At 43.0% G+C, this 57671-nt stretch carries 59 protein-coding genes (2 of these 59 running past the window's edge); 41 read left to right on the top strand and 18 right to left on the bottom strand.

The window, feature by feature from the left end; genetic code table 11:
* The 15 genes from rpsN to rplQ all read left to right on the top strand — a co-directional run.
* On the top strand, nucleotides 1-236 hold the 3' portion of the coding sequence (rpsN, locus tag H9628_RS10105; protein WP_122027063.1) for a 30S ribosomal protein S14. The gene continues 34 nt to the left of window position 1, outside the view; 236 of the gene's 270 nt are visible here — the last part of the coding sequence; its start codon lies off the left edge, out of view; the stop codon is at nucleotides 234-236.
* Between the two features lie 148 nt (nucleotides 237-384).
* The gene (gene rpsH / locus H9628_RS10100; protein ID WP_251834026.1) at nucleotides 385-783 is read left to right on the top strand and encodes a 30S ribosomal protein S8; all 399 of its coding nucleotides are present in this window, start codon (nucleotides 385-387) and stop codon (nucleotides 781-783) included.
* A gap of 17 nt (nucleotides 784-800) precedes the next feature.
* Nucleotides 801-1346, top strand: a complete 546-nt coding sequence (gene rplF, locus H9628_RS10095) for a 50S ribosomal protein L6 (RefSeq protein WP_251834025.1) — start codon at nucleotides 801-803, stop codon at nucleotides 1344-1346.
* 19 nt (nucleotides 1347-1365) lie between these two features.
* Nucleotides 1366-1713 (top strand): 50S ribosomal protein L18, encoded by a 348-nt coding sequence (rplR, locus tag H9628_RS10090; protein WP_251834024.1) that lies wholly within the window; start codon nucleotides 1366-1368, stop codon nucleotides 1711-1713.
* Between the two features lie 19 nt (nucleotides 1714-1732).
* A complete protein-coding gene (rpsE, locus tag H9628_RS10085; RefSeq protein ID WP_122027067.1) occupies nucleotides 1733-2254 on the top strand; it encodes a 30S ribosomal protein S5 in 522 nt (173 codons plus the stop codon).
* A 10-nt stretch (nucleotides 2255-2264) separates the two neighbouring features.
* Nucleotides 2265-2441, top strand: a complete 177-nt coding sequence (gene rpmD / locus H9628_RS10080; RefSeq protein ID WP_251834023.1) for a 50S ribosomal protein L30 — start codon at nucleotides 2265-2267, stop codon at nucleotides 2439-2441.
* 76 nt (nucleotides 2442-2517) lie between these two features.
* Entirely contained in the window at nucleotides 2518-2964 is a 447-nt protein-coding gene (gene rplO / locus H9628_RS10075; protein WP_251834022.1) for a 50S ribosomal protein L15, read from the top strand.
* A gap of 9 nt (nucleotides 2965-2973) precedes the next feature.
* Nucleotides 2974-4353 carry a preprotein translocase subunit SecY gene (gene secY, locus H9628_RS10070; protein WP_251834021.1) on the top strand — a complete coding sequence of 460 codons (1380 nt, stop codon included), beginning with the start codon at nucleotides 2974-2976 and terminating at the stop codon, nucleotides 4351-4353.
* A 7-nt stretch (nucleotides 4354-4360) separates the two neighbouring features.
* Complete coding sequence (gene infA / locus H9628_RS10065; protein WP_015806726.1) at nucleotides 4361-4576, top strand: translation initiation factor IF-1; 216 nt, start codon at nucleotides 4361-4363, stop codon at nucleotides 4574-4576.
* A gap of 138 nt (nucleotides 4577-4714) precedes the next feature.
* Nucleotides 4715-4831, top strand: a complete 117-nt coding sequence (rpmJ, locus tag H9628_RS10060; RefSeq protein WP_007839480.1) for a 50S ribosomal protein L36 — start codon at nucleotides 4715-4717, stop codon at nucleotides 4829-4831.
* Nucleotides 4832-4840: 9 nt separating this feature from the next.
* Complete coding sequence (gene rpsM, locus H9628_RS10055) at nucleotides 4841-5218, top strand: 30S ribosomal protein S13 (protein ID WP_055041710.1); 378 nt, start codon at nucleotides 4841-4843, stop codon at nucleotides 5216-5218.
* A gap of 19 nt (nucleotides 5219-5237) precedes the next feature.
* Nucleotides 5238-5627, top strand: coding sequence for a 30S ribosomal protein S11 (rpsK, locus tag H9628_RS10050; protein ID WP_251834020.1), 390 nt, complete (start codon nucleotides 5238-5240; stop codon nucleotides 5625-5627).
* Between the two features lie 95 nt (nucleotides 5628-5722).
* Nucleotides 5723-6331, top strand: coding sequence for a 30S ribosomal protein S4 (gene rpsD, locus H9628_RS10045; protein WP_251834019.1), 609 nt, complete (start codon nucleotides 5723-5725; stop codon nucleotides 6329-6331).
* A 31-nt stretch (nucleotides 6332-6362) separates the two neighbouring features.
* Nucleotides 6363-7358 (top strand): DNA-directed RNA polymerase subunit alpha, encoded by a 996-nt coding sequence (locus H9628_RS10040; RefSeq protein WP_251834018.1) that lies wholly within the window; start codon nucleotides 6363-6365, stop codon nucleotides 7356-7358.
* 6 nt (nucleotides 7359-7364) lie between these two features.
* Nucleotides 7365-7892 carry a 50S ribosomal protein L17 gene (gene rplQ, locus H9628_RS10035; protein WP_251834017.1) on the top strand — a complete coding sequence of 176 codons (528 nt, stop codon included), beginning with the start codon at nucleotides 7365-7367 and terminating at the stop codon, nucleotides 7890-7892.
* A gap of 221 nt (nucleotides 7893-8113) precedes the next feature.
* Here rplQ and H9628_RS10030 read toward each other — a convergent pair whose 3' ends face one another.
* Complete coding sequence (locus H9628_RS10030) at nucleotides 8114-8473, bottom strand: hypothetical protein (RefSeq protein WP_251834016.1); 360 nt, start codon at nucleotides 8471-8473, stop codon at nucleotides 8114-8116.
* A 273-nt stretch (nucleotides 8474-8746) separates the two neighbouring features.
* Between H9628_RS10030 and eno the strand changes: the two genes are divergently transcribed.
* From eno to H9628_RS09990, 8 genes are all read left to right on the top strand, one after another.
* Complete coding sequence (eno, locus tag H9628_RS10025) at nucleotides 8747-10039, top strand: phosphopyruvate hydratase (RefSeq protein ID WP_251834015.1); 1293 nt, start codon at nucleotides 8747-8749, stop codon at nucleotides 10037-10039.
* 82 nt (nucleotides 10040-10121) lie between these two features.
* Nucleotides 10122-11408 (top strand): citrate synthase, encoded by a 1287-nt coding sequence (locus H9628_RS10020; protein ID WP_251834014.1) that lies wholly within the window; start codon nucleotides 10122-10124, stop codon nucleotides 11406-11408.
* 161 nt (nucleotides 11409-11569) lie between these two features.
* The gene (locus H9628_RS10015) at nucleotides 11570-11752 is read left to right on the top strand and encodes a hypothetical protein (protein WP_251834013.1); all 183 of its coding nucleotides are present in this window, start codon (nucleotides 11570-11572) and stop codon (nucleotides 11750-11752) included.
* Nucleotides 11753-12026: 274 nt separating this feature from the next.
* Nucleotides 12027-12302: a hypothetical protein gene (locus H9628_RS10010; RefSeq protein ID WP_251834012.1), complete on the top strand. Its 276-nt coding sequence runs from the start codon at nucleotides 12027-12029 to the stop codon at nucleotides 12300-12302.
* 1 nt (nucleotide 12303) lies between these two features.
* Nucleotides 12304-14796: a phenylacetic acid degradation bifunctional protein PaaZ gene (gene paaZ / locus H9628_RS10005; protein ID WP_251834011.1), complete on the top strand. Its 2493-nt coding sequence runs from the start codon at nucleotides 12304-12306 to the stop codon at nucleotides 14794-14796.
* 25 nt (nucleotides 14797-14821) lie between these two features.
* Nucleotides 14822-15508, top strand: a complete 687-nt coding sequence (locus tag H9628_RS10000; protein WP_251834010.1) for an SMUG2 DNA glycosylase family protein — start codon at nucleotides 14822-14824, stop codon at nucleotides 15506-15508.
* Nucleotides 15508-16275, top strand: a complete 768-nt coding sequence (locus H9628_RS09995) for an enoyl-CoA hydratase/isomerase family protein (RefSeq protein ID WP_251834009.1) — start codon at nucleotides 15508-15510, stop codon at nucleotides 16273-16275. The genes H9628_RS10000 and H9628_RS09995 overlap by 1 nt, the downstream gene beginning before the upstream one ends.
* Before the next feature lie 8 nt (nucleotides 16276-16283).
* Nucleotides 16284-17012: an SDR family NAD(P)-dependent oxidoreductase gene (locus H9628_RS09990; protein ID WP_251834008.1), complete on the top strand. Its 729-nt coding sequence runs from the start codon at nucleotides 16284-16286 to the stop codon at nucleotides 17010-17012.
* 57 nt (nucleotides 17013-17069) lie between these two features.
* On the opposite strand, the gene aspS is transcribed toward H9628_RS09990, so the two are convergent.
* Entirely contained in the window at nucleotides 17070-18824 is a 1755-nt protein-coding gene (gene aspS, locus H9628_RS09985) for an aspartate--tRNA ligase (protein WP_251834007.1), read from the bottom strand.
* A 130-nt stretch (nucleotides 18825-18954) separates the two neighbouring features.
* Here aspS and H9628_RS09980 point away from each other — a divergent pair, with 130 nt between their 5' ends.
* Together H9628_RS09980 and H9628_RS11960 are read left to right on the top strand one after the other, a co-directional pair.
* Nucleotides 18955-19440, top strand: a complete 486-nt coding sequence (locus tag H9628_RS09980; RefSeq protein ID WP_251834006.1) for a thermonuclease family protein — start codon at nucleotides 18955-18957, stop codon at nucleotides 19438-19440.
* A gap of 73 nt (nucleotides 19441-19513) precedes the next feature.
* The gene (locus tag H9628_RS11960; protein ID WP_317172626.1) at nucleotides 19514-19783 is read left to right on the top strand and encodes a 30S ribosomal protein THX; all 270 of its coding nucleotides are present in this window, start codon (nucleotides 19514-19516) and stop codon (nucleotides 19781-19783) included.
* 30 nt (nucleotides 19784-19813) lie between these two features.
* On the opposite strand, the gene H9628_RS09970 is transcribed toward H9628_RS11960, so the two are convergent.
* The 3 genes from H9628_RS09970 to H9628_RS09960 all read right to left on the bottom strand — a co-directional run bounded on the left by H9628_RS09970 (nucleotide 19814) and on the right by H9628_RS09960 (nucleotide 22336).
* The gene (locus H9628_RS09970; RefSeq protein WP_251834005.1) at nucleotides 19814-20476 is read right to left on the bottom strand and encodes a DUF937 domain-containing protein; all 663 of its coding nucleotides are present in this window, start codon (nucleotides 20474-20476) and stop codon (nucleotides 19814-19816) included.
* Between the two features lie 75 nt (nucleotides 20477-20551).
* Entirely contained in the window at nucleotides 20552-21820 is a 1269-nt protein-coding gene (locus H9628_RS09965) for a protein O-mannosyl-transferase family (RefSeq protein ID WP_251834004.1), read from the bottom strand.
* A 6-nt stretch (nucleotides 21821-21826) separates the two neighbouring features.
* Nucleotides 21827-22336 carry a DUF2480 family protein gene (locus H9628_RS09960; RefSeq protein ID WP_251834003.1) on the bottom strand — a complete coding sequence of 170 codons (510 nt, stop codon included), beginning with the start codon at nucleotides 22334-22336 and terminating at the stop codon, nucleotides 21827-21829.
* A gap of 58 nt (nucleotides 22337-22394) precedes the next feature.
* Between H9628_RS09960 and H9628_RS09955 the strand changes: the two genes are divergently transcribed.
* From H9628_RS09955 to trmB, 14 genes are all read left to right on the top strand, one after another.
* Nucleotides 22395-23357, top strand: a complete 963-nt coding sequence (locus tag H9628_RS09955; protein WP_251834002.1) for a dipeptidase — start codon at nucleotides 22395-22397, stop codon at nucleotides 23355-23357.
* An 11-nt stretch (nucleotides 23358-23368) separates the two neighbouring features.
* A complete protein-coding gene (gene lpxB, locus H9628_RS09950; RefSeq protein ID WP_251834001.1) occupies nucleotides 23369-24475 on the top strand; it encodes a lipid-A-disaccharide synthase in 1107 nt (368 codons plus the stop codon).
* 52 nt (nucleotides 24476-24527) lie between these two features.
* Nucleotides 24528-26306 carry a ComEC/Rec2 family competence protein gene (locus tag H9628_RS09945; protein WP_251834000.1) on the top strand — a complete coding sequence of 593 codons (1779 nt, stop codon included), beginning with the start codon at nucleotides 24528-24530 and terminating at the stop codon, nucleotides 26304-26306.
* A gap of 133 nt (nucleotides 26307-26439) precedes the next feature.
* On the top strand, nucleotides 26440-27102 hold the full coding sequence (locus tag H9628_RS09940; RefSeq protein WP_251833999.1) for a succinate dehydrogenase cytochrome b subunit: 663 nt from the start codon (nucleotides 26440-26442) through the stop codon (nucleotides 27100-27102).
* A 55-nt stretch (nucleotides 27103-27157) separates the two neighbouring features.
* The gene (locus H9628_RS09935) at nucleotides 27158-29170 is read left to right on the top strand and encodes a fumarate reductase/succinate dehydrogenase flavoprotein subunit (protein ID WP_251833998.1); all 2013 of its coding nucleotides are present in this window, start codon (nucleotides 27158-27160) and stop codon (nucleotides 29168-29170) included.
* Between the two features lie 21 nt (nucleotides 29171-29191).
* On the top strand, nucleotides 29192-29959 hold the full coding sequence (locus tag H9628_RS09930; protein ID WP_251833997.1) for a succinate dehydrogenase/fumarate reductase iron-sulfur subunit: 768 nt from the start codon (nucleotides 29192-29194) through the stop codon (nucleotides 29957-29959).
* A 213-nt stretch (nucleotides 29960-30172) separates the two neighbouring features.
* A complete protein-coding gene (locus tag H9628_RS09925) occupies nucleotides 30173-31687 on the top strand; it encodes a TlpA family protein disulfide reductase (RefSeq protein WP_251833996.1) in 1515 nt (504 codons plus the stop codon).
* A 65-nt stretch (nucleotides 31688-31752) separates the two neighbouring features.
* Entirely contained in the window at nucleotides 31753-32055 is a 303-nt protein-coding gene (locus H9628_RS09920) for a hypothetical protein (RefSeq protein ID WP_251833995.1), read from the top strand.
* Nucleotides 32056-32287: 232 nt separating this feature from the next.
* Nucleotides 32288-33697: a 23S rRNA (uracil(1939)-C(5))-methyltransferase RlmD gene (gene rlmD, locus H9628_RS09915; protein ID WP_251833994.1), complete on the top strand. Its 1410-nt coding sequence runs from the start codon at nucleotides 32288-32290 to the stop codon at nucleotides 33695-33697.
* A gap of 14 nt (nucleotides 33698-33711) precedes the next feature.
* Nucleotides 33712-34191, top strand: coding sequence for a DUF6452 family protein (locus tag H9628_RS09910; protein ID WP_251833993.1), 480 nt, complete (start codon nucleotides 33712-33714; stop codon nucleotides 34189-34191).
* Nucleotides 34157-34816: a DUF6048 family protein gene (locus H9628_RS09905; RefSeq protein WP_251833992.1), complete on the top strand. Its 660-nt coding sequence runs from the start codon at nucleotides 34157-34159 to the stop codon at nucleotides 34814-34816. The genes H9628_RS09910 and H9628_RS09905 overlap by 35 nt, the downstream gene beginning before the upstream one ends.
* A 253-nt stretch (nucleotides 34817-35069) precedes the next feature.
* Nucleotides 35070-38006 carry a reprolysin-like metallopeptidase gene (locus H9628_RS09900; RefSeq protein ID WP_251833991.1) on the top strand — a complete coding sequence of 979 codons (2937 nt, stop codon included), beginning with the start codon at nucleotides 35070-35072 and terminating at the stop codon, nucleotides 38004-38006.
* Nucleotides 38007-38162: 156 nt separating this feature from the next.
* A complete protein-coding gene (locus H9628_RS09895) occupies nucleotides 38163-38951 on the top strand; it encodes a hypothetical protein (RefSeq protein ID WP_251833990.1) in 789 nt (262 codons plus the stop codon).
* Between the two features lie 136 nt (nucleotides 38952-39087).
* The gene (trmB, locus tag H9628_RS09890; RefSeq protein WP_251833989.1) at nucleotides 39088-39765 is read left to right on the top strand and encodes a tRNA (guanosine(46)-N7)-methyltransferase TrmB; all 678 of its coding nucleotides are present in this window, start codon (nucleotides 39088-39090) and stop codon (nucleotides 39763-39765) included.
* Nucleotides 39766-39880: 115 nt separating this feature from the next.
* Here trmB and rpsB read toward each other — a convergent pair whose 3' ends face one another.
* The 3 genes from rpsB to rplM form a co-directional block, all read right to left on the bottom strand.
* Entirely contained in the window at nucleotides 39881-40648 is a 768-nt protein-coding gene (gene rpsB / locus H9628_RS09885) for a 30S ribosomal protein S2 (RefSeq protein WP_251833988.1), read from the bottom strand.
* Between the two features lie 184 nt (nucleotides 40649-40832).
* Nucleotides 40833-41219: a 30S ribosomal protein S9 gene (gene rpsI / locus H9628_RS09880; RefSeq protein ID WP_251833987.1), complete on the bottom strand. Its 387-nt coding sequence runs from the start codon at nucleotides 41217-41219 to the stop codon at nucleotides 40833-40835.
* A 5-nt stretch (nucleotides 41220-41224) separates the two neighbouring features.
* Nucleotides 41225-41680, bottom strand: a complete 456-nt coding sequence (gene rplM / locus H9628_RS09875) for a 50S ribosomal protein L13 (RefSeq protein WP_251833986.1) — start codon at nucleotides 41678-41680, stop codon at nucleotides 41225-41227.
* Nucleotides 41681-41934: 254 nt separating this feature from the next.
* Between rplM and H9628_RS09870 the strand changes: the two genes are divergently transcribed.
* Entirely contained in the window at nucleotides 41935-42321 is a 387-nt protein-coding gene (locus H9628_RS09870) for a hypothetical protein (protein ID WP_251833985.1), read from the top strand.
* 48 nt (nucleotides 42322-42369) lie between these two features.
* On the opposite strand, the gene H9628_RS09865 is transcribed toward H9628_RS09870, so the two are convergent.
* The 10 genes from H9628_RS09865 to H9628_RS09820 form a co-directional block, all read right to left on the bottom strand.
* A complete protein-coding gene (locus H9628_RS09865; RefSeq protein ID WP_251833984.1) occupies nucleotides 42370-42702 on the bottom strand; it encodes a hypothetical protein in 333 nt (110 codons plus the stop codon).
* A 207-nt stretch (nucleotides 42703-42909) separates the two neighbouring features.
* A complete protein-coding gene (locus H9628_RS09860) occupies nucleotides 42910-44214 on the bottom strand; it encodes a T9SS type A sorting domain-containing protein (protein WP_251833983.1) in 1305 nt (434 codons plus the stop codon).
* Nucleotides 44215-44974: 760 nt separating this feature from the next.
* Nucleotides 44975-45172, bottom strand: a complete 198-nt coding sequence (locus tag H9628_RS09855; RefSeq protein WP_251833982.1) for a hypothetical protein — start codon at nucleotides 45170-45172, stop codon at nucleotides 44975-44977.
* Nucleotides 45165-45440: a hypothetical protein gene (locus H9628_RS09850; RefSeq protein ID WP_251833981.1), complete on the bottom strand. Its 276-nt coding sequence runs from the start codon at nucleotides 45438-45440 to the stop codon at nucleotides 45165-45167. Before H9628_RS09850 ends, H9628_RS09855 begins: the two co-directional genes overlap by 8 nt.
* Before the next feature lie 88 nt (nucleotides 45441-45528).
* Entirely contained in the window at nucleotides 45529-45855 is a 327-nt protein-coding gene (locus H9628_RS09845; protein ID WP_251833980.1) for a hypothetical protein, read from the bottom strand.
* 87 nt (nucleotides 45856-45942) lie between these two features.
* Nucleotides 45943-46260, bottom strand: coding sequence for a hypothetical protein (locus H9628_RS09840; protein WP_251833979.1), 318 nt, complete (start codon nucleotides 46258-46260; stop codon nucleotides 45943-45945).
* 46 nt (nucleotides 46261-46306) lie between these two features.
* Nucleotides 46307-48664, bottom strand: a complete 2358-nt coding sequence (locus H9628_RS09835) for a T9SS type A sorting domain-containing protein (RefSeq protein WP_251833978.1) — start codon at nucleotides 48662-48664, stop codon at nucleotides 46307-46309.
* Nucleotides 48665-48744: 80 nt separating this feature from the next.
* Nucleotides 48745-49728: a lipoate--protein ligase gene (locus tag H9628_RS09830; protein WP_251833977.1), complete on the bottom strand. Its 984-nt coding sequence runs from the start codon at nucleotides 49726-49728 to the stop codon at nucleotides 48745-48747.
* Nucleotides 49729-49796: 68 nt separating this feature from the next.
* Nucleotides 49797-57008, bottom strand: a complete 7212-nt coding sequence (locus H9628_RS09825; RefSeq protein ID WP_251833976.1) for a fibronectin type III domain-containing protein — start codon at nucleotides 57006-57008, stop codon at nucleotides 49797-49799.
* Nucleotides 57009-57060: 52 nt separating this feature from the next.
* Nucleotides 57061-57336 carry a hypothetical protein gene (locus H9628_RS09820; protein WP_251833975.1) on the bottom strand — a complete coding sequence of 92 codons (276 nt, stop codon included), beginning with the start codon at nucleotides 57334-57336 and terminating at the stop codon, nucleotides 57061-57063.
* A 326-nt stretch (nucleotides 57337-57662) separates the two neighbouring features.
* Between H9628_RS09820 and H9628_RS09815 the strand changes: the two genes are divergently transcribed.
* Nucleotides 57663-57671: the beginning of a choice-of-anchor D domain-containing protein gene (locus H9628_RS09815; protein ID WP_251833974.1), read on the top strand. Its footprint extends 4803 nt past the window's final position; only the first 9 of its 4812 coding nucleotides appear in the window; it begins with the start codon at nucleotides 57663-57665; its stop codon lies off the right edge, out of view.

Below are 57671 nucleotides of genomic sequence, written 5' to 3'. Positions count from 1 at the left end.
AAAGAGAAGCTACAGTAGCTAAATATGCTGAGAAAAGAAAAGCTTTGAAAGAAGCCGGAGATTACGAAGCACTGCAGAAGCTGCCAAAAGACGCTTCACCGGTAAGACTGCACAACCGTTGCAAACTTACAGGAAGACCAAGAGGTTACATGAGAACCTTCGGTATTTCCAGAGTAATGTTCCGTGAGATGGCTAACCAAGGTCTTATCCCGGGCGTTAAAAAAGCTAGTTGGTAATACATTTAGAACAATCGAGATAGTAAAGTTGATTGTTAGAATCAAGAGCCAAGAAGCAAGAGCCAGGATGTAAGTCTTGAATCTTGTGTCTCGGTTCTTGAATCTTAATCAAAACTAACTATCATAAACCAATAATTTAAATAGAAAAATGGTAACAGATCCAATTTCAGATTTCCTAACCAGAGTAAGGAACGCACAAAGCGCAGGCCACAAAGTGGTGGATATTCCTGCATCGAAAATCAAAAAGGAGATTACAAAAATTTTGTTTGAACAAGGCTACATCCTGAACTATAAGTTTGAGGACAGCGCTGTTCAGGGAAACATCAAAATCGCTTTAAAGTACGACAAAACAACCAGCAAACCTGCCATCAAGAGCATCCAGAGAGCTTCAAGACCAGGTCTTCGCCAGTACAAAGGTTCTGAGGAACTGCCAAGAGTACTGAACGGTTTGGGTATCGCGATCGTATCTACATCACGTGGTGTGATGACAGATAAGAAAGCACGTCAGGAAAAAGTGGGTGGAGAAGTAATCTGCTATGTTTATTAATTTTTAATCAAAGGAAAATGTCAAGAATTGGTAAAGCAATTATAGAAATTCCCGCTAACGTTACCGTAACTGAAAAAGACGGACTGGTAACTGTGAAAGGCCCAAAAGGTGAACTTACACAGCAATTAGCCGAAGGAATTACGCTAAAACAGGAAGACGGCGTGCTTACACTAGACCGCGCGTCTGAAGCTAAACAGCACAAAGCATTACACGGTCTGAACAGAGCGTTGATCAATAACATGGTTCAAGGTACATCTGAAGGATGGACAAAGAAACTTGAACTGGTAGGGGTAGGTTACAGAGCTTCTAACCAGGGGAACCGTTTAGAAATGGCTCTAGGATTCTCTCACGGTATCGTGATGGACCTCCCAAAAGAAATTATAGTAGAAACTTTATCTGAAAAAGGTAAAAACCCTATTATTACATTAACATCACACGATAAACAACTTCTGGGTATGGTGGCTGCAAAGATCAGATCTTTCCGTAAGCCTGAGCCGTACAAAGGAAAAGGTGTAAGATTCGTAGGAGAAATTGTAAGACGTAAAGCTGGTAAATCTGCTTAATTTTTAAAAACTTAAGAAAATGGCACTAAGCAAAGTAGAAAAGAGAAATAGAATTAAGAGAAGAGTAAGAGGAAAGATTTCCGGCTCTTCAGAATTACCACGTCTGTCTGTTTACAAAAGTAACAAAGAAATTTACGCTCAGTTAATCGACGATAAAGAAGGTAAAACTTTAGCATCAGCTTCATCCAGAAGCCTTAATGCTACAGGTACAAAAGTAGAGATCTCTGCAGAGGTAGGTAAAGCAATCGCTGAAAAAGCTAAAGCTGCAGGAATTGAAAATATAGTGTTCGACAGAAACGGATTCGTTTACCACGGTAGAGTGAAAGCTCTAGCAGACGGAGCCAGAGAAGGCGGATTAAAATTCTAATCAATAAATTTCGGATAATATGTTAGGACTAGATAATATAGAAAAAGTAAAACCGGGAGGATTAGAACTTAAAGATCGTCTCGTAGCTGTGAACAGAGTAACGAAAGTTACTAAAGGTGGACGTGCTTTCGGATTCTCTGCCATCGTGGTAGTAGGTGACGAAGCAGGTACCGTAGGTTTCGGACTTGGTAAATCTAAGGAAGTTGCTTCTGCTATCGCTAAAGCGGTGGAAGATGCTAAGAAAAACTTAGTAAAAGTTCCGGTAATCAACCATACAATCCCTCACCAGTCTTCAGCAAGATACGGTGGTGCAGATATCTTCCTTCGTCCAGCTTCTCACGGTACCGGGCTTATCGCCGGTGGTGCTGTAAGAGCGGTATTGGAGTCTGCAGGTGTACACGATATTCTTTCAAAGTCTAAAGGTTCATCTAACCCGCACAACGTAGTGAAAGCTACTTTCAAAGCATTGTTAGACATCAGAAGACCTGAAGATATCGCTAAACTGAGAGGAGTTTCATTAAGTAAAGTGTTTAACGGTTAATATTAAAACAATGGCAAAAATTCAGGTAAAACAAGTAAAGAGCGCTATTGGTAGAACTAAAACCCAAAAAAGAACGCTTGAAGCATTAGGATTGAAGAAACTTCACCAAGTTGTAGAACATGACGACAGCCCGGCGATCCTTGGGATGGTACAGGCCGTAAGTCACTTAGTGGAAGTTCAAAAATAAGAAAATAGGTAAGGGACAGGAGACTCTCGCAGATTGTCTCCACTCTCTAATCTTAAACTCTCAAATCTAAAACATAATGAATTTAAATAATATCAGACCGGCATCAGGTTCTACTCACAATTCCAAAAGACTTGGTAGAGGCCAGGGAAGTGGAAAAGGCGGTACTTCAGCTAAAGGTCATAAAGGACAGAAGGCAAGAGCAGGTTACTCTCAGAAAATCGGTTTCGAAGGTGGACAGATGCCTTTGCAAAGAAGATTGCCTAAATTCGGTTTCAATAACGTAAACAGAAAAGAGTACAGAGCAATTAACATAGATACCATTCAGCTTTTGGCAGATGCAAAAGGCATCACCGAGATTACTAAAGACATTTTAGTAGAAAACGGATTGGCTAAGAAAAGCGAAATCGTGAAAATCATGGGTAGAGGCGAATTGAAAACAGGTGTTTCAGTTTCTGCACACAAATTCACAAAATCTGCTGAAGAAGCAATCGCTAAAGCAGGAGGTAAAGCAATTACTCTTTAATCTACACGAATGAAAGAATTTATACAAACACTGAAAAACATCTGGAGCTTAAAGGAACTTAGAGACAAAATACTCTTCACCTTAGGTTTAGTCCTAGTGTATAGATTCGCATCTTATATTTCCCTACCCGCCATCAACATGGCCGAGGTGGGGAATCTTTTGGATCATTACCAGAACCAGGGTGGCAACAAGCAGGGAGCAGGTCTTCTTGGGTTGCTTTCTTCGTTTACGGGAGGTGCATTCAGCCGGGCGTCTATCATGGCACTCGGTATTATGCCTTATATCTCCGCATCAATCATCGTACAGCTGATGGGTATGGCAATTCCATATCTTCAGAAGCTGCAGAAAGATGGCGAGAGCGGTAGAAATACATTGAACCAAATTACAAGATGGTTAACCATTGCAGTATGTTTAGTACAGGCTCCTTCTTACCTTACATCGATCACGCAGATGTTCCTGCCGCACGCACAGTTCGGCTCGGCATATTACGTGCACCCGGAATCTATTATGTTCTGGCTGCCGAGTATCGTGATCTTGGTAGCAGGTTCTGTATTCGCAATGTGGTTGGGTGAAAAGATTACGGACAAAGGTATCGGTAACGGTATTTCCATCCTTATTATGGTGGGTATCCTTGCAGACCTTCCGGGCGCGTTTATTCAGGAAGTAGCAACACAGACAGGTAAAGGCGGATTGGGAACTATTATGATCCTTATCGAAGTTCTTTTCTGGATGTTGGTGGTGCTTTTAGCAATCATACTCTCGGTAGCTGTAAGAAAAATTCCAATTCAGTACGTAAGCCGTGCGCAGGCACGTGGCGGAGCAAACAGAAACTTAATGCAGGGCGCCAGACAGTGGATCCCACTTAAGGTAAATGCATCCGGTGTAATGCCGATCATTTTCGCGCAGGCGCTGATGTTTGTACCTGGGCTTTTAACTAAAGTAGATGAGTCTAACTCATTCCTCGCAGGTTTCAAAGACGTTTTCAGCTGGCAATACAACGTGCTTTTTGCAGTGTTAATTATCATCTTCTCGTTCTTCTATACTGCAATTACCATTCCGGTGAACCAGATGGCAGACGATCTGAAGCGTAACGGCGGGCTGATTCCGAAAGTGAGACCGGGGAAAGAAACAGCTGATTATCTGGATGATATTCTCTCGAAAATTACTTTGCCAGGCTCAATATTTTTAGCTATCTTTGCAGTCCTTCCGGCAATAGTGCACGGAGCGTTTGTTCAGACGGATAGATTTGCCCTGTTTTTTGGGGGCACATCGCTGTTAATTATGGTTGGGGTTATCCTCGATACGGTTCAACAAATCAATACGTATTTGCTGAATCATCATTATGACGGACTGATGCAATCGAAACTATCCAGAACAACAAACCCATAATTCGTAAATGGCAAAACAGAAACATATTGAACAGGACGGCGTGATTACCGAAGCACTTTCGAACGCGCAGTTCCGTGTTGAACTTGAAAATGGGCATATTCTTATTGCCCATATTTCTGGTAAGATGCGTATGCACTACATCAAGCTTTTACCTGGTGATAAGGTAAAGCTTGAACTTTCTCCTTATGATTTATCAAAAGGCAGAATCACATTCAGATACTAGTCTAGGAGAGATCTATAGATTACTATATAGAAAACAGGATAAAACCAGTGCGGTTTTATTGATCATTTAAATATTTAAACAAAAGGGGGTGAAGTACTTTGAAATTCATCTAACCGTTGGAAAATTAACTCAAAACAAATGAAAGTTAGAGCATCTATCAAAAAAAGAAGTGCTGATTGCAAGATCGTTCGTCGTAAGGGCGTTCTCTTTGTGATCAACAAAAAGAACCCAAAATTTAAACAAAGACAAGGCTAAAATTAAATTATGGCGAGAATTTCCGGTATTGATTTACCAAAAAACAAAAGAGGCGTTATCGGCTTAACTTACATCTACGGAATCGGAAGAAGCACTTCGTCCGAAATCCTGAAAGCAGCCGGCATCAGCGAAGACAAGAAAGTCAACGAATGGAATGACGATGAATTGGCATTGATCAGAAACTACATCACTGAAAACATCAAAGTAGAAGGTGAGTTGCGTTCTGAAACCCAACTGAACATCAAGCGATTGATGGACATTGGTTGCCAACGAGGAATACGTCACAGACTGGGATTACCTTTAAGAGGCCAAAGAACTAAAAACAATTCTAGAACCCGTAAAGGAAAGAGAAAAACTGTTGCTAACAAGAAAAAAGCAAGTAAATAATCTTTAGAATTATTAAATAATGGCAAAACAAACAAAAGTTGTTAAAAAAAGAAAAGTAAAAGTTGAAGCGATTGGTGAAGCACACATCCAGGCGACTTTCAACAATATTATTATTTCTTTGACGAATAAAAGCGGAGAAGTTATCTCTTGGGCATCTGCCGGAAAAATGGGGTTCAGAGGTTCTAAAAAGAATACTCCTTTTGCAGCTCAGATGGCTGCTGAAAATTGCTCTCAGGTAGCACATGATGCTGGCCTTAGAAGAGTAAGAGTTTTTGTAAAAGGTCCTGGCGCGGGTAGAGAATCTGCGATCAGAACCATTCACAATTCAGGAATTGAAGTTAGCGAGATCATTGATGTGACTCCAATGCCACACAACGGATGTAGACCACCAAAAAGAAGAAGAGTATAATCTGGAATTTTAAATTTTGTGATTTTTAAATTTTGAATGTTTTCATTTTTAAATCTAAAATCTAAAATCTAGAATCTAAAATCTTAATAAGAAATATGGCAAGATATATTGGACCAAAAACAAAGATTGCAAGAAAATTTGGAGCTGCAATCTACGGAGATGACAAAAACTTCGAGAAAAGAAAAAACCAACCACCGGGACAACACGGTGTGAATAAAAGAAGAGGATCAAAGAAGTCTGAGTACGCTGTTCAGCTAATGGAAAAGCAGAAAGCAAAATACACCTATGGTATTTTGGAAAGACAATTTGCAAACCTATATGAAAAAGCGCAAAGAGCAAAAGGCGTTACAGGTGAAGTTCTTTTACAGCTTTGTGAGTCTAGATTAGACAACGTGGTGTACAGACTTGGTTTTGCTAAAACCAGAGCAGGTGCACGTCAGTTGGTTTCTCACAGACACATCACTGTAAACGGAGAATTGGTGAACATCCCTTCATATTTGCTTAAGGCAGGTGATGTAGTAGCGATCAGAGAGAAATCTAAATCTCTAGGTGTTATTGCAGATTCATTGGCTTACAAAGCAAATTACGAGTGGTTACAGTTCAACGACGAGAAGAAAGAAGGTACTTTCGTGTCTGCACCGGAGAGAATCCAGATCCCGGAAGACATCAAAGAACAGCTGATCGTCGAACTTTACTCTAAATAATTTTTCAAATTTTTGCTCAACCCCCAATTATATGGCAATTTTAACATTTATTAAACCCGATAAGGTAATCCTGCTAAACTCCGATGATTTCAAAGGTAAATTTGAATTCAGACCGTTGGAGCCAGGCTTCGGATTAACGATCGGTAATGCTTTGAGAAGGGTATTACTCTCTTCTCTGGAAGGATATGCTATCTCATCTATAAAAATAGAAGGCGTAGAGCACGAATTTTCAACTATTCCCGGCATCATTGAAGACGTTACAGAAATTATTCTGAACCTGAAACAATTGAGACTTAAAGCTAAATCTGAATCAGCAACCGCTGAGACCGTAACGGCTAAAGTATCCGGACAAACTACTGTAACTGCAGGTGACTTAGGAAAATCTATCCAGGGCTTCGATATCCTGAACCCTGAACTGGTGATCTGTAACCTGAACAAAGAGGTGAAGTTTGAAATGACTTTCAACATCGAGAAAGGACGCGGGTATGTTCCATCGGAGCAGAATAAGTCTGGCAGCGCGCCAATCGGCACCATCGCTATCGACTCGATCTTTACACCGATCAAAAAAGTACAGTACAGCATTGAGAATTACCGTGTAGAGCAAAAAACAGACTACGAGAAACTCGTTTTGGATATTGAAACTGATGGCTCTATCAGCCCTCAGAATGCTTTGACAGAAGCTTCTAAGATATTGATTTATCATTTCATGTTGTTCTCTGATGAGAGAATCACATTAGAAACAGAAGCGGTGAAAGCATCCATCCAGTACGACGAAGAAACCTTGCATACAAGACAGCTCCTTAAATCTAAATTAACAGATATGGATCTTTCTGTAAGAGCGTTAAACTGCCTGAAAGCTGCGGAAGTGGAAACATTGGGCGAGCTGGTTTCTTATACAAAGTCTGATTTGATGAAATTCAGAAATTTCGGTAAAAAATCATTAACAGAATTAGAAGAATTAGTGCATGCAAAAGGTCTTAACTTCGGTTTCGACGTTGCTAAATATAAATTAGACGCTGATAAATAAAAAACAATGAGACACGGTAAAAAATTCAATCACTTAGGAAGAACGTCGTCGCACAGAAGCGCAATGCTTTCCAATATGGCGTGTTCCCTAATTGAGCATAAAAGAATCAACACTACGGTTGCTAAGGCTAAAGCGTTGAGAGTTTTTGTTGAGCCTATCCTCACCAAAGCAAAAGAAGATACTACGCACAACAGAAGAACAGTTTTTTCTTACCTGCAAAGCAAAGAAGCGGTTACTGAATTATTCAGAACAGTTGCTCCTAAGATTGCAGAGAGAAACGGTGGTTACACAAGAATCATCAAAACTGGTTTCCGTCCCGGTGACGCTGCAGATACTGCAATGATCGAGCTTGTAGATTTCAATGATATCTACAACCCGAACGCGGAAGAGAAGAAAACAACAAGAAGAAGCAGAAGAGGTTCTTCAGCAGCCAAAGCAGAAACCGTAACGGCAGAAGCTCCGGCAAAAGAAGAAACAAAGTCTGAAGAAACTACCGGCGAAGCCGCAGAATCTTCAGATCACAAAACTGACTAATCCTCAGTTTTATAATTCCCCAAAAAAGCCACTCAATTTATTTTGAGTGGCTTTTTTATATTTTATATTTAAAGTTGAATTCTTCGTCTCGAGAATAATTCAACTACTCAACAACTCAAACACTCAACCACACTCCACCTCCAAACTCTACGGTCTTTAAATCTGTAAAATCTCAATAACTCAATTACTCTCAACTCAATTACTCCCAAACTCTCCAACTCCTACTGTCCTCTCGCTTTCTTCAGCCTGATCACGTTATCGCCCTGCGTGATCGTCACGCTGTCATTCTTCACCGCAATTTCAAAATCGTAATTTCCGTACAGACTGTCAGATTTTAGCGGAGCCGAAATGGTTTTATTATTGCTGCGGATGCTGATGCTCTTGTCAGCGTCATTATTTTTAAATGTTACAAGAGCCGAAGAACCGTCTTCAGCAACATACCGAAGGGTTTCATCTTCATTTTTGGCATCAGCAGAGGTGTTTTGTTGCTCTACCACGCCTTTGTTGCCATTTTCAGATTTACCGCACGAGGTCGCTATTGTCGCTGCGATAGCTATACCAATTAAAAAGGTCTTTTTCATAATTTAATTTTTGCATTTCATTTAAAAGTATCTACTAATTTAAGGAAAAGAAACAGACCGAAAAGCAGTGAAGAGGTTATCTGGTTAATTTAACAACATTTCATCCTGCTTTTTTACGCGCGCAGTCTAGCAGTTTAAAATAACGGCCAAAGCCCATTTAGAACTGTGGTATTCTATGCTTTGATGCATATAATTTCCGCCCGCGAATCCCGAAAAATACGAGTATTTTAACTAAATTTGTAAGAACATTTTTAAAGTTTAAAAAACATCAATATGAGTTACATTTCTTACATCGAGGCCCGGCAGATTCTAGATTCTCGCGGTAATCCTACAATCGAAGTTGACGTATTCACCGAAAGTGGCGCCATGGGCCGTGCCGCAGTACCATCCGGTGCTTCTACCGGTGAACATGAAGCGGTAGAACTTCGTGACGGTGGCTCAGATTACCTTGGTAAAGGCGTGATGAAGGCCGTAGAAAATGTAAGAGAGATCATCGCTCCCGAGCTTGTGGGCATGCCGGTTTATGACCAAAATTATATCGATCAGATTATGATCGATCTGGATGGTACCAAAAACAAAGGAAATCTTGGTGCAAACGCGATCCTTGGTGTTTCTTTAGCGGCTGCAAAAGCTGCTGCGACCGAGCTCAGAATGCCACTTTACAAATATGTGGGCGGTGTCAATGCAAACACACTTCCTGTTCCGATGATGAACGTAATCAACGGAGGTTCACATTCAGATGCGCCCATCGCTTTCCAGGAATTCATGGTGATGCCGGTAAAAGCTGATTCTTTCTCGCACGCTTTAAGAAAAGGTACTGAAATCTTCCACAGCCTGAAAAAAATCCTTCACGATCGTGGACTTTCCACTGCAGTAGGCGATGAAGGTGGTTTCGCACCAACTTTCACCGGAACGGAAGATGCTTTGGATACATTGCTTCAGGCCATCGAAAAAGCAGGTTACAAGCCGGGCGACGACATCATGATCGCGCTTGACTGTGCTGCTTCCGAATTTTACAAAAACGGAATTTACGATTACACGAAATTCCAAACTCCTGATTCTGCTAAATTCAGCAGCAGCGAGCAGGTTTCTTATTTAGCAGAATTGGCTTCAAAATATCCGATCATTTCCATTGAAGACGGTATGCACGAAGACGATTGGGCAGGTTGGAAAGAACTTACCGATAAGATCGGCGACCGTGTTCAGCTTGTTGGTGATGATTTGTTCGTAACCAATGTGGAGAGACTCTCCAGAGGTGTAAAAGAAGGTATTGCGAATTCAATCCTTGTGAAAGTAAACCAGATCGGTTCATTATCTGAAACGATGGACGCGGTACAGATGGCTCAGCACAACCGTTACACCTCGGTAATGTCTCACCGTTCGGGTGAAACCGAAGATTCTACCATTGCAGATCTTGCGGTAGCAATGAACTGCGGTCAGATTAAGACTGGTTCTGCTTCCCGTTCAGACCGTATGGCAAAATACAACCAACTTCTTCGTATAGAAGAGGCCTTAGGTGAAAGCGCATACTTCCCGGGATTAGATGCATTTAAAATAAACCGTTAATAGAAAATAAATATCAGGATGAGCTCCCGCGGGCTTGTCCTTTTATTTTAATAATTATAAATTCGTAAAAAAATAAATTAAAATGTCAGATAATAAAGTAGTACTCAACTACGACGGAAATTCCTTTGAATACCCGATTGTAGATAGCACCATCGGTGACAGAGGAATTGATATTTCTAAACTTAGAGACCAAACCGGTCTTATCACACTCGATCTTGGTTACAAAAATACAGGCGCAACCCTCAGCGACATCACTTATCTTGATGGCGACAACGGTGAACTTTACTACCGCGGCTATCCGATTGAGCAGATCGCGGAGAAATCAAACTTCAGCGAAGTAATGTACCTTTTGCTGCACGGCGAACTTCCAACCCAGGATCAGTTTTTAAAATTCGAAGGTGGAATTAAAAAATACAACTACGTCGCAGACGAAATGAAGAAAATCCTGGACGTATTCCCACGTTCAGCGCATCCTATGGGCGTACTTTCTTCCCTTACATCAGCACTTACAGCATTCAACCCGAAAGCTGTGAATGTAAATTCAAAAGAGGAAATGGATGAGGCGGCAGAGATGCTTTTGGCTAAATTCTCTCACCTTTGTGCTTGGACTTACCGTAAAAAACTCGGTCTTTCTATCAACCACGGCGATAATAACCTGAACTATGTAGAGAACTTCTACAAGATGTGTTTCCGTCGTCCGAATATGGATTTCGAATTGGATCCGGTTGTGGTCGGTGCATTGGATAAATTGTTGATCCTTCACGCAGATCACGAGCAAAACTGTTCTACTTCTACCGTAAGAATGGTTGGATCAGCTCACACAGGACTTTTCGCTTCAGTCTCAGCAGGTATTTCGGCACTTTGGGGCCCACTTCACGGTGGTGCCAACCAGGCAGTGATCGAAATGCTTGAAATGATCGAGCAGGATGGAGGCGACGTTGCTAAATATGTTGAGAAAGCTAAGAATAAAGACGATAACTTCCGTTTGATGGGCTTCGGACACCGCGTTTACAAAAACTTCGATCCACGTGCTACCATCATCAAGAAAGCGGCAGATGACATCCTTACAGCACTTGGAATTGAGGACAAAGCGTTGGATATCGCGATGCAGCTTGAAAGAGTAGCGCTTGAAGACGAGTATTTCGTAAGCCGTAAACTCTATCCAAACGTAGATTTCTACTCCGGAATCATTTACAGAGCGTTAGGAATCCCAACTGAAATGTTCACCGTAATGTTCGCATTGGGTAGACTTCCGGGCTGGATCTCTCAATGGAAAGAAATGCGTTTGCACAACGACCCGATCGGCCGTCCAAGACAGGTTTACCAGGGCGCGCAAAAACGTGATTATGTAGACCTAAGCGCAAGATAAATTTTGCAAATTTTTATACCATCCCTTTCGGTTTTTATCGGAAGGGATTTTTTTTTGGGCGCCATTTCCGGCTGTCGCTACTCGCTTCCCGGCGCCTGGCGTCGCCGGGAGAGCTCAAACAGGCCGCTCCATCCGGGGCGCGGGCACCGCAACGTACAAAAGTGGATTCACAACCGCACGACATGCATCCGCACGCGCAGGAAATGCTTCCGCAAGTGAAAGAAATGGTTCCGCAAGTGAAAGAAATGGTTCCGCAACCGCAGGAAATGGTTCCGCAACTGCAACAAATGGTTCCGCAAGTGCAGGAAATGGTTCCGCAAGTGCAGGAAATGGCAACGCAATAATGCGGGGCCATTTCTGTTGTTGATTATTCGACAACTGAACTTAATTTGCTTTAATAAATTCAAAAATATCTTATAAAATTAGCAATAAAATAAAATTTAATGAGAGTTGTAAGGCTATACACTCATCCCTGCATCAATGCAGCTGCACAAAAACTGAAAATTTCAGTATCTTAACACGCAGAAAGTTCAGCTTTAAAAGGAAAACCGCGATTTCAAGGTTGTGGCAATTTTCGGCAAATGTTGGCTTTCTGAGCACACGTTCAAATAAAATTTAATGTTCCGAACCTTACACAGAAAATGGCTCGCGCTGGGCCTCATCACGCTGCTGGGCCTCAATTTCCTGGCTGTTTATATCCTTAATCAAAGCATTGAGAACCGCAAACTTCTCGCACACGCTTCAGCAGAATTAAAAGAATCGCTCCAACAGAAGGATCTGCAGAGCGACCTCATCATTTCGGCCATATTCACGTTGGATGTAGTGGTGATTTTGGTGGTGCTCTACCTCCTCGTGAAGACACTTATAAAGAAAATGAAAACTCAATCAAACTAAGATGAAACTCAAAAATTATATCGCTGGCCAGTGGATCGAAGGGTCAGGTGAAGAAATTCCATTATATAACGCCGTAAATGGCGAGCTTGTCGCAGTTTCCGACACTTCCGGCCTCGATTTTCAGCACGCATTAGATTACGGAAGAACTGTAGGTTACAAAAACCTGTCATCCATGACTTTCTATGACCGTGGCGAAATGCTGAAAAAAGTTGCGCTTTATCTTCTCGAAAGAAAGAAGAAATATTACGAACTTTCCTATAAAACAGGCGCCACACACGCTGATTCGTGGGTTGATATCGAAGGCGGTTTCGGTACTTTTTTCACCTATTCCGGCCTGGCGAAAAGGATGCTTCCCAACACGCCGTTTTGGGTGGATGGCGACACGCAAAAGATTTCTGCGAACGGAACTTTCCTCGGCACGCATATTCTTACGCCCAGCGAAGGTGTTTCTGTACAGATCAACGCTTACAATTTTCCGGTGTGGGGAATGATGGAGAAATTATCAACTTCACTGCTTGCCGGCGTACCAAGTGTGGTGAAACCTGCATCAGCGGGTTCGTATCTTACGAGCGCCGTATTTGCGGATATGATCGAAAGCGGGATTCTCCCCGAAGGTGCCCTTCAGCTCGTGTGCGGTGAACCAGGAAATATTCTGGATTATGTTCAGGATGGAGATTCCGTTTTGTTCACCGGTTCTGCAGCTACCGGCAGAAAATTGAAATCTTTACCTTCCGTTTCCAGGAATTCTGTGCGTTTCAACATGGAAGCTGACTCACTTAACGCTTCCATTTTGGGATTGGATGCCAAACCGGGCACACCGGAATTCGATCTGTTCATCAGGGAAGTTCGTAATGAGATGACCACAAAAGCCGGCCAGAAATGTACCGCCATCCGCAGAATTATCGTTCCGGAAAATCTTGTTGGTGATGTTCAGAATGCTTTAAGCAAAGCTTTAGACCAAACAAAAATCGGGAATCCATTAAACCGCGAAACCCGTATGGGCTCCATCGTTGGTAAAAAAGAAATGGAAGTTCTGCAGGAGAAAATCAAGCTTCTGAAAGCAGAGACAGAACTTGTTTACGATGGTAAACACGAACTCGTGGATGCTGATTATGAGAGCGGCGCCTTCATGTCGCCAAAAGTTTTCTACAACGATAAACCTTTTGAGAAAAATTGCTCTCACGAAGTCGAAGCTTTCGGTCCCGTTTCGACGATCATGCCTTACAATGACGCTTACGAAGCTGCAGCCTTGGCAAAACGCGGCAAAGGAAGTCTTGTCGGCTCTATCGTTTCGCACGATGAAAAATTTGTGGCTGAAACTTCCTGGAAGATGGCTTCCTCTCACGGACGGATTTTCGTCTTGAACCGAGATAACGCGAAAGAATCTACCGGCCACGGGTCGCCGTTACCCACTTTGATGCACGGTGGTCCCGGAAGAGCCGGAGGTGGCGAAGAAATGGGCGGTTTGAACGGGCTCCATTTCTTCCTTCAGAAAACTGCAATTCAGGGTTCGCCGGATATTCTGACGGCGATCACAAAAATCTACCAGCAAGGAGCCGATAAAAAATATTCGGATAAGCATCCATTCAATAAATATTTTGAAGAAGTTGAAATCGGCGATTCTCTTGAAACTGCCGGTAGAACTGTTACAGAAGCTGACATCGTCAACTTCTCGAATGTTTCCTGGGATCATTTCTACGCGCATACCGATGCTACAAGTTTGAACGGAACTATCTTCGACAAAACCGTGGCGCATGGCTATTTCATTCTTTCAGCAGCTGCCGGTTTATTTGTTTCGGGCAAAAAAGGTCCTGTTATCGCGAACTATGGATTGGAGAATGCAAGTTTCTTCAAGCCTGTTTACGCCGGTGACACAATTACGGTTTATTTGACGGCGAAAGAAAAGATTAATAAAGGCGTAAAAGGCAGAAATATTCCGTCCGGTGTTGTGAAGTGGCTGGTGGAAGTGGTGAATCAGCGGGATGAAATTGTATGCGTTGCTACCATTTTAACACTTGTTGCTAAACAATCACCTTTCATTCAGCTGCACGCAAAATCTATCCAAAAAATGCTGAACGGCTTGACGGAAAATTCTGAAAGAAAATTCGGAATGATGTCACCTCAATTGATGGTGGAACATTTGGAAGAGGTATTGCGTAACGGTTTTGGTGCTTTGGAGCCTTCTGACTTTCCTGAAATTCCGGCTGAAAAATTGGAACTGCTTCAGGACTGGATTTACACCGATCAAAAAATCAGACCAGGCGCAAAATATCCGCTTTTAAAAGATGGTGAAGAGCCGCAACTTCGATATAAAAATTTAACGGAAGCCAAAGAAAAACTTTTGGAAACTTTAAAAGAATTCCTGATTTATTACCGTGAAAATCCGCAAGCAGAACATTTTCATCCGCGTTTCGGAATGCTGAACAAAGAAATGATGGAACTGTTCCACAGAAAGCATTTTACGCACCATTTCGAGCAGTTTAATCTGATTTAATTTACCGAGATAACATCATATTAAAATGACTTTCGGAGAAAAAGTTGTAGAATTTAACAGGAATTTAAAGTATACAGGAACTCTTCCAAAAGATTTTCAGGTGATGAACCCGTTTCTCGACAATCCCGAGACTTTGGTGGTGATGCAGCAATTCTATGAAAAATTCTACCATGATCATCGAGGCAGAAAATTCATCATCGGAATCAATCCCAGCCGCCATGGAGCGGGAGTGACTGGTGTTCCTTTTACCGATACCAAAAGACTGGAAAACGCCTGCGGAATAAAGATGGAATCAGCGCGAACGCATGAAGTTTCTTCTGTTTTCATCTATGATATGATCGAAGCTTTTGGCGGCGCGGAACAGTTTTACAGTGAATTTTATATCAATTCACCTTTCCCGTTGGCCATCACCAGACATACCAAAAACGGCATTTATCTGAATGCCAATTATTATGATGACAAAAAACTTTTTGGATGTGTGGAGGATTTTATGGTAGAGTCTTTAAAGAAACATATTGACTTGGGATTGGACACTTCAGAAGTTTTTGTGCTCGGCGTGAAGAATGCCGCTTTTTTAAAGAAAATCAACGACCGCGAAAAGCTGTTCGGTAAAATGACGGTTTTGGAACATCCACGATATATTCAGCAGTATAAAAGCAAGGAAAAAGAACTCTACATAGACAAATATTTAATTGCCTTAAATAAAAAATAATGAACAACGGATTCGTAAATACAGCAATCAAAAATCAAATTTCCGAAATCACTTTCGGTACCGAAAAGAGCAACGCTTTACCCGGTGAAATCCTGGAAAAACTGGCCCAAACGATTCTTTCTGAAGGCGCAAAACCTGAGGTAAAAGCCATTCTTTTAAAATCAACCGGGGAAAAAGCGTTCTGTGCAGGTGCAAGTTTCGATGAACTGCTCTCCATTGAAGAACTGGAAACTTCTAAAAATTTCTTTGGCGGTTTTGCAAAAGTCCTTAATGCGATGAGAAAGTGCGGAAAATTAGTCATCGTGCGCGTTCAGGGAAAAACCACCGGCGGCGGCGTAGGAATCGCGTGTGCAGCAGATTACTGTTTTGCCACCAACGATGCAGCGATGGCTTTAACGGAATTGAATTTAGGTATCGGACCTTTCGTTATCGGGCCGTATGTGGAGCGCAAAATCGGTAAGTCAGCGTACACGGCAATGTCTGTCGATGCCGATTTCCGAACTGCGAAATGGTGTGAAAAGCACGATGTCTATCATTCTGTTTCGGCTAATATCCTCGCGATGGACGAGCAGATTGAGATGTTCCTCAGTAAACTTTCAGCAAGAAGTGCCGAGGCTTTGGCTTTGATTAAAAAAGTTTCCTGGGAAGGAACGGAGCATTTTGATGACCTTATGCCGGAGCGTATTCACATGAGCGCAAGTCTGATTCTGAAAGATTCAGCCAAGAAAAATATAGAAAGTATTAAAGAAAGACTTCGCGCAAAATAATTGGATAAATGCCGGAAATTTCTAAAACTGTTCTCGTTCTGGGCGCCAATTCCGATGTCGCCAAACAGTGTATTTTGCAGTACACCGAGAAAGGCTTTACGGTTTTGGCAGCTTCGCGTGATTTAATTTCACTTCAATATTTTATCAAAAAAAATCATCTGGAAAATAGGGTTCAGGTGATTTTCTTTGATGCTTCCGATTTTTCGTCTCATCAGAAATTTTATAATGATCTTTCTGTAAAACCGCATATCGTTGTTTACGCAGCCGGATTTTTAAGACAGAATAGTGAAGCAGTTAATAATTTTGACGATGCGTTCCAGATGATGGAAGTGAATTATGCCGGCGCAGTTTCAATTTTAAATATTATTGCCAATGATCTTACAAATAGAAATCTTGAAAGAATCATCGGTTTGTCCTCGCTTTCCGGAGTTCGCGGAAGAAAAAGCAATTATATATATGGAAGCACAAAAGCGGCTTTTACAACTTATCTTTCGGGCTTGCGTCAGGATTTAAGTTCTAGAAATATTGTCGTCAATGTAATCGTGAGCGGTTATATCGATACCAAAATCAATGAAGGTTTATCGCTGAATAAATCTCTGATGATGCAGCCCGATTATGTTGCTCAACATATCGTCAATGCGGGGAATTCTTTCACTATAGTTCCGAACTGGAAATGGAAAATCATTTACTGGATTCTGAAATTTTCACCCGAATTTCTGGTGGCGAAACTGCCTTAAAATATTTATAAAAAAAGAGGAAGCTAAACTTCCTCTATTTATGATTGTAATGTAGAATTAATCTTTCAGTTTCAATTTCAATTCAAGCTCATCCAACTGTTCCTCAGCAATCGCCGCAGGCGCATCAATCATCACATCTCTTCCGGAATTGTTTTTCGGGAATGCGATATAATCGCGGATCACTTCATTACCGTCAAGAATCGCAACCAAACGGTCGAAACCTAATGCCAAGCCAGCGTGTGGCGGCGCACCATACTGGAAAGCGTTCATCAGGAATCCGAATTGTGCTTCTGCGTCTTCTTTTGTAAATCCTAATAAATTGAACATTTTGGCCTGCAAATCTTTATCGAAAATTCTTACGGAACCACCGCCGATTTCATTTCCGTTCAGGATAAGGTCGTAAGCGTTCGCTCTGGCTTTTCCGGGGTCGGTTTCCAGTAAATGTATATCTTCCGGTTTTGGAGACGTGAAAGGATGGTGCATTGCGTGAAATCTTCCCGTTTCTTCGTCCCATTCCAACAGTGGGAAATCGATGACCCAAAGCGGCGCAAATTCATCGCCTTTTCTTAATCCCAAACGATTTCCAAGCTCCATTCTCAAGGCAGAAAGCTGGGTTCTTACTTTATTTTCGTTTCCGGACATCAGCAGGATTAAATCTCCCTCTTTTGCCCCGAATTTTCCTGCGATTTTCTTTAAATCATCTTCGTTGTAGAATTTATTTACCGAAGAAGTTATGACACCGTCATTTTGATATTTTACCCAAATCATTCCGGAAGCGCCAATCTGTGGACGTTTTACCCAATCGATAAGTTCATCGATTTGCTTTCTGGTGTAATCTGCCGCGCCTTCTACATTGATTCCGACAACCAGTTCTGCATCATCGAAAATCTTGAAGTCTTTTCCTTTCACTAAATCTTTTACTTCCACGAACTCCATTCCGAAACGGATGTCCGGTTTGTCATTTCCGTATTTTCTCATGGCATCTGCGAAAGTCATTCTCGGGAATTTTCCAAAGTCTTTTCCTGTGATGTCTTTCAGTAAAGTTGCGGTCATTCCTTCGAAGATTTCCAGAACATCTTCCTGCTCTACGAAAGCCATCTCGCAATCGATTTGGGTAAATTCCGGCTGTCTGTCAGCTCTTAAATCCTCATCACGGAAGCATTTCACGATCTGGAAATAACGGTCCATTCCGCCAATCATCAGCAATTGCTTGAAAGTTTGCGGAGACTGCGGCAATGCATAAAACTGCCCCGGATTCATTCGGCTCGGCACCACGAAATCTCTCGCTCCTTCGGGCGTAGATTTGATGAGAACCGGTGTTTCAACCTCAATGAAACTCTGGTCAGAGAGGTAATTTCTTACTTTCTGCGCCATTTTATGACGGAAAATCAACTTGTCTTTTACCGGATTTCTGCGGATGTCGAGGTAACGGTATTTCATTCGAAGCTCTTCGCCACCGTCGGTTTCATCTTCAATGGTAAATGGCGGAAGCTGAGATTCATTTAAAACAATAAGTTTTTCAACTAAGATCTCGATTTCTCCGGTCAGGATGTTCGGGTTTTTGCTCGCTCTTTCAATCACTTTTCCTTCTATCTGAATCACGAATTCGCGACCCAATTTTTTAGCCTCTTCAATCAATTCGGCAGAAGAACGGTCCTGATCGAAGACCAGCTGCGTAATTCCGTAACGGTCCCGGAGATCAATCCACATCATAAAACCTTTGTCCCGAATGGTCTGAACCCAACCGGAAAGGGTTACATTTTCATTGATGTTTTTAAGCGTGAGCTCTCCGTTGGTATGCGTTCGGAACATGTTTTAAGCGTTTTTTAATGATGAATTTTTCGATTGCAAAGATAAGTCATTTGGCCTAAAGTTCACTTGCATCTGGAGACTGTCAACGGGATTATTTGAGTAGTTTTGGGCAAAATTTTTAAATTTAATTATGAATAAAATATTGTCTCTCGCCTTCTTAATCCTTTTTTCTCCTAACATTTTCAGCCAGCAAATCACGGCAAAAGTTATTGGTGTAAAAGACGGCGATACCATGGAGATACTTTTCGAAAACAAACCGTTGATTGTACGTCTTGCACACATTGATACGCCCGAGAAAAAGCAACCATACGGTCAGAAAGCCAAACAGTTTGCGGCTGATTTCTGTTTCGGAAAAACCGTAAAAGTGGTTGGCGAAGGCAAACGCGACAGGAATGGCCGCCTCATTGCCGAGATTTTTTATAAAAATCAGAATTTGGGGAAAGAACTTGTGCGCAACGGCCTCGCCTGGCATTTTAAGAGATATTCCAAAAGTTCGAACTATGCCGCACTCGAAACGGTAGCGCGAAAGAAAAAAATAGGTTTGTGGAAGGATAAATCGCCCGTGGCACCGTGGGATTTCCGAAAGAAGAAAAGGCGGCCGGTGAGAACTTTATGATATTTTAATAGTCTGATTTTGGCATATTTCGCTAACTTTGAGTTAAATCATTAACCAAAAACAGATAAAATTTATGGGAAAAGGAGATCAGAAATCCAGACGCGGCAAAGTGACCGCCGGAAGCTATGGTAAACGACGACCGCGAAAAGCCAATTCCGTAAAGAAGATTCCGGTAACGGTAATGGATGAAAACGAAAACGAAAAATCTAAAGTTGCCGTACGGCAGGAGGTAGGTTATCCGGATGATAAATCTGAAAATGCAGATCCGCCAACGGACGTAAAACCCAAGGCTGCGAAACCTAAAACAGCAGACAAGCCTAAACCGAAAAAAACCGAAGAATAACTCTTCGGTTTTTTTTATTTCTTTAAAAATTTACCGGCCGCCCAGTATATTGCCGAGAATTCCGCCAAGTCCGCCCTGGCTGGATTTCCCGGAATTGCCGCCACCCAAAACACCGCCAAGGATATCATTAAGCGGGTTTCCCGAAGACTGATTGCCTCCGCCACCAAGTACACTTCCTAAAATATCGTTCAGTGGATTTGAAGGTTCGGCTTGCGCCTGGCTTTGCGCGCCACCGAGGATTCCACCCAGTAAATCACCAAGACCACCGCCGGAAGAGACTCCGCCTGATTGTTTTTGTTTGCCGATATATCCCATGATAACTGGTGCAAGCATCGCGAGTACCGGACCGATCTTGTCCATCGAAATGCCGGTTTTTTGTGACAGCTGGTTCTCTACCTGGTTTTTCTGGCCGCCAAAAACGTGATCGAGAATTGATCCGCCTTCCTGCTGACGCGCTTCAGCCTGCGCAGGATCATTCAGGATGCTTCCGTCATGGTCTTTATCCAGCGCGTTGTTTAAAGCTTCAGCCTCGTTGGGGTCATCCTGGGATTTTTTTCTTAAATAAGAAATTACCAGTGGTGCAGCTACAGCGAGTAGTGCAATCACCTGGTTTTTGTCGATGCCGAATTTGTTTTCGGCTTGCGAAGCCACCTGGTTTCCGGCGCTGCCTGTGATTAAATCGATTAAGCTCATGATTTGGTTTTAAATTAGACTTCAATCTGCACCAAAAACCATTCCGACAATTATAGACCGCAAATCGGTGCTTTGTTAACGCGCTTTGATCTCGCCCTCCGTCAGACCCTTACTTTTCAGTATTTTGATGTACTCTTCGGAACTTTTCACCATCCACGTCACTGCTTCCGGTGCTGTCCGTTCTTCAACTGTAAATTCTAAGATGCCAACGTTATCGGTCATCCAGGGAAGCAGATAATATCGCAAGCCGCCCTTGTATGATTTGGCATCTTCAAAATTCTTAGCTGCGGGTATTTCCGAGACGATTTTATACGTAAAAAGATAAAACAAAGGTATTAAAACACAAACCGGCGCAAACTGAGCGATGCGGTTTTGATTTCGAAAACTTGAAAGTCCAAGCCCGATTGACAAAGCGAAAATATAGTTGAAAGGCAGGAAAAAGACGTAGTTGTCGGTCACCGCGTAAAAAGTTGCAAAGCCGTATATCAAAACCGCTGCTGCCGAAATCACCCAAAAGAGTTTAAGGTTAGTTCGGAAAAGCATGATGATACCAAATATTCCGGCAACTGTGAAGAAATTGAAATTATACAGGAGATATCCGAACGCTTTGACAAAATCTTTAAGATAGGTGACGAAATCTTTTTTAAATGTGTCGGAAACCCATGTTTTGTCACCGGATTTAAAGATGCTTTCAGCGGGAAGATTTTGGCTGGAATTCAACCAAATCATCAGCGCAAAACTGAGGATAGGCAGTAGAAGTGAAATCAATGCAGCGCGACTGTGGTTTTTAAAATACAAAAGCATCAGCAGCACTGACGGAATAAAAAATATATTCTGAATATGTGCCCATACGCTCACCGAAAGGAAAAATGCAGCGAGCACCATATTAGTTTCACGGTTTTTTTCGACCAGGAATACTTTGATGAGGTAATGCAACAGCAGCGAAATCCACACCATATTAAAAGTGTACACTTCCACAATTTCTGCATTGCGCCAAAAAGTGAAACTGAAACCGAACACGAAAGCCGCGACTACGGAAACCCAATCTTTTTTTGTAAGCAGATGTACGGTTTTGTACACCATCATCACCACAAAAGCACCCGCAACAATCACGAGATAACGGCTTACCAAAATTGCATCGAGGTTGGTGATGTTTTTAATAAAGATGGCTGCATTGCTGTACAGAAAGTGCGAGGTGGGCGTGGCTCTTTTTATAAAAACACCGAGTTCCGTATCCAAAACAAGCGGCATACAGTCGCCAAACGGCACCTTGCTGAAAGAACCGAGGACGTAGATCAGCAGAAAAATAAGGAAAATCAGCGCCGGATTCCGGTATTTCTCCATAAGTGCTTAATTTTTGAAAATCGGCACATTCGAACAGGCTTCGCCGAACATCAGCGATTTCGCAATTGGTTTCAGTCTTTCAACCAACTCGATGTAGGCGTTTTCTGGGATGTTCTCATCGGAACAGCCTTTTACCAAAATTCTTTTACCAGACATTTCAGAAAAATCGTACTGCTGAATCGCGTCGTGCATTAAGACCATTTCAAGATCTTCACGGCTGCCGTACACAATTTTTCGGGCGCTTTCCGTAATTTTTGCGGTTAGCAGGAAGTAAGCCCACAGGGGAACAATTGCTTCCGCAGAATTAAAGATGTAAACGTAACTATTGCTGAATTCTTCCGCAGAAATGGCGGCTACTTTTTCGCGGAAATCTTTCTCTTTTAAAATGATTCCTTCCCACAAAAAATCCTTTAAATCGATGCCGATTCTTTTTCCTTTTGGCAGCAGTTTTTCGAGGTCAAAATTCACCAAACCGCTGTCGGCTACTTTATTTTTTATTTCAAATCCGTCGGACATTTTATTTATCTTTGACAACAAAAATACGCTAATTCCAGCGAACTAAAAATCCCTGCTTTTGGATAAAAACATCGACCTTCACTGTGATCTTACCGCCTATCTTATTCAGGATCGTGCGGCCATAGATGGTGACATACGGTGTTCGCTGCCGAAACTTCTTGAAGGCAACGTCGCGATGCAGGTGATGGCCTTTTATTCCGGTACGGAAAAGGGAAGTGTTGATTATGCAAAACGACAGCTTCAGATATATAAAGATTTAGTAAATCTTCCTGAGTTTTTCGAAATCGACCCATCGGATATTCTACTTCAACAAGGTAAAGTTGGAATTATTTCCGCAATTGAAAATGCTTCCGGGCTTTGTGAAGAAGATATGCCTATTGATAAGGCTTTCGAGAATTTTGATTTGCTGAATGACAACGCACATCTGATGTATGTGGGACTCACCCATCATTTAGAAAACCGTTTTGGCGGCGGAAATTTCACGGAAGCAGGTTTAAAAGGGGATGGCAAACTTCTGATTGAATATTTAAATAACCGAAAAATTGCCGTTGACCTTTCACATACCAGCGACAAACTAGCCTTCGATATACTGAATCTCATTGACGGTAAAAACTTAAATATTCCAGTTATCGCAAGTCATTCGAATATGCGCGCCGTCTTTAACCACAACCGAAATCTGCCCGATGAATTGGTGCAGGAAATTGTCAGACGTGGCGGACTGATCGGGTTGAATTTGGTGAAAAGCTTCATCAATCCTGAAGATCCAGATTATCTTTACCGACATATTGAGCACGCTGTGAAATTAGGCGCAGAAAACCACCTTTGTTTTGGCGCTGATTTCTTTGATGATAAATCACATCCGGATCAGTCGAGATATCCTTTTTTCTTTGACGAGTACGGAAATTCTACTGCTTACAGCAAAATCAATGAGAAGATTACAGATCTTTTTTCCGAAGATTTTAAGAATAAAGTAAGTCAGGAAAACGTTCTGAACTATTTTAACAGATTGTACAAAAATTAATATTTAGCGACTTGAAATACTACATCATTGCCGGCGAAGCCTCGGGAGACTTACACGCCTCCAACCTCATGAAATCTTTGAAACAAAAAGATTTGGCTGCGGAATTCCGCTTTTGGGGCGGTGATCTGATGGCGGATGTGGCAGGTTTTCAACCCGTAAAACATTACAAAGATCTCGCTTTCATGGGATTTTTGGAAGTGGCGAAAAACATCCGGACAATTCTGAAAAACATCCGGTTTTGCAAAGATGACCTTAAAGCATATAAACCCGATGTGTTGATTTTGGTAGATTATCCGGGCTTTAATCTAAGGATTGCAGAATTTGCAAAAAGTCTCGGAATCAAGGTCGTGTATTATATTTCGCCGCAACTTTGGGCCTGGAAAGAGGGCCGCGTAAAAAAGATCCGCGCTTTCGTAGATGAGATGCTCGTGATTTTACCATTTGAGAAAGATTTCTACAAAGGTCACAGCGTGGATGCTCATTTTGTGGGCCACCCGCTGCTAGATGCGATTTCAAATCTTCCTCCGGTTGATTCAGATGAGTTCAAAATGGAAAACGGTTTAAATTCCAAAGAAATCATCGCCTTACTGCCGGGTTCGCGTGAGCAGGAAGTGACGAAGATGCTGGAACTGATGCTTTCGGTGAGGCCTTATTTTAAAGAGTATCAGTTTGTAATTGCGGGCGCGCCTAGTTTGCCACGGTCTTTTTACCAAAGATATGTTGACGAAAACGTGCATTTCGTTTCAAACAAGACTTACGATCTGTTGAGGTGTTCCTCTGCGGCACTCGTCACATCGGGTACGGCGACGCTGGAAACGGCGCTGCTTAATGTGCCGCAGGTCGTGTGTTACCGCAGCAGCCAGGTTTCCTATGAGATCGCGAAGCGCGTGGTGAAAAACATTAAATACATCTCGCTCGTTAACCTGATAATGGATCGCGAGATTGTGACGGAACTTATTCAGAAAGAACTGAAGACGGACAGATTAAAGCACGAGCTTGAGAATATTTTGCACGGTGAAAACCGTGAAAGAATGCTGACACAATATTCAGAACTTCGACACAAACTGGGCGGCAGCGGTGCGAGTGAAAGAGCTGCGGATATTATTGTGAATGGGTGATTTTACGGTTTGCAGCGGGTGATTTTAAAGTAAATTTATCTGAAAAACACCCTTGCACAAGCAGCCGCTCCTCATTCTCTGTATCAGTTTCAGTCTCGGGATCGCGCTGCAGGATTTCGCGGAATTTCGTGCGGCCACTGTTTATGCACTTCTGGTCATTGGTTTCATAAGTCTTTCCAGCTTTTTCCTGAATCACTTCTATCTGCGCACGCTCAGACATGCATCGCTCATTTTCCTCTTTTTTACACTCGGCATTTTCGCGCACGCCACAAACTCTGACAAGACCGATTTTCCGCATGTTTTGGGGACTGCAGAAGCGGTTTTTAAGCTTTCACGGAAGCTAAACTCGAATGAGAAAAACAGGCGCTACGAGATAGAGATTTGGCAGGATTCGGTTAAGATTAAAAGTGTCCTCTCAGTTCCAAAAGAACAGCCTGAACTCGATTTTCGACATTACTACAAGACGGAACTTTATATTTCGCGACTCGAAAAGCCTTACAGCGATTTCCAGTTTGATTATGCCAAATACATGTCGCGGCAGCAGATTTTTTTTCGCGCATTTGCAAGTAATCAGATCGCCGCCGCGGAGCGGGATGACCTCGCTTTCGCAGAAAAAATCAGGCAAAAAAGGCTGGAAATTTTGCGCAATATTGATGCTCAGGCATACAGCAAACGGGCAAGAGAATTCACGAAAGGGATTATTCTGGCAGACAGGACAGAGATGGACGCGGGCACGGTGCAGGATTTCAGCAAATCCGGACTTACGCATATCCTCGCGATTTCGGGTTCGCACATGGCGGTAATATTCTGGTTAATTTTACTGGTTTTGAATCCAATTTTTCCGCCACGCTTCCGTAATGTGAAGATTATTATTTCCCTCGTGCTGATCTGGAGTTTTGCCATATTTATCGGTTACGGAAGTTCAGTAGTTCGCAGCTGCATCATGATTTCAGCGTATTACTGTTACGTCCTGCTTCAGCGGAAACCCGATTTTCTGCATGCGATGGCGTTGGCAGCTTTTATTATATTGATTTATGACTCGCATCAGCTTTATGATGTAGGTTTCCAGCTCAGTTTTCTGGCCGTATTCGGGATATTTTGGTTTAACAAACCGGTTTTGAGATACCTTCCGAATCCTAAAAATGATTTCCAGAACTTTTTAGTCAATATTGTTTCAATAAGTTTTGCCGCACAGGTCGCTACGTTACCGCTTGTCATCTATTATTTCCATCAATATTCATTCGTTTCGCTGCCTGCTAATCTGCTGATCATTCCGTTTTCTCAAATATTGATTGTTTTTTCTCTCTTAATGACGTTCCTCGCTGCTTTTGGCGTTAATTCTAATTGGCTGGCTGCGGTATTTGATGCATTTGTAAATGTAACTTTAAAGATAATCCATCATTTCGCTGAAGTAGATTTTGCCTTTAATACGATGATACCGATGTCATTTCCGGAAGTGGTTGTCGCGCTGGTCTGTGTCTATCTGTTGAAATTTGTCATTGTGAAATTCAGTATCAAAAACAGTTTAAGGCTGATTTATTTTTTATTGATATTCGTTTCGCTGCGCGGTTTGCTCAATTATAAATCTTCCCAGATCAATGAAATTTTGGAGCACAGATATTTAAAGGAAAACATTATTTCTGTAAAGACTGGAAAACACGTGCTTTTTATCATGAGTAACAACGCCGATAGAGAGAAGGTGCAGAAATATGTGATGGAACCGTATCTCACCTCCCGCAGAACGCAGAATTATATCATCAAGATTTTACCGGCGGAAGTGAAAAAGGTGACAATTGGCGACAGGACTTACCATTTTGAGCGGAAGCGCTAAGCTGTTTTCAGGACGTTTGAGTATTTAAAATCTTATTTAGAAAGATTACAAACTAAACTATTCTGATATTTCTCATCTGCTTATACCTGCTCAATTTTCTAACTTTGGGAAAATTCAAATTTAAACAATTATTATGGCAGGATTAACGAGTTCTACGATTGGTAGAAAGTATGCAATGGCATTGTCTGCGATGTTTTTGCTGATCTTCCTCATTATGCACCTCACGGTGAATTTTCTTTCAGTTTTCGGTCCTGATGCGTTCAATACAGCGTCAGATTTCATGGGTTACAATCCACTGATTCAGTTTATTATGCAGCCGGTTTTGGGTTTCGCGGTGATCTTTCACTTTGTGATGGGTTTCATCCTTGAAATCAGGAACCGTAACGCAAGACCTACAAAATATGCCGTAAATAACGGTGCTGCAAACTCCACATGGACGTCGCGCAACATGATCATTTCCGGTTTGGTAGTATTGGCATTCCTTGGTCTTCACATGTACGATTTTTGGTGGCATGAGATCAATTTCAAGTACATCGAGCGCAATGAAGTTGATAACCTTAGATATTGGGGCGAACTTCACGAGCGATTTGCAAACCCGGTAAGAGTGGTTTTCTATGTGGTGTCTTTTGTACTTCTTGGTCTTCACCTGGCGCACGGTTTCCAGTCGTCATTCCAGTCTATCGGCGCACGTCACCCGAAGTACACACCGACTATAAAATCCCTCGGGAAATGGTATTCAATCCTTATTCCTGCAGGTTTTATCTTCATCGCATTATTTCATTTTCTAACTCAATAATTTAAGTTTTAAAGGTTAATTTAAAATTTAGTATTTAAAATTTAAAAATCTTCAAATGAGCAAATTAGATGCAAAAATTCCACACGGACCTCTAGCCGAAAAGTGGACAAATCATAAAAATCATATGAATCTTGTTGCGCCGAATAACCGCGACAAGATTGATATCATTGTTGTAGGGACAGGTTTGGCAGGTGGTTCAGCTGCGGCTACACTTGCAGAACAGGGCTACAACGTAAAAGCGTTCTGCTACCAGGATTCTCCAAGACGTGCGCACTCTATCGCGGCACAGGGAGGTATCAATGCAGCAAAAAATTATCAGGGTGACGGTGACTCAACGTACCGTTTATTCTACGATACCATAAAAGGTGGTGACTACCGTGCGAGAGAGGCGAATGTTTACCGTCTTGCTGAGGTTTCTGCCAATATCATTGACCAATGTGTTGCGCAGGGCGTGCCTTTTGGTAGAGATTACGGCGGCCAGCTTGATAACCGTTCATTCGGTGGTGTACAGGTTAAAAGAACTTTCTACGCCAAAGGACAGACAGGTCAGCAGTTGCTTTTAGGCGCTTACTCCGCAATGAGCCGCCAGATTGGTAAAGGCCGTATCAAGATGTACAACCGTCACGAAATGCTTGAACTGGTAATTGTAGACGGGAAAGCACGTGGCATTATCGCAAGAAACCTTGTAACCGGTGAAATCGAAAGACATTCGGCCCACGCCGTGGTGATCGCTTCCGGCGGTTATGGAAATGTTTATTTCCTTTCAACGAATGCGATGGGATCGAACGTTTCTGCAGCATGGAAAATCCATAAAAAAGGAGCCTATTTCGCAAACCCGTGCTACGTACAGATTCACCCAACTTGTATACCGGTTCACGGAACTCAGCAGTCTAAACTGACGCTTATGTCTGAATCTTTAAGAAACTCAGGAAGAATCTGGGTTCCTAAGAAAATAGAAGATGCAGTGGCGATTAGAGAAGGCAAACTTCGTCCGGAAAACATTAAAGAAGAAGACAGAGATTACTATTTGGAAAGAAGATATCCGGCTTTCGGGAACTTAGTTCCGCGTGATGTAGCTTCCAGAGCCGCCAAAGAAAGATGTGACGCTGGTTTTGGTATCGAAAACAATGACACAAAAGAAGGTGTTTATCTGGATTTCTCTACCGAAATCATGAAGAAAGGTAAGGAAGCAGCGCTGGAACTGAATATCCACAATCCGTCCGAACAGATGATTTACGATCTGGGTAAGGCCTGGGTTGAAGAAAAGTACGGTAACCTTTTCGTAATGTACGAGAAGATCACAGCCGATAACCCGTACGTTACACCGATGAAGATTTATCCGGCAGTACATTACACGATGGGTGGCGTTTGGGTTGATTATAATTTGCAGTCTACCATTCCGGGATGTTTCGTCTTGGGTGAAGCCAATTTCTCTGATCACGGTGCGAACAGACTAGGAGCTTCCGCGCTGATGCAGGGTCTGGCAGACGGTTATTTCGTGTTGCCGTATACCATTGCAGATTATCTTTCTGCAGACATCCGAACAGGGGCGATTCCAACTTCAAGCCCGGAATTTGAGCAGGCAGAAAATGAGGTGAGAAAACAGATCGATTTCTTCATCAACAACAACGGAAAACATTCTGTAGATTATTTCCACAAAAAACTAGGTCACATCATGTGGAACAAGGTGGGGATGGGCCGTACACCGGAAGGTTTGCAGGAAGCCATCAAAGAGATTGAAGAAGTACGCGCAGAGTTCTGGCGTGATGTGAAGGTACCTGGAACCAATGATGAAATGAACATGGAGCTTGAAAAAGCGCTGCGTGTTGCAGATTTTCTTGAACTGGGTCAGCTGATGGCAATTGATGCGCTGAAACGTGAAGAATCTTGCGGCGGACATTTCCGTTGGGATCACGCAACGCCTGAAGGTGAAGCCGAAAGAGACGATGAGAACTTTAAGTATGTTGCAGCCTGGGAATATCAGGGTGCCGACATCAATCAGGAGGTATTGCACAAAGAGGAACTCATCTATGAGAACATCGAAGTGAAAACAAGAAGTTATAAATAATCTCCAAAAATTTAATATAAAATGAGTGCAAAAAAAGGATTAAACCTGACTCTGAAAATTTGGAGACAGAAAAACAATAAATCAAAAGGACAGTTTGAGACTTATAAGATCTCGGACGTGTCTACCGATTCTTCTTTTCTTGAGATGCTTGATATGCTCAATGAAAACCTGATCAACGAAGGGATAGAACCTATTGCATTTGACCACGATTGCCGTGAGGGAATCTGTGGAATGTGCTCGCTTTACATCAATGGCCGTGCGCACGGACCCGATACCGGTATCACGACGTGCCAGTTGCATATGCGTATGTTCAAAGATGGCGAAACCATCCACATCGAGCCGTGGAGAAGCGCAGCTTTTCCTGTAATCAAAGATTTGGTGGTAGACAGAAGCGCGTTTGACCGTATCATGGCTGCCGGCGGCTTTATTTCCGTGAACACTTCCGGTAACACACTTGACGCTAACGCGATTCCGGTGCCGAAGGAAGATGCTGACAAAGCCATGGATGCAGCTGCATGTATCTCTTGCGGAGCTTGTGTGGCAACATGTAAGAACGGTTCTGCAATGCTTTTCGTAGGAGCTAAGGTTTCTCAGTACGCGCTGTTGCCGCAAGGCCGTGTGGAAGCGAAGAGAAGGGTTCTGAACATGGTAAAAGCTATGGACGAGGAAGGTTTCGGAAACTGCTCGAACATCGGTGCCTGCGAAGTTGAATGTCCAAAGGGAATTTCACTTGAAAATATCGCCCGCATGAACCGCGAGTATATGTCGGCTCATTTAGACCGCGGATAACATTACATTATAATTTAAAATCCGTCTCCAAAATCTGGAGGCGGATTTTTTTATTTAAATGTTTCAGGTAAAGCCTGATTGTTTTAATTAAATATTTAAAATATCATTAAAGAAAACGCTCACTGCTGTTAAACTTTGACAAAAAATCAGCGAAACTTTTATCGGTCGCTATTAAAGTTTATTTTTGTGGGAATAAAAATTTAATATTTTAGAATGAACAAATATTTTTTAATGCTCTTCGCGGCTTTCTTCGCGATGTCATGTTCGAAAAAAGTGGAGGTAAAAGGAAATTTTGCCGGCGGCTCACCTTTGGAAAGAATTGAATTTATTGAAGCTTCCGGTATCGCCACGCTGCCCCTGGTAAACCTGGGTGTTGACAGCAAAGGAAGTTTTTCGGGCAGTTTTGAAGCGCCGAAAAACGGTATGTACGTGATGACTTACGCCGGAAAGAACGCCATGATCTATCTGAAAGGTGGACAGGAACTTAATATTTCGGGTGCCGCGGCTAACTTCCCGCAGCAGTTCACGATCACCGGAGATGCAAAGAAAAATAACGATTTCCTTCGCGAAGTGCAGAAATCCATTCAAAACTATACTTCAAAACTGAATGTGGGCGAACTGGTAACTAAGAAAGAAGCCGATTTCATAACTTCAGTGAAGAAAATTCACGCTGACCTTGACCAGCAAATCGATGCCGCTGCAAAGCAGACTTTAGCTGATTCGGAGGTGAAGCAGTGGAAAAAGGATGAGCTGAATGCGAGCGTACTCGGACTAATGACGCAATATGAAAGCAGCCATCCGCAGGCGACGCAAAACCCATCTTACAAGGCTTCCAAAGCTTTCCGCGATGCTGAAGCTACATTTGCGAAAGACCACAAGCGTATGCTCGAAAGTCAGCCGCTTTACAGAAATTATCTGTTGTCCAGAATGAGCCCTGATTTCCAGAAATTTGCTGAGAAAAACAGCGGAAACGGTACGGCGCTTTCGTCGGAACTGTTTGCGAAATTTTTAGATACGCAAAAAGATACAGACCAACTTACGAAGGATTATCTGCTTGCGTACGTCCTCAGCAGCAGCGATATTGCGCCGGGCGTTACCCCGGAAAACGCCGCTAAAATCTCCACGATCATCAAAGATAAAATCAAAGATTCGGCAATAAAGAAAGACCTTGAGAAAATTCAGTTCGTAATCTCCGGTCCGAAGATCGGTGAAGCTGCGCCTGCGCCAAAATTGGTAAAAGCGGACGGAAGTGCTTTTAAACTGTCTGACGCGAAAGCTAAGCCGACGCTTGTGATGTTCTACGCATCATGGAATCCTTACATCGCGGAAGGTACTGTGCCTGTCCTGCGTGAAGTGGCGAATTTCTATAAATCTAAACTTGATTTTACATTCATAAATCTGGATGATACCAAAGACCAGTTCGCAAAGACCAGCAAAGCAATGCTGAGCGGAATCACAGCCAATAATGTGTATGGTGAAAACGGTCTGCAGTCTGACGTGGCGAAAGATTACGGAATTTATGGCTTCAAGATGCCTTCTTTCATCTTAATTGACAAAAACGGCAAGATCGCGAGCCGCTTTTTCTTCAATTTGGGAGATCCGGATTTGATTACAGCACTTGATAAACTTACAGGTCTGCAGGCGCCGAGGGTTCAGGAACCCCAAATTCAGTTAGAAAACGAATTCATTTCACCATCTTCACCTGATGATCTGCCCGGATCGAAATAACAAATGAATTTCATTCAAAGTTAACCTGCTAATTGTAGCAGGTTTTTTTATCTTTAAATTTGATTATGGATGCACCACTACTTATTTCCAAAAACATTCTTATTCCCATGGCGGTTTACGGCTTCGTTTTTACCTTTATTACAATTACTTTCGATGTTACTCCATTTAACATACCTGCTTCTTTCGGCAGTTTCCTTACTTATTTAGCGGTTATGTGCAGTTTTGTGACGGTTATTGTTTTGATCATTGATGTGTTTAGAAATAATTTGCAGTCGCGATATCTTTGGACGCTCGGGTTTCTTGTAAGCGGCTGTTTTGCCGGGCTTTATTATCTGCTGAAACGCGACCGATTGATTCCGCAGGCTTAAACATAAAAACATTAGTAAAAAAAAATCCCTCGCCCTCTGTGAAACCCTGTGTCTCGGTGGTAAAAATTTTAAAACCACACAGCGACAAAGAACAATTTTAAACTAAATAAGAAAGTTCATAGAGACCGCGCCCTCTCTGAAAACTTTGTACCTCCGTGGTTAAAAAATACTTTTTATGAAAAACAGAGCCTTTTATTTTAAAGCCTTACTTTTGTGCTCATTTTATTATTAGATGCGGAAAAACAAAAAAAACATAGTAATCGAGAACATCAAAATGCATGGTGCCGGCGCCAAAGGCGTTGCCATCGGCAGAACGGAGGAAGGAAAAACGGTACTGGTAACCGGCGCAGTGCCCGGTGATACGGTAAACGCTCGGGTAAAAAAATCAAAATCAAAGTACTTCGAGGCAGAAGCCATAGAGATTGTCGAAAAATCTCCGCACCGTGTCGAGCCGCGATGCGTGCATTTCGGCGTTTGTGGCGGCTGCAAATGGCAGAATCTGTCTTACGAAAAACAACTCTACATCAAGCAGGACGAGGTGTACAATCATATCAAAAGAATCGGCGGTTTTGAAGATTTTGAAACTTTGCCTATTCTCGGCAGCAGTGAACAGTATTTTTACCGCAATAAAATGGAATTTTCTTTCTCAAATGCTCGCTGGCTGACCCAATACGAAATAAGTTCGGAAGAAAATTTTGGCAACCGGAACGCGCTCGGATTTCACATTCCGGGGATGTGGAGTAAGATCTTAGATTTGAAGGAGTGCTGGCTGCAGGAAGACCCGAGCAACTACATCCGCCTTGCGGTGAACCAGTATGCGGTGGCAAACGGTCTTGAGTTTTTCGACGTGAAAGAACAGACCGGCTTTCTGCGCACGCTGATGCTTAGACAAAATTCTAAAGGTGAATGGATGGTCCTGTTTCAGCTTTTCCGCGATCAGCAGGAAGACCGCGTAAAACTGTTCGATTTTTTGCTTAAAGAATTCCCGCAAATCAAAACTCTGGTTTACTGCATCAATTCAAAACAAAACGATTCAATCTACGATCAGCACGTCGTTACGTACTTTGGCGAGGGTTTTTTAATGGAAGAAATGGATGGGCTTCAATTTAAAATCGGTCCGAAATCGTTTTTCCAGACCAATTATAAACAGGCGCTCGAACTTTACCGTAAAACTCTCGATTTTGCCGATTTGAAAGGCGATGAAGTGGTGTACGATCTTTATACTGGCACCGGAACTATCGCGCAGTATGTCGCTAAGAAAGCCAAACAGGTAATCGGCATAGAGTCTGTGCAGGAGGCCATCAATGCGGCGAAAGAGCACGCAAAACTGAATGGGCTTGATAACTGCACGTTCTACTGCGGTGACATGAAAGATATTTTCAATGATGAATTCCTCGCGAATCATCCGAAAGCCGACGTGCTGATCACAGACCCGCCGCGCGACGGTATGCACCAGAAAGTGGTGGAGCAGATTCTCAACCTGGCGCCTGAAAAAATTGTTTATGTGAGCTGCAACTCCGCTACACAGGCCCGCGACATGGCGTTGATGAAAGATCATTACCGTCTGGTGAAGATTTTGCCGGTTGACATGTTCCCGCAAACGCATCATGTGGAAAATATCGCGCTTTTAGTAAAGATTTAGCTTAAATTTGGTCTATGAAAATGCTGCGTTTCCTGCTGATTTCGGTTCTGATGTTTTCGCTGTTCTCTTGCGGCAGCGACGATGATATCTGCCTCAGTGGTGAAGCGACGCCGCGCATGAAGCTTAAATTCAAAACAAAATCTTCAGGGAAACTCCGGACGCTCGATTCGCTTTTCGTCAATGTTGATTACGGCAACGGGCCGGTTTCGGTGATTGCGGCGACAGTGAAAACCGACTCCGTGCTGATTCCGCTTCGTGTGGATGATGCCAGTTCCACGACGATATATGCAGGCCTTTCCCGGGCTACAGTGAATTCTCAAATAAAGTTTGAATATACCACCAAATCCGAATACGTGTCACCCGCGTGCGGAATCAAACGCGTGTACGAAAATGTGAATGCGCAGACTGAAGTGGCGAACGAAATAATAGGTACCGAACAGAACCAAACGAACATCACAGATGAATCGAAAACTCATTTTTTCCTTCTTTTTTAGTTTGCTTTGGGTTTTTTCATCGGCTCAGCAAGTGCAGGACACATTGGTTGCCAAATGGAAATATGAACCCAATTTTATGGTTGGTATTGATGTGCTGAACGGCAGTTTGGCTGCATTCGGTGACCGCAAACTCTTTCAGGGATTCATTTCATCAAGGGTTTCGCGGAATATTCATGCGGTTGCTGACGTGGGTTTCGAAAAGAATATTTATCAAAAAAATGGCTACGACGCAGTTGCGAACGGACCATTTTTAAAGTTGGGCGGTTTCTATATGCTTGCCCAGGACCGTGACAATGCTTTGAACGGTTTTTATGGCGGTGCTAAAGCTGCGGCTTCGTTTTACAGTCAGGAATATTACGCGGTACCAGTCCGCGGATTTGGTGGCAGTGATACTTCCGCGTCTTTTCCGGCTTCTTCGCAAAGTTCATACTGGCTTGAAGGTGTAGTAGGAGGACGTGTCCAGCTTTTTGAATCATCTTTTTACATCGATGTCAATGTTCAGCCGCGCTACTTACTTTTTTCCTCTACCCAAGAGGATATTCAACCGATGATTGTACCTGGTTTCGGGCGCAGTTCCTCTAAATTCAACATAGGTTTTTCCTGGAATATTGCGTACAGTTTTTAGGTAACATTAAAATCGTATGCAAAGAATAATTTCCCACAATTTATTGGGGGAAAATCGGCGTGCGTTCTGTTAATATCCTTAATTCAATTAAATATAATTCATAAAGCAGAAATTTTTAATTAAAATTCAACAATATTTTTATAGTTTGAATATCGATATTATGCTGTGACGGGCAAATTTGTGTGTTTTTTATTTTGACAGCGGGCAAAAAAAAATTACTTTTGGGATAGTTTTAAAAATAAATTTTAGTCTTATGAAGAGAATTTTTACCTCTTTACTTTGCGGATTGATGTCCACGGCTGCATTAGCACAATGGAGTCCGACGTCTATGCAGGGTGAGAAAATCCGAACGACGTCAAACGTCAAGAGTTATTATTCGCTTGATCTCGATGCCATGAGAGCCAAGCTGGCTAACGCACAGGAAACTGGACGTAATGCTGTTGCTGTAGAAATAAACCTGCCTACACTGAACGGTAAGATCGAGCGTTTTGCGGTTTACAGTGCGCCGGTAGTGGTGAAATCATTGGCTGACCGGTACCAGTTAGGTTCATATATCGGTCAGGGTATTGATGATCCTACTGCTTTTGTACGCTTCAGCGTGGCACCGAATGACTTCCAGTCTATGATCGTACGAAACGGTGTTTACGAATTCGTAGAGCCGCAGAACAAGGAAAAGTCTGTTTACGGTGTGTTGCCAAAATCAAACAAGACAGATGGCGACAAAGCGTTTGTTTGCTCTACCAGCGAAACTCCATTGTCTAAAGCTCAGATGGATAAGATGTACATGAGCGGAAAGACGTTCACTAACAATCCAGCTGATTTCAACAAAGCCTCTGACAAGAAATTCCGCACAATGCGTTTGGCGATGACTACCAACGGTGAATATACCATCTTCCACGGAGGTGTTGCCGGTGCGTTGGCCGCTATCAATGCTACGATCACAAGATGTAACGGTATCTTTGAAATGGATTTTGGTTTGCGTCTGATCCTTCAGGATTTCCCTGCGCTTATCTATACTGATCCTAATACTGATCCATATTCCACAAGTTTGAGCAGCTGGAATCTTGCTGCACAAAAAGCCATCACAGCTGTTGCAGGCGAAGCTAACTACGATATCGGACACATGTTCGGTGCATCCGGAGGTGGCGGAAACGCAGGTTGTATCGGTTGTGTGTGTATCAGCCCGCCACTTAATTCTTCTGGGGTTCCTACCGGTAACGGTAAAGGTTCCGGTATCACTTCACCTGCAGACGGTATCCCTCAGGGTGATAACTTCGACATCGATTATGTAGCGCACGAAATCGGTCACCAGATCGGTGCTAACCACACATTCTCAATGAGCCTTGAAGGTACTGGCCAGAATGTGGAGCCAGGTTCAGGATCTACGATCATGGGTTATGCTGGTATCACCGGTTCAACTGATGTTCAGCCGCATTCTGATCCTTATTTCCACATCAATTCGATCGTTCAGGTTCAGACAAACCTTACAAATAAGACTTGCGATATCGAAACTGCAGTGGCAAACAACCCACCTGTAATTACGGCATTGCCAGACGTTACGATCCCGAAAAGTACTGCTTTCGTTCTTACAGCTCAGGCTACAGATGCGGAAGGCGACCCGATGACTTACACTTGGGAGGAGGTAGATAATGCATCAACTGCAACTACGATCTCAAATTTAGGTACACTTACGAACGGTCCTACCTTCAGATCATGGACTCCAACTACAAGCCCTACAAGATATTTCCCTAAGCTTTCTACTGTACTTGCAGGAAATCTTAAGAATAACGCAGATTGGGAAGCAGTTTCTACTGTTGCCAGAGTTCAGAACTTCAAGGTTACTGTAAGAGACAATAATGCTGACGTTACACAAAAGCAAACTCAAAGTGCTAACCAAAAGGTAACTGTAAGTGCAAACGGGCCATTTAAAATTACTTCTACAAAAGTTTACAACAACGCGCCAGGTCCATTGACTTGGGATGTAGTAGGAACCAATGCTGCGCCTTTCAACGTAGCTAACGTAAAAATAGATTACACAACGGACAATGGCGCAACATGGACATTATTGAGTGCTTCTACACCTAATGACGGGTCAGAAGACTTCTCATTCGCTACGTTCCCAACCAATACAGCGCTAAAAGTAAGAATCTCTGCGATCGGTAACGTATTCTATGCGGTAGCTCCGGTTACAGTTTCTGCAATCGTAGCATGTGATGGTACAGCTCCTGCAGGTCTAACTGTTTCTACAGTGACTACAGTAGGTGCAACCGTAACGTGGGATCCGGTAGCGTCTGCAACTTATGTGGTACGATACAAGAAAACATCTGATGCTACATGGAATACAGTTCCTGTAACGACTAATACATACACTATTACCGATCTTGAAGAAGGTGTTGCTTATGATGTTCAGGTAGCTGCAGTTTGCTCGGGAACCACCGGTTCTTTCACGTCTACTACAAGCTTCACTACACAAATGCTTGCATACTGTACTTTGACGTCTACAAATGCGTCTGATGAGTATATCTCTAAGGTTCAGGTGACTGCAGAAGGTGCTTTAGGCATGACCAGCAACTCCGGTGCATCTACCTACACGAACTATTCTACAGATCCTGCAAGACTTGTGAATCTGGCTAAAGGTACAGCAAACAACACCATTACAGTAACTAAAGCCTGGACCGGTACACAGTACAACGAAGCTGTAACTGTATGGATTGACTTTGACCGTAGCGGAACTTATGACAATGACGAAATAGTGATGTCAACTTCAGCAGACAAACTGAACCCTGTCTCTGATACATTCTCAGTACCTGCAGATGCTTACACCGGTGACAAAACCGTTGGTATGCGTGTCGCGATGCGTTTCAGCACACCACAAACTACTCCTTGCGGTTCTTACACGTATGGTGAAGTAGAAGATTATGCAGTGAAAATCTCAGCTACACTGGGTGTGAATGATAATGTGAAAGCTAACGCAGTACAGGTTTATCCAAACCCTGCGATTGATCTTCTTAACGTTACTAAAGTTTCAGACAGAGCAAACTACACCATCTACAACATGGCTGGTCAGGCAGTTTCTAAAGGAAAAGTAATCGGTAACAAAGTTCAGGTTTCTCAATTAGCTAAAGGTGTTTATACCATCTCCGTGAACAACGAAGGTGAAGTAAGCCAGGTGAAATTCATCAAAAAATAAATCTGATTTTTTAATCAACTGAATCCCCGGAATACCACCGGGGATTTTTTTTGTTTAAATGTACCTTGATGACCGGCTATTTTAACCAACTTTAACCCTGACAACTAGACAATAAGCGAACAACTGTACAAAAAATCAGTTATTTTTGTCAGCTATATGAAGAAGCTTCTGCTGCTGACTGCAGTTTTATTTTTAAATTTTTTAAAGGCACAGTATTTTTCCGGTGAAATCATCATACGAGACAACTCTGTGTTCTATCTCAATCAGGTGTATGTCACCAATCTCACTTCCCAAAGTACCGTTTACACAGACCATTTCGGCACATTTAAAATTCCCGCAAAACCGGGAGATGTAATCCGTTTTACCTCGATTGTTACAGACCGGAAAGATGTAAAGGTTACCGAAACGGACCTTCAGAACAGCGACAATTTCGTGGAACTCAAGATTGCGTACTACGACATTCAGGAGGTGGTCATCAGTAAATTCAAACCCACGGGTAACCTTCGCAAAGATGTCTCATCATTGAAAACCGGTGATAAACTCATTGCGCTGCAGCAAATGATCGGTTTGCCGGAGCCCAAAGGTGATGGTACACCGTCTGAACTTCCGGTCGCGGGTTTGTCGGGAGGTGGACTTACCTTCAGTCTTGAAAGTATCTATGACATCCTCTCGGGTGAGCGCAAGAAAAAGGAGAGAGCGGAGCAGTATGAACGGATGAATACCGCGATCGCAAAAATTAAAAAATACTACGGCACCGAATATTTCACATCTTTAAAAATACCGGAGCATCTCGTAGATAACTTCCTTCAGTTTGTTTACACCTCAGAAACCCTGACTCCCTACGTGCAGACCGGAAATTTCGAAGTGATGGCCGTTTATATCGAAAAATATCTGCCCATCTATCAGCGCAGATTGCGGAACTCGAGTTTAATGGAAACGAAATAGCAGACTATCTGTTTAAAAGGGTTTAGAAAATAATTTGGTTGCGGCGACACGCGGCGGGGGAAGTGTTTTTACACTTTTATTTACGCATAGTTTCAGCCATTTTTATCTATTTTTGCACGGTTTTGATTTATAAAAAATGGGTAAAAATAAGCAGGCACGTTTCGACGAGAACAGAATTCTTCCAAACGTTTTTCAGCCGACAAGAGAAGAGGCTATAAATGGCTATTATTTAAAAGGAAAATGGCGCTCCGAAGTCTTTAAAAATGACAATCCGGTGGTTCTGGAACTGGGTTGCGGAAAGGGCGAATATTCTGTAGGTCTAGCGAAAGCCTTTCCGGACAAAAACTTTATCGGTGTTGACATCAAAGGTGCGCGCTTCTGGTTCGGAGCCAAAGAAGCGGTAGAGAAGAATCTTTCAAACGTGGCGTTTTTGCGTACACAGATCGAGCTTATCGACGGTTTTTTTGATAAAGATGAGGTAGACGAAATCTGGATTACATTTCCGGATCCGCAGATCAAATACCGCCGAACAAAGCACCGGATGACACATCCCGAATTCCTTGAACGTTACAAAAAGATCCTGAAACCAGACGGCATCATGCACCTGAAAACCGACTCGGAGTTTCTGCATGGCTATACTTTAGGTTTGCTTCAAGGTCTTGGCCATGAGATCATTTCCGCCCATCATGATATTTACGGCGCGCCGGAGTACGACCCGGAGACGCCGCTGCTGAGGGAAATAAAGACTTATTACGAAGGATTGTTCTCTGCGAAAGGGAAAACGATCACTTATATTAAATTTAAGATCAAATAGAGCGGAATCACGATTGGTCTGGCTTCATAAAAAGTATCAATCACGATCGCTCGAAAAATTTAAACAAAAAAAGCTCAGAAATAAATCTGAGCTTTTCTTTATTCAAGATAAAATCTTATTCTGCAGCATTGTCGAAATCTGCATCAGCATCAGCTGATACTTTTTCGCCTTCTTCTTTAGATTTTTCTTTGTCTGCTTTTCTCTGAGACAAACCGTCTTTGATAGAATCTGAAACTACGCTCAGGATCATATCGATAGACTTAGAAGCATCATCATTTCCTGGGATTACGTAATCTACTTTACGTGGATCTGAGTTTGTATCTACGATACCGAACACAGGGATACCCAATTTTTTAGCTTCAGTTACTGCGATGTGTTCTCTCATGATATCAACAACGAAGATTGCCGATGGAAGACGCACCATGTCTGAAATAGAACCTAAGTTTTTCTCCAGGTTAGCACGCTGACGGTCAACCTGAAGTCTTTCTTTTTTAGATAAAGTTTCGAAAGTACCGTCTTTCTTCATTTTATCAATCTGGTTCATTTTCTTTACAGCCTTACGGATGGTAACGAAGTTCGTCAGCATACCGCCTGGCCATCTTTCCGTGATATAAGGCATATTAAGGTCAGCAGCGTGTTTTGCCACTACTTCTTTCGCCTGCTTTTTAGTAGCTACGAAAAGAACTTTTTTGCCTGCAGAAGTGATTTTTTCCAAAGCTGAACAAGCTTCGTCCAATTTCACTGCTGTTTTATGTAAGTCTACGATGTGAATACCGTTTTTCTCCATGAAGATGTATGGAGCCATATTTGGGTTCCACTTACGGGTCATGTGACCGAAGTGTACGCCTGCCTCTAAAAGGTCTTTAACATTTGCTTTTGCCATGTCGCTTTTTTGTTTTTAGTTTACGTTCCGCTATTCTGCAAACAACAATTTCTTTAGATGGGAGAAATGTTTGGGTGCTAAACTAAACGGGGCATTTTTGATTAGATAATAGAGCCAAGAGCCGAGAACCAAGATGTCCAAACATAGTCTTGAATCTTGTGTCTTGTATCTTGAATCTTGTGAATTAACGTTTTGAGAACTGGAATCTCTTTCTTGCTTTTTTCTGACCCGGTTTCTTTCTTTCTACCATTCTTGCATCTCTGGTAAGAAGACCGTGTGGCTTAAGCAATAATCTGAATTCTTCGTTGATCTCGCAAAGAGCGCGTGATACACCAAGTCTGATGGCTTCTGCCTGACCTGTAATACCGCCACCGAAAACATTTACGGTAACGTCATACTGACCTGCAGTTTCTGTTAACAAGAAAGGCTGGTTTACTTTGTATACCAAAACATCAGTACCGAAGTATTCCTTAGAATCTTTTTTGTTAATAGTAATAACGCCTGAGCCTGGTTTCACATAAACTCTTGCAACAGAAGTTTTTCTTCTTCCGATTTTGTGAACTACTGACATATTAATTATTTGATTTCGTTAATATTAATAACTTTTGGCTGCTGAGCTTCGTGCTTGTGCTCTGTTCCTTCATACAGATAAAGGTTAGAGAAAAGGATAGATCCCAGTCTATTTTTTGGAAGCATACCTTTTACAGATTTTTCCAATACTTTCAGGGAGTCTTTCTTCTGAAGTTCGAGTGCAGTCATAGACTTCTGACCACCAGGGTAACCTGTATGCCAGATGTAAGTCTTGTCAGCCCACTTGTTTCCGGAAAGGGTAATCTTTCCAGCATTCAAAACGATCACGTTATCTCCGCAGTCTGCGTGAGGCGTAAAATTCGTCTTGTGCTTTCCTCTCAAAATCTTTGCAACCTTCGAAGCCAGTCGGCCAAGAGGCTGTCCTTCAGCGTCTACCACAACCCATTCTTTATTAGCGGTAGCTTTGTTAGCTGAAACGGTTTTGTAACTTAATGTATTCACACTTTTTCGTTTACGGTTAAACATAATTTTCCCTTAAAAAGGGTGTGCAAAGGTAGAGATTTTATTTGAAACTGGAAATACTTGTTTAAAGATTTCGTAAGGATTTGAAAATCTTTGGTTTGATGACATTCAGGATGCTTGATTTTATTTAAAATCGGGCTGTTCCGGATCACTTTTCACTCAAAGATTTCTCCGCGCAAAAATACTTCGTCAAACAAAACCAGATTTTAATTACATTTGGAATTTACATTCAAATGATGAAAACTAGACTTTTGCGCCTGTCGGTTCTAATGCTTGCATTCACCATGACCTCGTGTGACCAAATTCTAGATAACTACTGGGATCGTAAAGCGCAGGAGCAGTACGTTTCACCATATAAAGGCATCTACAAAGGAACTTATAGCGGCGACGAAGTGGGCACGATCACCATAGAAGTGGCCAAAAGCGGCAACACGTCCCTCACCAAAACATCTCAGTTCGGTACTGATGATTCTTTTTCGTCCGGCAAGGTGATGGATGACGGCTCGCTGTACTCGGTAAGATTGCAGTCGGGTTTTACGCTGCTCGGAAACCTGAATACAAAATCCGGCACCTGGAAAATGGGTGAATGGAATGGTAACTGGTCTGTGCTGAAGCAGTAAAGAACCCATAAATTGACAGGTTTTTTATGGCAATGACGTTGGAATAATTTATTTCCTTAAAGATTTTGCCCGCCGGAAGCTCGCCAGAACATAATAGGCCACGAACACCATCGAAAACCGGATGATCGCCGGCACCGCCAGTTCAGCATCGAAAATGAAAATACCCGCGATCAGAAGAACCGTCATTAATATAAATGAAATTCCAAGCTTCTGTATCAGCGTAAATTGTTCGTCATCCAGATAATAGGCCATTCCCCACGCCGCGCCGAATGCGATGCCATAGTACAAGTCCAGTGGCCAGCCCTCACTGCCCAGCAGGAAATAGTTGATTAAAAAACTTACCACCGTTCCGGCCAGAAAATAGAGTAGTGCGCGCTGCATAAAGTAGGATTTGTGCAAAAATAATTATTTTCGGCGTAAAGCTGTTTCAGTGATATTTGTTTAGTTAATAATACTTGTATGACTGCCTTATTGAATGGCTGGACGAAACCTACATTTTACAGCTGCAATAACGCTCATGTCTGCAACAGGTACAACCTTCTCATTAAAAACAAAAAACCGGCATTTGTGCCGGTTTCAGATTGAAAACTATTTCAGTATAACCTTCTGTGTTTCCTGTTTTTTGCCTGTATCAGTTTTTAGCAAATATACACCCTTTGGTTGCCCTGTGATGTTGATTTCCGTGCTGACTGAATTGGGATTAAGTTTTTTTACGAGTTTCCCAGTTATATCATAAATCTCCGCACTATTAATTTTGTCTTTAGCCCTTAGAGTGAAAATTCCGCTGGTTGGATTCGGAAAAATCTGAGTTTCTTTACTTACCGTAATTTCGTTAGATTGCAGAAATACAGACGATGATTTTAGAAGCCCGAACCTCATCTCCCCGAAAGCCGCTCTGCTGGAAGTGAGCAGGTAGCCGAAATTATCCATCATAATAGCGTTGAGGTCGGCCGATACGCCGCTATTGGTCTGTACAAAATAGTCGGTATATTCGGTACTCTGACTTGTGTATTTTCTCATAATGCCCTGGCATGGGGTTCCGCAAATGGTCATAGCATACACCTGATCCGTGGCGTCGATGTATTTTATGTTTGGATAATAGAGATTTAGCACAATCCAGGTATTAGATACAGGCTCATAGCGAGACAGGACGGCAGAGGCGCTCCCGTTATTCTGGTAAGAGTGGGAAGCGTACACTTTGCCAACAGAATCGACCACGATTTTTACTACAGGGTAGGTTGACCTGAGTTTTCCCACTTCGGACCAGCTTCCTGCGTTGAGCCGGTATACGCAGTAGTATCCAAAACTGTTTGTAAATTCGCCAGCCACATACAGGCTGTTATTCCTCACAAACAGGGTTGTAATTCTACCGTTAAAGTTTCCCGAATCTACCTGCGTCCAGTTGCTGCCGTTCCATTTTGCGATGTAATAAGTCTGGCCGTTACTTGTATTCACAAAGATACCTGAGGCGTAAACATTGGTGCCGTCTGTCACGATATCATTAATTTTGTTTTGGGATTCCAAATTTCCCAATTGACTCCATGAACTTCCGTCATATTTTGCAATATAATATCGGTTTGACGCGTTTTTAAACTCTCCGGATATGTACAGATTGTTGGCGGCATCATTGATTATTTTTTCGATCATTCCGTTTCCGCCAAAATTCCCAACGTCTTCCCAATCCATGTAATTGTACCGAGCGACGTAAGATTTTCCATTTGGCGTGAGGCCGTATGAGAAACTGCCGGCGACATACAGCTTATTAGTCGTGTCCACGGTCCCCGTGTAAATCAGCCCGTTCATTTCGGGATCGCCGACTACAGTCCAAGTCTGTGAGTTCAGTAAATTAATAGCTACCAGAGCTATGCCTGCAAGAATAGATTTTGTTTTCATTTGTGAGTGATTTGTGTGTTAGAAATATATCTCCTCAAATATCATCTTAAAAGAAATAGCTCGGATACCCCATTTTGGGTATTTATAAATTCCAAAAGAAATTGATGCAAAGTTGCTTTCTTGAATATTTACATCTACGCTCGAATGCCGCTAATCCTATTGTAGTTGTAATTAACTTGAGCTGATAGTGGAATTTTTTAACTCGGCCCGTTATAATTTTAACGTTGTTTTTTTATATCTTCTGTAAGACAAAAAATTGCGCGCAGAAAGTTCGGCGGGCAAATGTTTTCAAAAATCATCGAACCTTTTTTTTTTATCACTTTACCCATGCATAAGACATTGTCTATTATGTTCCGACGGTCGCGCTATTTGGGTTAAAGGTGCCGTTCTGCTGTGAACCATTCCAGTCCAGTGAGATGGTGGCATTGCTTCCGCCTGGCGTGCCTTCCGAGATATCCCAGGTGGCATTTACCGCACCGCCTGGCGCTTTGGCAATTCCCTCAGAAACTCTGGCCGAAAATGTATCCGGAGTACCGGAGTTGGCAACGGTGAGGGATTGTAGTGGTTTGCCGTTCGTATTGGCAAGGAAACCGCCCCGCGTGCGGCGCTCAGATGCTGCACATTTACCGTGCCGGTGCCGTTGGTCACCATATATTGCGACGGACCGCCGTTGGCCAATTGCGCAGCAGGCCCAAGATTGACGGAGTTGGCATTGAGGGTAATGTTTGCACCCAGGTTAAGGTTGCCGCCGATGTTCAGATTACCGGAAGAAAGCTTCAGTGGCGAATTCACTCAGGTTGCCGGCATAGGCGGGAGTATCTGCAACAACGGTAAACCCTTTAGGTACATTTACAGGATCCGTAAAGCCCGGCACGTCGCCCGCATTCCAGTTGGAAGGGTTGCTCCCATTACTGTTCACAGAGTTGTTAAAGGTGTAGTCTCTCTTGAATTTATACAAATTCTTCGCGCTTTCTGTCACGAAATAAAGGCTGTCGCCTAAAGTGAAGAACTTCTTTGGTTTTGAAGAGTTGGAGATGGTGCACGTCTATAAGTCGCGCCGTATTTCCCACCGTGCCGTCGCTGCGCCAGACTTCCATATTGTCGGCCACCTGATTAGAAAAATAAATCACCATCTGGTCAAAGTCCTTATAATAGGCCGCTCCCTGATACAAAGCAAAACTGGGACGGTTTGTATTTTTGGTGGATTGAATACGGCCAGGGCGCATAAGAGATAGATCTTTTTCACTGTAGTAGTTTAATGGATGGAAATAAAAAAACAGTAGTCACTAATTATAAATTATGATTTATACCAAACTAATAAGTTATTACCTTTGTGGTTGTCTGATTTCCCACCGTTCCAACAGATTTTACAGGATATTGGTCAGCATTGTATTCGTAAGTCCATGTTTTATTCGTAGTATTTCCGTTCTGTCCTAAGGCGCTTAACGGGTTATTTTCGTTGACCTGAATGAGGTTCCAAACCAAGCCTTCGAGATTGAAAATCTTGTTCAAACCGGTAATATTCCTATGGATGTTTTTCTTGGAATCATAGGTGTAGGTTATTTCACTGGCTACACCGTTATAAACAGTTTCTTCCTTTACAATATTACCTGCGGACATGGTGTAGCGTTTTGCTGTCACACCACCTATTTTACCCTCTACGGTTCCATCAGAATTATAAGTATATTCGGTGGTTCCTGTTTTAATCAGCTTATCGCCGCTGTAGACCTAATCCACGTTGCTGTATGGATTAAATGCACTTCCTATAAAGCTTTCTATCTTGGTGATATTGTCGCCGGTATAAGTAAATTTCACTTTGCTTACATCAAACTGTGGACTGATATTGATTTCTTTCAGCTTTGTTCCGTCGTAGGTATAGGTTACCTCCACCATAGTAGAGGATCCGGCTCTCGTACTGGTTGTTTTTTTGGGTAATATTCCCGTATTCGCTGGAGTACTGACTTGCTCCTCCTCCGAGCGGTTACACGAAGTTAGCAGTACTCCTGATAGCAGGATTGTAAACAATGAACAGATTAAATTTTTCATAATGTTAATTTTATTAGGTTGTTAATGTGAAAGGGATTATTCTTTCCTATTTCTTAATCACTTTGCCTGAGGCCATCACATTTCCGGAATTATTTTTCACCTGATAAAGGTAAACACCGGGTTTGACTGCTGCCGGGCTCAGCATATTGGTGCCTTTCACCAAAGCATGGCTGCCCACCATTTTGCCTGTCATATCGTAGAACTGTACGGTGGCTTTATCCTCTGCAGTAATGGTAAGTACCTCCCTGAACGGATTCGGATATACGGAGATGTTCTTTTTCACAGGGTCGGCGGTTCCGAGCGCACCGAGATTCATTACCGCGAATGGAGAAAAACTGGTGATGCCGCTTCCGGTAATGGTGTAAGGATTGCTGCCGCTCACCGCGCCGGAGTTTTCCGCCGTCCAAACGCCGTTTACAAAATGTCCGACGGTCGCATTGTTTGGGTTAAAGGTGCCGTTTTGTTGTGAAGCATTCCATCCTAATGAAATTGTGGCATTGCTTCCGCCTGGCGTGCCTTCCGAGATATCCCAGGTGGCATTCACCGCACCGCCTGGCGCGTTCGCAATTCCTTCGGAGACTTTCACTGAAAACGTATCGGAAGTTCCGGAGTTCGCCAGCGTTACAGGATTGTAGTGGTTGGCTGTCCCAACCGGCAGGTTTACGGTTCCTCTTCCGGCATCTATATTTTCAATATTGACGGTTCCGGTCCCGTTCGTGACGATATAATTGGTGGTGTTGCCACCGGTTATCACAGATGAGTTTCCTTTGAGGTTTAAATTACTGTTATTAACATTAATTCTGTTATTCAGATTTGAAATTCCGAAGATGTTTAAATTTCCTGACTCTATATTCAATGGCGAGGAAATATTGAGGTTTCGCGCGTAGGCATTACCGTTTATTTTCGGAGTTAAACCGGTCGGAATGATGGTTTCATCAACACTGTTGGGAACAACTTTCGAATTCCAGTTCTCCGGATTCGTCCATAAATTGTCTCCTAAACTGTTTGAAAATGTATAATCTCCTTTGTATTCGAAAAGGCGGGATACATAGTTAACCGTTGCAAAGAAATAAAGTTTTCCGTTCAGAATAAAAAAGTTTCGGGGATCCCCGTTGTTATACGTTACAGGATCGATGTTTTTCACCATTTTCGTGGTTTCCTGTATTCCGTCGGTTCGCCAGATCTCACGGTCGGTAATGTAGTTGGCATCGGTAACCCCAAAGTTGAACCAAAACGAATCCTGATAGAGCGCGGTGGTGTAAATGGACATCGTTCCGGTGATATAGGGATATACAGCTTCTGTCAACGTCTGCAGTTTTGGGGTTAGGCGCTGCATATAAAATTTGGACTCACCTGATTTCGTGTAAATTAAATACGCCGTGTTGTCATTGGCTTCAAAATAAACTACACTCTGCCCTGCGGGAATTTCCTTTTCAATGACTCCCTGGTCTGTGCAGTACAGAATATAGTCTTTGGTCTGCCCATTCCTTGAATTGGTTGTTTTCACGTAAAAGCCGCCGGCATTCTTTTCCCCGGTAACCCTTAAAAAGTCCGTTAGAGAATCTACCGAAAGATCATACTCAAATTTTATGGTACCTGCTGTATCTAAGCTGTAAAGTCCCACAACCTGATTGATAATAGCCTTAAAAAACATTTTATTGGCAGTGGAACCATAAATATCAAAAGCCTGGCTGATGGTGACCCCACTTGGATTCTGATAATCTACGAAGATACTGACACTCTGCCCGTCGTACCGGTACATCCTTAACCCTGATGTAATGTATAAACTGCCGTTGAATACATGATGCAGCCCTTTATTCAGAGTCATTTGCTGTATAGATACACTCCCGCCGGGGTTTCCGTCCGTTTTCCAAAGTTCCTGATTAGGTTTTCCGGCCGGAACTTTCAGGTAGTGAAACATCCCGTTGATTTCCTGGCTGTAAGGATTTTGCGGGTTACCCAATCCATAGCCTGCATCCATATGCCGGATATTAAATGACTTGCCTTCATCAATTTTAATGGTGTTGGCTGCAGTGCCATCGGTTCTCCAAAGTTCATATAACCCGGTCGCCTTGTTTTCGAAAGTAAAATACATCCAGCTTTCGGCCGCTTTAAAATCTCTGATTCCCGAATAGGAAGTCGCATCGTAACCTTGTGTAACGGTTGCAGAAAGATTTTTTACCACCTTCGTTCCGGCAGCCGTTCCGTCGGTAACCATCAAAGGCAATGGGTTTGCGGTAGATCCCCTTCCCTGATAAAAAAGACGGTTTTGCCAAACTTCCCCCTCTTTGTCGATAATCCTGATGGGCGGTATCAATCCGGAACTGGTAGAAGTGATTTCTGTAAACTGAGCATTCCCGAAACAGAATACTGCAGAAAACACCACAAGTAATAATTTTTTCATTTCGGTGATTTTTTTTAAGAATTTAGTCTTAAAAGTACACTACCGAAATTTTTTTCGCCTACCCTGTTTTGGGTATTTATCTATATAAAAACCTCAAGAATTTCCTCAGCTTTCACTTTCCCAAAATAATTTTCGATGGGCACCGTCTGAAATAAGGTATAGAGGGAGTCTTTGTCGTGTTTTTGGCCAATGAGTTGGTTCTCGAACTCTTCGATGGGTTTCGCCGCAAAGAAGTCGCCGAAAATTTTGGCTTTTTCGATGCTGCCTTTTACCACATCCAGATGCACTTCTATGAAGCCTGCCGGAATTTTTAAACCTTTCTTGAAGTTGTAATTCGGCGAGAACCCGAAATTCCAGTCCCATGTCTCATACTTCTCCTTTACTAATTTTTCTATTCCTGCGATATCTTCCGCTGTGAGCTGATATCTTTCCGCAGATGGATTGTTTTTAAGAATTTCAGCTGTCAGCAATTCTTTCAGTTCATTAGTACTCAATGGAGTCGGAAGGTGATCGATGAGGTTGGTCACGCGCGAACGAGTGGATTTAGTGGCTTTATCAACGAATTTTAATGGATTTACGGTCAAGGCTTTTGCTAAAATTTCCATTTCAGAATCCAGAAGGATGGTACCGTGCTGAATCATTTTGCCTTGGCGCGCCAATTTCGCATTACCACTGAACTTTCTGCCGTCTACCAAAAGGTCATTCCGGCCTTGAAGTACTGCGGGAACGCCCAAGTTGTTCAATACGGCCAGGACCGGTTTCGTAAAGACCGAAAAATCCATGAAGTCATACTGTCCCAAAAGCGTGTGAAATGAAAAGTTCAAATTCCCCAGGTCGTGGTAAACGGTTCCTCCACCGGACATGCGGCGCACAACTTTAATGTTGTTTTCACGTACATAATCAGCATCAATCTCAGCCAATGTGTTTTGAAATTTACCTACGATAATGGATGGTGCATTCACATAAAGCAAAAACAGATCCTCCTCCGGAAACCGGCTCAGCAGAAACTCTTCTGTGGCGATATTGAAGTAAGCATCATTCGATGGTGAATCTATTATGTACATAAATAAAAATTTGCCGCAAAATTACGGCAAATTCATTTGACATGATGATTTATAAAAACAGTAAATTATCAGTTCACCATCTTCTTACTAATGGTAACGCCATCGGCAGTAGTGATTCTAAAGATCAAAACCTGATTGACCTGACCTAATGGTAAACGCAACTCTCTTGCATGGATGTTCCTTGCATTTGCTACAAGTCTTCCGTTCATGTCGTACACTTCCACAAGTTCTAAATTCATCTCAGAAGATCTGATTACTGCTTCTCCGTTTTGTTTAAATAATAAAATTCCATTGCCCGCCGCCGAATCGTTGGCCGACAACACACCGTTCGAATAAACGATTTCAAACCGCGTACTGTACGCACCTGCTTCTGAACTGAAACTGTAGGGCGACTGCTGCAGATTATGCGTGGTTCCGTTCTGTTTGTCCTTTATGTAAACAGCCTGTCCATTAGCGAAAATTCCGTCTTTTTCAGCTAAAGTAATCGTGTAAATACTGGCTGTGAGCGTCCGGAAATGAAGCGGTACAATATCCGATGTCTGGAACGGTGCGCGACCCTGGATGATATATTCGGAATCATTCACCCACGAGGTAAGCGCGGTAGTACCATCGCCAAGATATTTACCGTCTGTCCGGTCAACACCATTGTCTGCCGAATCCATATACGCAATAAGCGTTTGACCAAAGGTCCCGGCTGTATTCGTCACATTTAGCCAAATCCTGCTTCTGTCCTCAGCAGCGGTAGAGCGGAAGAATTGGTTTCCGTTATCCGCAAGTCGCATTGCATTATTAAAATTAAGCTGTCCGGTAACACCCGCTTTTTTCTGTACTAAGAATCCCTGTCCCACTTGTATTATTCCATTCGGTTTTTCTGCTGGTATATTAGGGTCAGAACTTGGCACGGCTGTTCCACCTGCTGTAGTATATGTTGCATAATAAGCGGTTGTAATGCCCGGGTCGGGTGTGTTGTTTCGCCGCCTCCAGAAATAAAGTGTACCCTCTATCTCGTTCTGGTTCGTGCTGAGCAGGTCATCTGCCTTTATGGTAGAGGCATACGGATTTGCAATCATATTAAAGCCTTGACCAGCACCGCTTAGCGGAGTCTTCACACGCCCGTTCGTGGGTGTGCCGGAAAAAACGCCTGTCCATATTTGAGGTGGGGTAGTAGTGCTGTAGGATACATGGTTATTACGCATCCTGATCAAAAATGCCTGTCCCGGACTGAAGTATGTATTTGAAGGCGTCACATTATTGAACACGTTTGTAGCCGTATTGTATATATAAAAACGGTCTGAAAGTGTTTGAGGAGAAAACTGCTGCAGCGTTTGGTTACCATACAGCGGGGATCCCCACATTGTGTAGTCGAGTCTGTAAAGTGGCGAACTGTTCCTCTTCACGGCAATAATACCGTGATTCACCTCATCTTCTGTCTGGACGAGATTTGTATTATTTTCCATTGTAAGGGTAGCTCCCGGCGATACGTTCAGCGAGCCCGTTAGCAGGATGTTTTTTCCGGCCGATACTGTTACTTTTGCATTATTGGCCACGGTAAGCCGACATGCAAGCAGGTCATTAGCGGTAATCAGGTCATTCAGGATTACAGCTTCTGTGCGTACATCAGGTATACCGTTGGTCCAACCCGTGTCAGTAAAAGTCGATGTTTTTGTGTCTACGATAATAGTATTTGTATACGCCAAGCCACAGTTGGCGTTTCCTATTACGGCCCTAAAATATGTCTTACCGGTAATTATTCCGGCCATTTGGCCAATAAGCTTTGTGGAGTTGCTGTCGATTCGTTCGTAATTACTGAAATCCTCAAAATAAGATTTTTGCCAGTAAAGAACACTTTCATTGTTTCCGCTGAGCGTAATATCATCTGGTGGATATGAGGCGCACGCGACGGTATTGGGAATGGATATAGTGCCCGCTTTTACGCCGGGTAATATCGTTACCGTAGCTGAGTTATCCGTTGCAATACCGTTGGCATCTTTCACAGTAAGCGAATAGGTGCGCGGCCCTCCGGCTGTGGCTGCAGGTGCAGTTGCGGTAGATCCGGTTCCCAGACCATCGGACCATTGATAAGTGAATGGCATATCGCCGCCGGTAACCTGCGCTGACAACAGCGCTTCCTGACCTTCACAATAGTTTCCACCACCAATGACCTCAACCATATAAGGTCCGCCTTTAATTCCTGTGAAGTAAGATATTTCTCCGCTAGGCAGTGCAGCCCCTGCGGCGGTAAGTGTTAGGTTCTCTAAGGGTGCAAAACGTTTCCACGGATTGGTTTGCTGGTCGAAATTTCCAATCAGCTGTGCTGCGGCCATCGTATTTTCCGGTACAAGCAATTCGGTTGTCAGATAATTTGCCGTCACGGTCGCGACAGTGTTTGTCATTCCTTCCGGTTGAATTTTCCAATACCTGCTGATATAGTTTTCATGGCTGTGATTGTCAGGATGAATGTCATCTGCCAATGAAACATTAAGCAACGCCCCGGGTATAAAAGTCCCTGACGTGATTTTCACTCTTATTGGGCTGTACCCTGGTGTAGCGGAAAGATCTCCAACAGGGAAGAAGTATTCGCCAATGCTTGTGAACGGTCTTCTGACCATCCCCGCGCCATCTGCCGCTATCATTGCCGGAATATCAAATGTTCCCTGTACCGCTTTGTCACTCAAAGTAAGATTATTGGAACCGAGAACCACGACGCCTTTGGTGAGATTCAGTGTACCACCAATGGTGATGTCTTTATTTAAAATGACATTGTTTTTAGGCTTATTGACAACGAGATCGTTAAATAGGATGTCGGAGCTGCCGCTGATCACCTGGTTTTCTTCGCCTGTAAGTCGGATTGTTGTTCCACCCAGACCTACTGTGTTATTAAACGTCAGATTTCCACGCACGTTCAGATCAGCAGGAACTACTGTTCCTGTTCCTGAAAATACAAGGTTGTAATAGGCTGCGAAGGATGCACCATTGGGAACCGGCATCGTCTGATTGGTTCCTGAAAACTCTACGGTGTTGGGCGTCAGGCCAAACAAAATCGTTCCTCCGTTCGTAAACGCTCCGTTAATTTTTGCGTAATTGTTTTCCAGTGCGCGCAGAGAGGCGCTTGCTGCAACTTCAAGATTGTTGAATTCGGTGCTTCCGGCCATTGTTGCATCTGCTGACATAAAAACAACTTTAGCATCACCAGAACCTGAATTGAACGTTCCGTTATTGATCCAGGCTCCTTCTCCTCCAAATATTTGAAGTGTCGCGGTATTTGGACTGTTTACGACGCCGCCCGGCTGAATGATCAGGTTTTTTGCCAGTGAGAAACCCTTCTCTAATAAAGTCGGGTTATTAACCGTAGTTCTGGCATCGGGAATGTACAAAGTTCTAGATTGGGAAGGCGTTGCGTTAGGTGTCCAGTTGGCCGCCGTAATCCAGGAGTCGCTCACCGAGCCATTCCAGACAAGAACAAGGGGATCCGTTCCTGTACCTTCTAAATATTCATCCAGTGTAATAAATACTTTTCCGAATGTGCTTTGAAAGTAAAGCCCAATATTCGCATTACTGATTTCAACCCAATTTTCAGTCGGATTAAAATTGGATCTGCCTTGCTCGACTTCGGCAGTTTCAGTCTTAGCCCAGTATACCAGTTTCGGTTCACTGTTTCCGTTAAGCTCAGAGTCCAAGTAATGTTGACGGATCACTGCTTTTGTATTTTGTGCACCCGTTTGTATGATGTCATAGTATCTTTGTATGGCACCTGCACGCCAGTTAGGAGCGGTGCCAATCATTACCTTGGCACTCATTGAGCTTGGAAGTGTTCCAGAGTTGGTAAAAAGTATTGATGAATCAGGATGCCCGAAGGTGTAAAGAACATTAAAGGCAAAACTGTTTCGCGTAATGATACCGGTTACATCTCCAACTCCTGCGTTTGTTGCTTCAGGGCCCATCGTAAGGGTGTAAGTTCCCATATCTAATGAGCCTTTAGTTGCTGAAGGATTCGCATTGGGAAGGCTTAAGATCCCATTTACAGTAAGATTTCCGCTTGCGTTGGTCCCTGCGGCAGATCTTAGACTGACGTTGGTGTACGTTCCGGGTACTAAGGTTTGGGCCGTCGCTGGTGCATTCATGGTCAGCGTACCGGTTCCTGTAAATGTTTTTCCGGAAGGGAAGGGTGTTGCTGACGTATTCTGTGTGAGAAGTTCGCCAATTATGCTGATGGATGAAAGATTACCGGAAAGTACGTTTGTTCCAAGATTTACCTGCTGGCTAAGACCTACACTCAGTGACCCGTTAACTGAAATGTTGCCGAAGATGTCAACAGTATTGGAATTTGTGGCCGAAAACGGTACGGAAAAATTATTCAAAAGGTTTGTTGTTCCCTGAGTTGTTTGGTCAAGGCTTATTGTTTTTGTGCCCGTGCCTGTAATCGTAAGATTAGATGCACTGCTGCCGCGGAGACCTCCGGAAACGGTGTTGTTTACTGTGCCGCCGATGGTAAGCGTATTGCTTTTTATTGAAAGTTTACCTGCGCTGAGAGTGAGAGGGCCGTTCACTGTAAGATTACCGTCCATGTCTGCGTTGCCATGAACTACGAAATCCTGCGCCACACCCTGAAAATTAGCAAAATTACTAACTGGATTAGCTGAAACAGTGATGTCGTCAAGTGCAAATTCGTCTGCCGCTCCCGCTGTTACCGTGTTACCTGTCCATTTAAAATAATAATATTCGTTAGGGTTTATATTAAGACCTGTCACCGTAACCACCCGGTAACTTGCTTTCCACGAAGGTGCTTCGTCTGCTGTGGCAGGTGAAGTAACATTGAGTTGGCTCACGTTCGTGAATGTGCTGTTGTCTGCCGAGTGACTGAAATTGAAGCTGGACGAGCCAGGCTGGTCATTGTAGATGTACACTTTATAACCGATGCTCAGCGATGTGATGGGTGCTGACGTTTGGTTTTGCATTCTCAGCGTCATGGAGCCGGAATTGAAGTCATTGGCCGTAGGTTGTACCCCAAGGGCCGCATTGTTTGTCGCAACATTATAGGCATAGATCCCTCCCGCGGACACACCACCGTTGCTGCTGCCGCGTCCAAAACCGGGGTTGGTATTAACACCACCTAAAGGTAAATTGCCGTCGGCAAGACCCATCACTGACCACGAATTGGAATTCAGTTTACCTGTAACCGGGGTTCTGTCAAAACCGCTTCCAACGAACCGGTCTAGATTCACGCCGCTCACAGTGGTGTCAAAATCAATCCTGTGCAAATTGTTCATGCTCAGGATCTGCCAGCCCAGGGTCGCATTGAGCGTCCGCTGCTCGCCACGTGCTGGTGATGTAATTCGATAATTAGATGTTGGTCCAGCTCCGTTAAATGTAAAGACCGCAACGTGGTAGAGGGTATTGGGATTTAGATTCGATACATCCACCGAAGTACCGCTACCCGAATACACGACAAAATTTCCCGTTCCGGTCTGCGATCCAGATCCGAAAATAGGGTTGGCCGTATAATCTGTGCCGTCAGTCGGTGCTGAATTTACCTCAGTCACTGCACTCATTACCACCAAGCTGTTTGCTTTGATGGGAATGGTCCAGTCTATCGTAAAACCTGAGGCGGTAACATTTCTGAAAGTTACTTTAGAGGCTGGAGAAGTTGGTTCTGTAGCCGGTACCGAAAATTCGTCAGCGCCCATATCCGGAGATGTGGTGCTACGAGCCTGTTGGTCAATGTCTATAGTTACAGCAGGTAATGCCTGCCCTTTGTTATCTAACTCGGGATTATTTGCAGGTAGCAGGTGAAGGTCATCAATCCCAGTATAGGCAGGTAGAACATTCAGTGAATTTTGGTCTTTCCCGGTGGCATTTCGCCAGTTTGCGAGGGTTGTCTGCTGTCCTCCTAAAAATCCAACAGTATGCGCACGGTAATTATTATAATTAATCGCTGTAAAAGCATTTGCAGCAACCTCTGAGTAAAGCGCGTAGCTTTGCGTTGTAGAACTGTTCGTAAATATGTTATTGCGGACATCAAAGCCGGAGCCGCCTGCAATATAGAGTGCAGATGACCATCCGACCTGTGGCGTGTTCATGGCTACCGTATTATGGTAAATTTTTGTTCCGGTACCATTGGTGATGTAGATGCCGTGGGCAGAATTAGTAGAACCTCCGTTACTCGCAATATTACCGATGAAATTGTTTGCCAGAGAAACACCTGTCGAGGCTGCTGAAATATTAACTTCAATGCCATAAATGGGGCCGCCCTGCTCATTGCGGACGTTACTGATCTTATTCTCCGTTACTTCAACCTGACTGCTCGATCCGCCGATACTGATGACGCGTCCCCGGTAAGATCCGGTTGTCTTGAAATCCTCAAAAATATTTTTTCTGATAAAGATCTGGCTTCCGTTTTCTACATAAAGACCAAGCTGACTGTTTGAACTGCTTGTATTTGCAAAACCGGTTAAACGGTTATCCGCGATAGTGACATTCGCGGCGTTCGAAATCTGTACAGGTACATTGGGTTTCTGCGCGTCAATGCTACTTCCCATCTGGTTACCGCTTATGGTGATATTGGATGTTTTGAGGCTGCTATTGTCACTGCCGTTCACTATAATTCCTTGCCTTACATTGATGAATTCATTACTACTAAAGGTGAGACTGTTATGTGCTGCTGTAGCCATGCCGCCACCCAGCTGATTATTACTCCCAATTGCATTGTTTCCTACAAATACGCCCGACAACTGAATGCCCGGTTGGTTTCTGTTCTGCACCTGCAGTCTGGTGTGGCTGATGCGTACGTTACTGGCATTATTAGTTCCTGTTGAGGAGATCCAAACGGCAGTTCTGGCTACATATTCTACTCCGTCATTGTTACTTATCGTAAGATTTCGCGAGGTTCCACCGTTTACGTTTGAGCCGTCTATGATAATATTATCCGCACCTTCGAGGTGAAATACGGCAGGGACACCCGTATAATCGTTGATGTTTACAGCGGAAACGGTGACATCCTTTCCTGTATTTGGCTTGATGCGCAAGGTATTTGAGGAACTTGTACCGGCAAACTGCAATATTTTAATTGGAAAACTCTCACCTGTCGTATTGTTGTAATTGTCATCATTCAGCAGGAAGGTTACTGGGCCACTTACACCCACTGTGTTGATTCGGTTAATTGCCGCTGTAATCGTGTTGAAAGGCGCGGGCTGGGACTTGCCGATGATATATGTGCCGGAAAGTGCCTGTGAAAAACAGAGTGCCGACAAAAAAGCGAGAACAACAAATAGTATTTTCTTCATAACGGATGTAAAATGGTTGGGAAAAATGGAAACAGGGATTTTTGCAATACAGCTATTTCGTTCGCAGCCGCTGTCTGTAATGTGTCAAAAGAATAATTCCGGTGCCAGCGAGGCCCAGCAGTGGTAGATAATCGTTTATAGGAGTAGGAAGCGGATCATCCTCCTCGAGATCTCCGTCTGAATCGTCATCTCCGGGACCGGAATAGGCTTCCGTCGGTTTTTCATAAAATGCTTCATCACTATTTTCACTTTCGCTGAAACGGTTTTGCGCAAAGGCAGTACCCGCCGAAAAGCAAATGATAAGGAGCGCGTAAATGCCTTTATGCATACAATAATACTTTGCGCAAAGATATGATTTTTAAAAATATACGGGTGATTTAACGTGTCTATCCTAATGATTTTCATTGAATACATTCTAATGGTTTTTGGGTATAGGTAAGCTATCGTATTAAGAGATAAAGTATCATTTCAGATCTATTAAAACATAGGGGGTAAAGCGCTCTGTTTAATCACAACAATGGGTTGCTGTATTAATCGGTATTTTTCTGCACTTGGTCGTTTGTCTGTAACCGTTATTCATCATGAAAGTAACCGTGTAAAAACGGTAAAAGCTGGTGCCGCGATTTTGTAATTTTGATAGTAAACACAAATGAGATGAAAAAA

This window comes from Kaistella pullorum, assembly GCF_014837035.1.
GTDB classification, from domain to species: domain Bacteria; phylum Bacteroidota; class Bacteroidia; order Flavobacteriales; family Weeksellaceae; genus Kaistella; species Kaistella rhinocerotis.
This window is presented reverse-complemented; position numbering and strand designations above follow the sequence as displayed.

Bases quoted from the DNA above. Each gene is read 5' to 3' on its own strand.
- rplQ (WP_251834017.1), top strand. From the start codon at position 7,365: ATGAGACACGGTAAAAAATTCAATCACTTAGGAAGAACGTCGTCGCAC.
- H9628_RS10010 (WP_251834012.1), top strand. From the start codon at position 12,027: ATGTTCCGAACCTTACACAGAAAATGGCTCGCGCTGGGCCTCATCACG.
- H9628_RS09930 (WP_251833997.1), top strand. From the start codon at position 29,192: ATGAGTGCAAAAAAAGGATTAAACCTGACTCTGAAAATTTGGAGACAG.
- H9628_RS09835 (WP_251833978.1), bottom strand. From the start codon at position 48,664: ATGAAAAAATTATTACTTGTGGTGTTTTCTGCAGTATTCTGTTTCGGG.
- aspS (WP_251834007.1), bottom strand. From the start codon at position 18,824: ATGTTCCGAACGCATACCAACGGAGAGCTCACGCTTAAAAACATCAAT.
- H9628_RS09920 (WP_251833995.1), top strand. From the start codon at position 31,753: ATGGATGCACCACTACTTATTTCCAAAAACATTCTTATTCCCATGGCG.
- H9628_RS09990 (WP_251834008.1), top strand. From the start codon at position 16,284: ATGCCGGAAATTTCTAAAACTGTTCTCGTTCTGGGCGCCAATTCCGAT.
- rplR (WP_251834024.1), top strand. From the start codon at position 1,366: ATGGCACTAAGCAAAGTAGAAAAGAGAAATAGAATTAAGAGAAGAGTA.
- H9628_RS09980 (WP_251834006.1), top strand. From the start codon at position 18,955: ATGAATAAAATATTGTCTCTCGCCTTCTTAATCCTTTTTTCTCCTAAC.
- trmB (WP_251833989.1), top strand. From the start codon at position 39,088: ATGGGTAAAAATAAGCAGGCACGTTTCGACGAGAACAGAATTCTTCCA.
- rplF (WP_251834025.1), top strand. From the start codon at position 801: ATGTCAAGAATTGGTAAAGCAATTATAGAAATTCCCGCTAACGTTACC.
- H9628_RS09995 (WP_251834009.1), top strand. From the start codon at position 15,508: ATGAACAACGGATTCGTAAATACAGCAATCAAAAATCAAATTTCCGAA.
- H9628_RS09860 (WP_251833983.1), bottom strand. From the start codon at position 44,214: ATGAAAACAAAATCTATTCTTGCAGGCATAGCTCTGGTAGCTATTAAT.
- rpsE (WP_122027067.1), top strand. From the start codon at position 1,733: ATGTTAGGACTAGATAATATAGAAAAAGTAAAACCGGGAGGATTAGAA.
- paaZ (WP_251834011.1), top strand. From the start codon at position 12,304: ATGAAACTCAAAAATTATATCGCTGGCCAGTGGATCGAAGGGTCAGGT.
- rplO (WP_251834022.1), top strand. From the start codon at position 2,518: ATGAATTTAAATAATATCAGACCGGCATCAGGTTCTACTCACAATTCC.
- eno (WP_251834015.1), top strand. From the start codon at position 8,747: ATGAGTTACATTTCTTACATCGAGGCCCGGCAGATTCTAGATTCTCGC.
- H9628_RS09895 (WP_251833990.1), top strand. From the start codon at position 38,163: ATGAAGAAGCTTCTGCTGCTGACTGCAGTTTTATTTTTAAATTTTTTA.
- rlmD (WP_251833994.1), top strand. From the start codon at position 32,288: ATGCGGAAAAACAAAAAAAACATAGTAATCGAGAACATCAAAATGCAT.
- H9628_RS10030 (WP_251834016.1), bottom strand. From the start codon at position 8,473: ATGAAAAAGACCTTTTTAATTGGTATAGCTATCGCAGCGACAATAGCG.
- H9628_RS09905 (WP_251833992.1), top strand. From the start codon at position 34,157: ATGAATCGAAAACTCATTTTTTCCTTCTTTTTTAGTTTGCTTTGGGTT.
- H9628_RS09925 (WP_251833996.1), top strand. From the start codon at position 30,173: ATGAACAAATATTTTTTAATGCTCTTCGCGGCTTTCTTCGCGATGTCA.
- rpsK (WP_251834020.1), top strand. From the start codon at position 5,238: ATGGCAAAACAAACAAAAGTTGTTAAAAAAAGAAAAGTAAAAGTTGAA.
- H9628_RS09840 (WP_251833979.1), bottom strand. From the start codon at position 46,260: ATGAAAAATTTAATCTGTTCATTGTTTACAATCCTGCTATCAGGAGTA.
- H9628_RS09970 (WP_251834005.1), bottom strand. From the start codon at position 20,476: ATGAGCTTAATCGATTTAATCACAGGCAGCGCCGGAAACCAGGTGGCT.
- H9628_RS09965 (WP_251834004.1), bottom strand. From the start codon at position 21,820: ATGGAGAAATACCGGAATCCGGCGCTGATTTTCCTTATTTTTCTGCTG.
- rpsD (WP_251834019.1), top strand. From the start codon at position 5,723: ATGGCAAGATATATTGGACCAAAAACAAAGATTGCAAGAAAATTTGGA.
- H9628_RS09960 (WP_251834003.1), bottom strand. From the start codon at position 22,336: ATGTCCGACGGATTTGAAATAAAAAATAAAGTAGCCGACAGCGGTTTG.
- H9628_RS09830 (WP_251833977.1), bottom strand. From the start codon at position 49,728: ATGTACATAATAGATTCACCATCGAATGATGCTTACTTCAATATCGCC.
- H9628_RS09865 (WP_251833984.1), bottom strand. From the start codon at position 42,702: ATGCAGCGCGCACTACTCTATTTTCTGGCCGGAACGGTGGTAAGTTTT.
- H9628_RS09820 (WP_251833975.1), bottom strand. From the start codon at position 57,336: ATGCATAAAGGCATTTACGCGCTCCTTATCATTTGCTTTTCGGCGGGT.
- H9628_RS09850 (WP_251833981.1), bottom strand. From the start codon at position 45,440: ATGCGCCCTGGCCGTATTCAATCCACCAAAAATACAAACCGTCCCAGT.
- rpsM (WP_055041710.1), top strand. From the start codon at position 4,841: ATGGCGAGAATTTCCGGTATTGATTTACCAAAAAACAAAAGAGGCGTT.
- H9628_RS10040 (WP_251834018.1), top strand. From the start codon at position 6,363: ATGGCAATTTTAACATTTATTAAACCCGATAAGGTAATCCTGCTAAAC.
- rpsH (WP_251834026.1), top strand. From the start codon at position 385: ATGGTAACAGATCCAATTTCAGATTTCCTAACCAGAGTAAGGAACGCA.
- H9628_RS10000 (WP_251834010.1), top strand. From the start codon at position 14,822: ATGACTTTCGGAGAAAAAGTTGTAGAATTTAACAGGAATTTAAAGTAT.
- H9628_RS10020 (WP_251834014.1), top strand. From the start codon at position 10,122: ATGTCAGATAATAAAGTAGTACTCAACTACGACGGAAATTCCTTTGAA.
- rpsI (WP_251833987.1), bottom strand. From the start codon at position 41,219: ATGTCAGTAGTTCACAAAATCGGAAGAAGAAAAACTTCTGTTGCAAGA.
- H9628_RS09900 (WP_251833991.1), top strand. From the start codon at position 35,070: ATGAAGAGAATTTTTACCTCTTTACTTTGCGGATTGATGTCCACGGCT.
- H9628_RS09910 (WP_251833993.1), top strand. From the start codon at position 33,712: ATGAAAATGCTGCGTTTCCTGCTGATTTCGGTTCTGATGTTTTCGCTG.
- rpmD (WP_251834023.1), top strand. From the start codon at position 2,265: ATGGCAAAAATTCAGGTAAAACAAGTAAAGAGCGCTATTGGTAGAACT.
- H9628_RS09940 (WP_251833999.1), top strand. From the start codon at position 26,440: ATGGCAGGATTAACGAGTTCTACGATTGGTAGAAAGTATGCAATGGCA.
- H9628_RS09825 (WP_251833976.1), bottom strand. From the start codon at position 57,008: ATGAAGAAAATACTATTTGTTGTTCTCGCTTTTTTGTCGGCACTCTGT.
- infA (WP_015806726.1), top strand. From the start codon at position 4,361: ATGGCAAAACAGAAACATATTGAACAGGACGGCGTGATTACCGAAGCA.
- H9628_RS09935 (WP_251833998.1), top strand. From the start codon at position 27,158: ATGAGCAAATTAGATGCAAAAATTCCACACGGACCTCTAGCCGAAAAG.
- H9628_RS11960 (WP_317172626.1), top strand. From the start codon at position 19,514: ATGGGAAAAGGAGATCAGAAATCCAGACGCGGCAAAGTGACCGCCGGA.
- H9628_RS09870 (WP_251833985.1), top strand. From the start codon at position 41,935: ATGATGAAAACTAGACTTTTGCGCCTGTCGGTTCTAATGCTTGCATTC.
- rpsB (WP_251833988.1), bottom strand. From the start codon at position 40,648: ATGGCAAAAGCAAATGTTAAAGACCTTTTAGAGGCAGGCGTACACTTC.
- secY (WP_251834021.1), top strand. From the start codon at position 2,974: ATGAAAGAATTTATACAAACACTGAAAAACATCTGGAGCTTAAAGGAA.
- rpmJ (WP_007839480.1), top strand. From the start codon at position 4,715: ATGAAAGTTAGAGCATCTATCAAAAAAAGAAGTGCTGATTGCAAGATC.